Origin of the sequence: Streptomyces sp. NPDC046887 (assembly GCF_040644755.1) — a bacterium.
Taxonomy (GTDB): Bacteria; Actinomycetota; Actinomycetes; order Streptomycetales; family Streptomycetaceae; genus Streptomyces; species Streptomyces lichenis.
Genome location: NZ_JBEYXH010000008.1, coordinates 171012 through 227135, shown reverse-complemented (window position 1 = coordinate 227135; position 56124 = coordinate 171012). Strand labels below are relative to the sequence as shown.

Sequence of the window (56124 nt, the reverse complement as noted above, 5' to 3'; positions counted from 1 at the left end):
GCTGCGGCTGCTGGGCGGCGGACGGCCGGGGTGGCCGGTGGCGGTCGCCGGGGAGCGAATGCGGATGCTGGTCGCACCGGGCGGGGCGGAGGAGCTGCCGGCCCTGCTGGACTGGCTGGAGTGGCGCGGCATCACGCTGGACCTGGCCGCGCTGGGCGCCGGGGGTCTGATGGACGCCCCGTTGCCGCCGGGATGGGCCGCCGGGCCGCAGGGCGGCCGGAACCGGAGCGCGGTGCCCGGGGGGCGGTGGCTGCGGCCGCCGCTGCCGGGGGCGGCGCTGGAGCGGGTGCTGCCGGCCGTGCCCGGTACGCCGGGCGGCCCCGGGCGGCCGGGCGGCGCGGCGGCAGCTGGTGACGGCGCCCCCTGCCTCGTACGCCTGGTGGCCGCGGCCGCCGCGGAGTGCCACCGGGTCCGGTGCGGGCGGCACCGGCGGCCCGGGGCGGAACCGGCCGGGTGGCCGGCTCAGCCGTTCGCAGCCTCGTAGGCCTGCTTGACGGTCGCCGGGACGCGGCCGCGGTCGTTGACCTCGTAACCGTTCTCCTTCGCCCACGCGCGGATCTTCGCGGTGTCCGGGCTGCCGCCGGACGCCGTCGCCACGCGGGCCTTGCCGCGGCCGGTCGCCGAGCGTCCACCGGTGCGGCGGCCGCCCTTGGTGTACGGCTCCAGCAGACCGCGGAGCTTGTCCGCGTTCGCGGTGGTGAGATCGATCTCGTAGGACTTGCCATCCAGAGCGAACGTCACCGTCTCGTCCGCCTCGCCGCCGTCGAGGTCGTCGACAAGAAGGACCTGAACCTTCTGTGCCACCGGATTTCCTTTCATCGAAAAAGCAGTACGCGGAAAGGAAACCGCTTTTCCGGCGAAAACACAAACCCCTGGGAGAGGTTCAGTTCCCCGACAGTGCGGGAAAGGTGCGCGTTTCGGACATTCGGCCAGGGGATGCCGGGCCCGGGGGCTTCCGGGAGGGTTCCGGGAGGCTTCCCCGGGGTTCCCAGGAGGTTCCTGTCAGAGGTGCAGCAGCATACGGCTGTTCCCCAGGGTGTTCGGCTTCACCCGTTCGAGACCGAGGAACTCGGCGACGCCTTCGTCATAGGAGCGGAGGAGCTCGCTGTAGACATCTCCGTCCACCGGAGTCTCACCGATCTCCACGAAGCCGTGCTTCGCGAAGAAGTCCACTTCGAAGGTGAGGCAGAATACCCGCCGCACGCCCAGCCAGCGGGCTGTATGCAACAACTTGCCCAGCAGCCGGTGGCCTACTCCGGCTCCCAGGAAGGAGGGGTCCACGGCGAGAGTGCGCACTTCCGCGAGGTCTTCCCACATCACATGCAGTGCGCCGCAGCCGACGACCGCGGCGTCCTCGTCGCGTTCGGCGACCCAGAACTCCTGGATGTCCTCGTAAAGGGTCACGTTGGCTTTGTCGAGCAGGATGCCGTCGGTGACGTAGGAGTCGAGGAGTCTCCGGAGCGCCGGTACGTCGGTGGTGCGGGCACGGCGCACCGTGACGGCTTTCCCGCCTGCGGCGGCCGGACGGGCAGGGGGGCGCTGGCTGGTCGACATGGCTGGACGCTATCGCCCTTCGGCACTCCCCAGGCCGCCGGGCTCTCCGCCTTCTCCGGCGCCTTCCCCTTCCTCGGGGGCGGGGGCGCTTTCCGGGGCGTCCCGCTGCACGATACGGATCGCGTCCTGGAGGAACTGCCGCTGCTCGGCGGACATCATGCCGAAGAAGGCGACCAGCGCGGCCGCCGGGTTGTCGCTCTTGGACCAGGCCTCGTTCATCAGAGCCGCCGAGTAGGCGGCGCGGGTGGAAACCGCCGTATAGCGGTAGGCACGGCCGGAGACCTCCCGGCGCACCCAGCCCTTCTGATGGAGGTTGTCCATCACGGTCATCACCGTGGTGTAGGCGATGGGCCGTTCCCGCTGGAGGTCTTCCAGGACTTCCCGCACGGTGACCGGGCGGTTCCATTGCCAGACGCGTGTCATCACGGCGTCTTCGAGGTCTCCCAATGGGCGCGGCACAGCACCCACCATAGTTGGACAATTCGGGCCTATGGCTTATTGACCGGGAGAGGGGTCCGGGCGCGGCCGGGGAGAGCACCGGAAGGGGGCGCGGCACCGGATGCGCGAAAAGGGCGTACGACGGCGGGATGGTCGTACGCCCTCGGGGGGGGAGGGCCCAGGGGCCCGCCGGGTCAGCCGCGGCCGGTGGCGGCGGTGCCGTCGGCCTGCTGGGTCAGCTACGGCCGGGGGCGGCGGCGCCGTCGGCCTGCCGGGTCAGCTACGGCCGGGGGCGGCGGCGCCGTCGGCCTGGTGGGCGGCCTCGGCGCGGGCGAGCGCGGCGTCCACCGCGGCGTCCTCCTTGGCCTTGTTCGGTCCGCCCTGGCTCTTGACGATCGTCACGACGAGGCCGATGAAGAACGCGGCCATCACGACGGGGGGCAGGAGCGCGGATACGTAGTCCATGCGACCAGGGTAGCCCCGGCTATCCGGCCACCCGGCGGTCGGGGCGGCGCTCCGGCGGCGGGGCGTCCGGGCGGCGCCGGGGCGGGAAGACCTCGGTGGGCTTGGGCACCGGACGGCCCGGCGGGGTGGGCGAGGGGCGGTCCGGCTGCGGCGCGGGCGGCGCCGGGCGGGGCTTGGACTCCTCGTCGTCAGACCCGGCCGCGCCCGAAGGAGCCGCACCGGCCGCGACCGAGGCGGACCGGCCGCCGGGGAGGGCCCGCAGCGGAGAGCGCGGGCCGGGGGTGACATGCCGCCCGGCGAGGCGGGCGCGGAGCGAGTGCTCGGCCAGCACCCGGCAGCGCTCCAGCAGGGCCGCCGCGGCGGGCCGGTGGCGCAGTGCGCGCAGGGCGGCCAGATCGTCGGGGCACGGGTCGTACCCGGCGGCCAGGGCGTCGCGCAGCAGGTCCAGGTAGCCGGCCGCCGAGCCGGGCAGCGCGGCCCGGTAGCGCCCCAGGTCGGCGAGGACGAACTCCCGCATCCGGTCGGCCTCGCGGACCGCCTCCGCCACGGTGCCGGCGAGGCGGAGGCAGTCCTGCACGTCTTCGTCGGCGAGCGGCGCGGGATGGAGGGCGTGGCTGAGGGCGCGGCGGAGCACCCGCAGCTCCTCCGGCGCGAAGGCCAGTCCGCCGCGGGGTCCGTGGGGGGTGGGCATGGGCCGACGATACGCGCCCGCTGGGACAAACCGCCTGAACTGCGGCGTTGGCGGGCGCGTTGCCCACCCGGGCTCCGGGAGGGTCACATACGGGAGATGTTGCGCTCGTAGACCAGGCGGAGGCCGATCAGAGTGAGCCAGGGCTCGTGCTCGTCGATCTCCTCGGCGTCCCCGAGCACCATCGGGGCGAGGCCGCCGGTGGCGATGACGGTGATGTCGTCGGGGTCGCCGTGCGGGCCGGCCAGTTCGCGCTTCATCCGGCGCACGATGCCGTCCACCTGGCCGGCGAAGCCGAAGACGATGCCGGACTGCATGGCCTCCACGGTGCTCTTGCCGATCACGCTGCGCGGGCGGACCAGCTCGATCTTGCGGAGCTGGGCACCGCGGGCGCCCAGCGCCTCCACGGAGATCTCGATACCGGGGGCGATGACCCCGCCCACGTACTCCCCCCGGGTGCTGATGGTGTCGAAGGTGGTGGCCGTGCCGAAGTCGACCACGATCGCCGGGCCGCCGTACAGCTCGGCGGCGGCCACCGAGTTGACGATCCGGTCGGCGCCGACCTCCTTGGGGTTGTCCATCAGGATCGGCACCCCGGTCTTGACGCCGGGCTCCACCAGCACGGCCGGGACGTCGCCGTAGTAGCGGCGGGTCACCTCGCGCAGCTCGTGCCGGACCGAGGGCACCGTGGAGCAGATGGCGATGCCCTCGATGCCGTCGCCCAGCTCGTCGCCGAGCAGCGGGTGCATGCCCATCAGGCCCTGGAAGAGCACCGCCAGCTCGTCGGCGGTGCGGCGCGGGTCGGTGGAGACCCGCCAGTGCTCGACGATCTCCTCGCCGTCGAACAGGCCCAGCACGGTGTGGGTGTTGCCCGCGTCGATGGTGAGCAGCATCAGGCCCGGTCCGCCTCTGCGTCCGCTCCGGCGCCGGTGAGGTCGCCGGCCTCGCGCAGGTCGAGGCCGATGTCCAGGATCGGCGAGGAGTGGGTGAGGGCGCCCACGGCCAGGTAGTCCACGCCGGTCGCGGCGTAGGCGGCGGCGTTGGCCAGGGTGAGCCGGCCGGAGGACTCCAGGACCGCGCGGCCGGCCACCAGGGTGACGGCCTCCTCGGTCTCGGCGGGGGTGAAGTTGTCCAGCAGGATCAGGTCGGCGCCGGCCTCCAGCACCTCGCGGACCTGGTGCAGGGTGTCCACCTCGACCTCGATCGGCAGGTCCGGGAAGGCCGCCCGTACCGCCTTGAAGGCCGGGGCCACGCCGCCGGCCGCGACCACGTGGTTGTCCTTGACCAGCGCGGCGTCCGAGAGGGACATCCGGTGGTTGACGCCGCCGCCGCAGCGGACCGCGTACTTCTCCAGCGCGCGCAGCCCCGGGGTGGTCTTGCGGGTGTCGCGGACCTGCGCCTGGTGCCCTTCCAGGGCGTCGGCCCAGGCGCGGGTGGCGGTGGCGATACCGGAGAGCCGGCACAGCACGTTGAGCGCGCTGCGCTCGCCGGTGAGCAGGTCGCGGGTGCGGGTGGTGACCGAGAGCAGCTTCTGCCCGGCCTCGACCCGGTCGCCGTCGGCCACATGACGCTCGACGGCGAACTCCTCCTCGCACACCACGGAGAGGATCGCCTCGGCGACATGGATACCGGCCACCGTGCCGGCCTCGCGGGCGGTGAAGTCACCGGTGGCCACGGCGTCCTCGGGGACGGTGGCGGCGGAGGTGACGTCCACCCCGCCGTCCAGGTCCTCCTCGATGGCGCGGTAGGCGACGTCCTCGACCAGTACGGGGTCGAGTCCGGCGTTCACCAGCAGTGCGGCGAGCGCGGGGTCCAGCCCGCACTCGTACACCTCCTCGCCGGCCTCACCGCAGCCGCAGCCGTCGCCGCAGCCCTGGGCGGCGGGGGCGCCGATGCTGATCAGAGGGACGTCCACGGGCTGCGGACGTTCTTCGGGCGTGCTCACGGTTACGGCTCCCTGGGGCGTGCTGGGCGGGGATGGAACAGAGGGGTCGGGACGGGCGGCTACGGGGTCGTCGGAGGGAAATCCTGGGTGGCGGTGGCGGTGACGTCCAGGGTGCGGTCCGGACTCAGCCGTACGACGAGATGGCGGCGCCACCCGTCGTCGTCCCGCTCGGGGTGGTCCTCGCGCCAGTGGCAGCCGCGGGTCTCCTCGCGGCGGCGGGCGGCGGCCACCAGCACCCGGGCCACGCAGAGGAGGTTGGTGGTCTCCCAGGCGTCCACGCCCGGTTCGGCGGCCTTCACAGCGCCGTCGAGCGGGTCGGTGTCGGCCACCGCCTCGGTGCGCAGGACGTCCAGCAGTCCGGCGGCCTCGGCGAGGCTGGTCTCGGAACGCAGTACCCCGGCTCCGGCGGTCATCACCTGCTGGACGCGGGTGCGCAGGGCCGGATCGAGCAGCGGCAGCACCCGGGGCGCCGGGTGCGGGGCGGGGGCGGCCGCCGCCCGGCCGTGTACGTCCGCCGGGAGGCTCTCGGCGATGGTGTCGGCGATCCGCTCGGCGAAGACCAGGCCCTCCAGGAGGGAGTTGGAGGCCAGCCGGTTGGCGCCGTGCACCCCCGTGCAGGCCACCTCCCCGCAGGCGTACAGGCCCGGCACGGTGGTGCGGCCCCGCAGGTCGGTGCGGACGCCGCCGGAGGCGTAGTGCGCGGCGGGTGAGACCGGGATGGGCTCGGTGACCGGGTCGATGCCATGCGCCCGGCAGGCGGCCAGGATGGTGGGGAAGCGGGTGGCCCACATCTCGGCGCCGAAGTGCCGGGCGTCCAGGTACATGTGCGGCGCGCCGGTCTCGCGCATCCGGCGCATGATGCCCTTGGCGACGATGTCCCGCGGTGCCAGCTCGGCCAGCTCGTGCTGCCCGACCATGAACCGGACGCCATCCGCGTCGACCAGATGGGCGCCCTCACCCCGTACCGCCTCGGAGACCAGCGGCTGCTGGCCCTCGGCGTCCGGGCCCAGGAACAGCACCGTGGGGTGGAACTGGACGAACTCCAGGTCGCTGACCTCGGCACCGGCCCGCAGCGCCAGGGCGACGCCGTCGCCGGTGGAGACGGCCGGGTTGGTGGTGGCCGAGAAGACCTGGCCCATGCCGCCGGTGGCGAGGACGACCGCCGGGGCGTGCACCGCGCCGACGCCGTCGTGCTGGCCCTCGCCCATGACATGCAGGGTGACGCCCGCGGTACGGCCCTCGGCGTCGGTGAGCAGGTCGAGCACCAGGGCGTTCTCGATGGTGTCCACGGCCCGGGCGCGGACCGCGTCGACCAGGGCGCGGGAGATCTCGGCGCCGGTGGCGTCCCCGCCGGCGTGGGCGATCCGGCGGCGGTGGTGGCCGCCCTCGCGGGTCAGCTCGATGGCGCCGGTCTCGGGCGAGGTGTCGAAGCGGGCGCCGGTGTCGATCAGCCGCCGCACCGCGTCCGGGCCCTCGGTGACCAGGGCGCGCACCGCCTGCTCGTCGCAGAGCCCGGCCCCGGCGACCAGGGTGTCCGCCTCGTGCTGGGCGGGGGTGTCGCCCTCGCCGAGCGCGGCGGCTATCCCGCCCTGGGCCCAGCGGGTGGAGCCGTCGTCCAGCCGGGCCTTGGTCACCACGACGGTACGCAGTCCGGCGGCGGTGCAGCGCAGCGCGGCGGTGAGTCCGGCGACCCCGGAGCCGACCACGACCACATCGGCCTCGATGGCCCAGCCGGGGGCGGGGGCGTTCAGGCGTATGCCGGTGCCGGGGGCCTGGCGTGCGGGGGTGCGGGTGCCGGTCATACGGGTGCTCCGAGGTCGTCGGCGGCGGCAGCGGGGGCGGGGCCGAGGGTGAGGGGCAGGTTGTCGATCAGCCGGGTGGTGCCGACCCGGGCGGCCACCGCCAGGATCGCCGGGCCGCGGTGGCCGCCGGGCACCTCGCGGAAGTCGGCCGGGTCGACCAGGGCCAGATAGTCCAGGACCAGCGCCGGTTCGGCCTTCTCCGCGTCGGCGAGCACCGCGCGGGCGGCGGCCCGGACCGCGTCCGCCCCGCCCGGCCCGGCGGCGGCCACCGCATGGGCGTCCGCCGCGGCCCGGGACTCGCCGAGCTTGGACAGCGCCTCGGCGCGGCTCTCCGAGGCGGGCGCCGCCCCGGCCCGCTCCAGCAGCGCGTACTGGGCGGCCAGCCGGTCGCGGGCGGCGAACAGCGCGCCGGAGAGGGCGAGCGCGGTGCGCCGCTCGGGGGCGGAGAGGTAGCGGTTGCGGCTGGAGAGGGCCAGCCCGTCGGGCTCCCGTACGGTCTCCACGCCGACGATCTCCACCGGGAAGTTCAGGTCGCGGACCATCCGGCGGATCAGCGCCAGCTGCTGGGCGTCCTTCTCGCCGAAGAACGCGGAGTCGGGGCGGGCGAGGTGGAGCAGCTTGGCGACGACGGTGAGCATCCCGTCGAAGTGCCCGGGCCGCATGGCGCCCTCCAGCCGGTCCCCCATCGGGCCCGCGGTGATCCGCACCTGCGGCTCCCCGCCCGGGTAGACCTCGTCCACGCCGGGCGCGAACACCGCGTCCGCCCCGGCCCCGGCGGCGGTCGCCAGATCGGCGTCCAGGGTGCGCGGATAGCGGTCCAGGTCCTCGCCCGCGCCGAACTGGAGCGGGTTGACGAAGACGGTGACGGTGACGAACCCGTCCGGCCCCACATGCCGCCGAGCGGCCCGCACCAGGGTGGCGTGGCCCTCGTGCAACGCCCCCATGGTCATCACCACGGCGGTACGGCCCCGCGGGGCGGCGGCCAGCACCTGGTCGAGCTCGGCCCGGGTACGGAGGAGGGCGAGGGCGTCGGGGACGGCGGCGGGGGCAGGGGCGGGAGCGGCGGCCCGGGCGGCGTCGTGGCTCATCGGTCACCGTCTCCTTGGGCGTCGTCCTCGGGGCCGTCATGGCCGGGGCCGTCATGGCCGGGGGCGGGGTGGTGCGGGTCCTCGCGGCCGTATGGGTCCTCGGGGTCCTCGTCACGGGACCCGGAGCCGGTGCGCGAGGACCCCGGGTCCACGGGTCCCTGGCCCCGCTCCTCTGGGCCGGTTCCCGACGTTCCCGGGTCCTCGTCACGGGCCCCGAGGCCGGCTCCCGTTTCCGACGTTCCCGGGTCCTCGGGGCCACGGCCCAGGACGCCGAGGAGGTCCTCGGCCAGCTCCGGCTTGAGCAGCCCGGAGGCGAGGGCCCGGTCGGCCGTCGTACGGGCCATGGCGAGGTAGCCGGCCACCGCGGCCGGGGCGTGCCGGCGCAGCTCGGCGACGTGCGCGGCGACCGTGCCCGCGTCGCCGCGGGCGACCGGCCCGGTGAGCGCGGCGTCCCCGGAGCGCAGGGCGTTGTCCAGGGCGGCGCCCAGCAGCGGGCCGAGCATCCGGTCGGGGGCGGTGACCCCCGCGGTGCGCAGCAGCTCCATCGACTGGGCGACCAGGGTGACCAGGTGGTTGGCGCCGAGCGCGAGGGCGGCGTGGTAGAGCGGGCGGGCCTCCTCGGCGATCCACTCCGGTTCGCCGCCCATCTCGATGACCAGCGCCTCGGCGGCGAGCCGCAGCTCCTCGGGGGCGGTGGCGCCGAACGAGCAGCCGGCCAGCCGCTGGACGTCCACCGAGGTCCCGGTGAACGTCATCGCCGGGTGCAGCGCCAGCGGCAGCGCGCCCACCCGCCGCGCCGGGTCGAGCACCCCGGCGCCGAACCGCCCGGAGGTGTGCACCAGCAGCTGCCCGGGGCGTACCGCTCCGGTGTCGGCGAGCCCCTGCACCAGCCCGGGCAGCACATCGTCGGGGACGGTCAGCAGCACCAGCTCGGCGCGGGCCAGCACCTCGGCGGGCTCGACGATCGGCACCTCCGGCAGCAGCTCCCCGGCCCGGCGTACCGAGGCGTCCGAGACGGCGGAGACGGCCACCGGGTGGTGCCCGGCCAGTCGGAGCGCGGCGGCGAGCGCGGGACCCACCCGGCCGGCACCCACGACCCCGACGGTGAGCCGGGCGGGGCGGGGCTCACCGGGCGCGGCCCGGCCCGGGCGGGGGGCGGCACCGTCACGGGGAGCACGGGGCGGGGGTGCGCTGGGTGGGTTCACGCGTCGGGCGGCCTTCCGTTCCAGTCCGCGAGGGGTACCGGACGACTCCGGGTCCCCCGGCGTACCGGACCAACCCGGTCCGCCGGGATACCGGACGATTTCCCGCCATGCTACGCCAGCGTCACCGGCCGCCGGTTCCCTTCGGGGACCTCCCGCCGGGCGTGGAACGGTCGCTCTCCGAGCGCCGCGTACGGAGGGAGGCGCGGCCCGGCGGAGGCGGCGGCGGGGTGCCGTGCTGGAGTGCGCGGTAGGCGTCGATCATGTGCTGCTGGGTCGCGGTCATATCCGCCAGGCTGCGTCCGCCGGGCCGATGGACGCGCGCCGATTGACGAGGCGCGTCAATCGGCCACCGGCGCCGCGGCCGCGACCCGCACCATGGGGACGTGAGCGTGACCATCGACATCACCGGACTGCCGGCCGAGCGCATCGTCTTCGAGATCTCGCCCCTCGCCGAACTGGGCTGCGCCCTGCACGCGCTCGCCGAGCCGGGCCACCACCCGGGGCTGTCCGGCTGGGCCACCGCGACCGCCGCCGGGCTCAAGCCGGATCTGGCCGACCGGCTGCACGAGGCCGCCTTCCTCTGGACGACCACCTTCTCCGACGTCTTCCTGCCGTACGCCGGGATCCGCGGCGGCGACGGGCGGGCCGGGGCCACCCTGGCCGAGGACCTGGACATGCTGGACCGGCTGGACGAGGACCGGTTCCTGGGGGCGGCGCTGGAGTTCGTCTGCGCCTCCCCGTACGCGAACGGTGTCACCTCCTCCCGGCGGCGCGCGCTGGAGCTGGCCGCCAGCCGCGGGCCGAAGCAGCTGGACTTCACCCGGCGGCTGCTGGACGACCCGGCCGGGGTACGGGCCTGGCTGCGGCGGCTCTTCGAGGACTGCGAACGGGCCTTCTTCGCCGACACCTGGTGCCGGGTCGCGCCCGGGCTGGCCGCCGACGCACGGCACAAGACGGAGCTGCTGCGCCGCAAGGGGCTGGCGGAGGCGCTGGAGGACGTCTCACCGGCGGTGACCCTGGCGGAGGACGGCCCGTCCCGTACCCCCGAAGGGTCCTTCCGCCGGATCGAGGTGGACAAGCTGGTGGAGGGCACCACCACCGCCGTGGATCCGGTCGTCGGCGGCGGGGTGTCCTTCATCCCGAGCAGCTTCGGCTGGCCGCATCTGATGGTGCTGCACGCGCCCGGCTGGCGGCCGGTGGTGCACTACCCGGTCGGCTCGCCGCAGCTGGCCGGACCGGCCTCGGTGGAACTGCTGGAGCACCGGATGGAGGCGCTGGCCCACCCGATGCGGATGCGGCTCTGCCGGAAGCTGGCCCGGACCGCGTCCACCACCGGTGAGCTGGCCGAGACCTACGGCATCACCCCGCCGGAGGTGTCCCGGCACCTGGCCGTGCTCAAGCGGGCCCGGCTGGTCACCACCCGGCGGCGCGGCCGGTACGTACTGCACCAGCTGGACGTGGCGGCGGTGGCCCGGATCGGCAGCGACTTCCTGGAGACGGTGCTGCGCTGAAAGCCCCCGACCAGGGCCGCTCAGTCGAGGCGGATATGGGCCAGGCCCACGCGGATCCGGCGCAGCCGGTGCCGCAGCGGGCCGTCCCGGTTCGGCAACGGGGTCAGCCCGGCGGAGGCCGCGACCAGATCGGCGACCTGCGGCACGGTCAGCCGGTCGGTACGCACCTGCCGGGCGAACTCCGGCCCGCTCAGCCGCTCCAGGCAGTGGTCCAGCCGCCCCACGGCGAAGCTCTCCCGCTTCAGCCCGCGCCCGAGGCCGCGCTCGGTGAGCCTGCGCAGTACGGTCTCCCGCCGGGCGAGCAGGGCGAAGTGGTGCACCTCGTGGCCGGCCTCGCGCAGCCGCCCCACGGTCTCGGCGAGGTACGCCGGGTCGGTCACCGTCATCGGGACGACCACCGGCCCGTCCCGGTGGCCGCGCAGCACCGCGTCCAGCACCTCGTAGACGCCCTGCCGCCAGGCGGCCCAGTCCTGGAAGTCGCCGCGCAGCGCGGGCGGGGTCATCCGGTGCAGCCCGAAACCGAGGTGCTCCGGGTCGCAGACCACCGCGCCGGGCAGCCGCCGCCGCAACTCGTACGCGGTCTGGGTCTTTCCCCCGCCGAACGGGCCGTTCAGCCAGATCAGCACGGGGTCAGTACCCCGGACCGGTGCCGGGGGCCCGGCCGCCCTGCGCCCCGCCACCCTGCGCCCCGCCGCCGCCCGCGCGGACCAGCCCCGTCTCGTACGCCAGCACCACCACCTGCACCCGGTCGCGCAGCGACAGCTTGGTGAGGATGCGGCCGACGTGGGTCTTGACGGTGGCCTCGGAGAGCACCAGCCGGGCGGCGATCTCGCCGTTGGACAGGCCCTGGGCGACCAGCATCATCACCTCCCGCTCCCGCTCGGTCAGCCGGTCCAGCGCGGCGTTGCGCGGCTCGGAGCCGGTGGCGGGCAGCATCGGCGAGAAGCGGTCCAGCAGCCGGCGGGTCGTGGAGGGGGCGACCACCGCGTCCCCGCTGTGCACCGCGCGGATGGCGCTCAGCAGCTCGGCGGGCGGCACGTCCTTGAGCATGAACCCGCTCGCCCCGGCCTTCAGCCCGGAGAAGGCGTACTCGTCCAGGTCGAAGGTGGTCAGGATGAGCACCTTGGGAGCGGCCGGCTTGGCGCAGATCCGGCGGGTGGCCTCCACCCCGTCCAGCTTCGGCATGCGCACGTCCATCAGGACGACATCGACGGCGGTGGAGCGCAGGATCTCGATGGCCTCGGCGCCGTCGCCGGCCTGTGCGACGACCTCCATGTCCGGCTGGGCGGCGAGCACCATCCGGAAGCCGGCGCGCAGAAGCGCCTGATCGTCGACGAGCATCAATCGGATCGGCATGGCGGGAGCGGTCCTTACGGGGAGAGGGACGGGTCAGTTGGCGGGTTTCAGCGGGAGCAGGGCGCTGATCCGGAAGCCTCCGCCGGGGCGGGGTCCGGCGTCCAGGGTGCCGCCGACCATGCCGACCCGCTCGCGCATCCCGATGAGCCCGTGGCCGCGGCCGTCGGCGCCGCCGTCCTCGTACAGCTCGTGCGCGGCGCCCCGTCCGTCGTCCTCGACCAGCAGCCCCAGGCCGTCGTCGAAGTAGACCAGCCGGACGCTCGCCCCGACGTCCGGGCCGCCGTGCTTGCGGGTGTTGGTCAGCGCCTCCTGGACGATCCGGTACGCGGTCAGCTCCACCCCGCTGGGCAGCGGGCGGGGGGTGCCCTCGATCCTGAAGTCGACGCGCGTCCCGGCCTTGCGCACCTGCTCGACCAGGTCCTCGATCTGCTGGACGTCCGGCTGCGGCACGTAGTCCTCGGCGTCCTCGGGTTCGCCGGTGCGCAGGATGCCGAGCAGCCGCCGCATCTCGGCGAGCGCCTGGCGCCCGGTGCCCGAGATGGTCTCCAGCGCCTGCTTGGCGAGGTCGGGCGAGTTGTCCAGGACGTACGCGGCGCCGTCGGCCTGCACCACCATGACCGAGACGTTGTGGGCGACCACGTCGTGCAGCTCGCGGGCGATCCGGGCGCGCTCGGCGGCGACCGCGACCTTGGCCTGCGCCTCGCGCTCCTTCTCCAGCCGCCGGGCCCGCTCCTCCAGCTGCGCGAAGTACGCGCGCCGGGTGCGGATGGAGTCACCGAGCACCCAGGCGAGGACGAAGGGCACGGTCATCACCACGGTGAAGAACACCTGGCCGGCCGCGGAGGTGTTCTCCACCGGCCAGCGCACCTGCGCCAGCGGGGCCGCGCACACCCCGCCCACCAGGGCCAGCCGGGACGCCCAGCGCGGTCCGCCGTGCGCGGCGACCGTGTAGCTCACCACCAGCATGGCGAAGTCGGCCGGATTGACGGCCACGTCCGCGACCAGCTGGACCAGTCCCAGGGCCGTCACCAGGATCAGCACCTTCTCGGGTGCCCGGCGGCGCAGGGCCACGCTGAGGCTGAGCAGGACGACGACCGCCGCGGCGAGGGCCGTCGGCGCGGCCCCCTCCGGCACCTGGACCACCCACAGCAGCGAGAAACCCAGCAGCATCAGGGCCCAGAAGGTGTCGACACCCGTGGGGTGCCGGCGGAGGAAGTCGTAGAGGCGCTGCACGTGACCCAGCGTAGGCAAGCGCGGCCTCGGCCCGGGTCAACCGGAGGGTCGATCCGGTGCCGGGGACCCTACTCCGCAAGGTGGAGACTGGTGATCATGACGGATGACAGCGGTCGCCGAGGGCCGGGCCTGCCCTCCGGAGACAGTCCCGGGTCGGGGACGGGCACGGGTGGTCGGGAGCCGGGCCTGCCCTCTGGCGAGGACACGGGAGGACCTGGGCGGGCTCGGGACGGGTCCGGGTCGGGGACGGGTGAGCCGAGCCCGCGCGGCCGGGACGCAGGCGGGGTCGGGCACGATCTCGGGCGGGGGCAGGGCGGCCAGCACGGAGACCGGGCGGAGGCGGTTGCGGACGCGGACGGCCCCGGGGCGGGACGCAGTAGATCCGGGTGGCGGGGCTGGCGGGTGGCTGCCGAGGCGGCGCTGTACGGGCCGGGCGGCTTCTACCTCCGCCCGGAGGGGCCGGCCGGGCACTTCCGTACCTCGGTGCACGCCTCCCCGCTGTTCGCCGCGGCCGTGGCCCGGCTGCTGGTGCGGGTGGCGGACGGACTGGGCGGCGACCGGGTCGACCTGGTGGACGTGGGCGCCGGGCGCGGGGAGCTGGCCGCCGGGGTGCTGCGCGCCCTGGACGCGGGGGGCGGCCCTGGTCAGAGGCTCCACGTACGCGTGTACGCGGTGGAGCGGGCCGCCCGGCCGCCCGGGCTGGACCCCCGGGTGGAGTGGACCGGCGACCTCCCCCAGGGCGTACGCGGGCTGCTGTTCGCCAACGAGTGGCTGGACAACGTCCCGCTGGACGTGGCCGAGGCGGACGCCGACGGCGTCCCCCGCCATGTCGAGGTGGCCCCGGACGGGCGGGAGCGGCCGGGCGCCCCGGTGGCCGGCGTGGACGCCGAGTGGCTGGCCCGCTGGTGGCCGCTTGCCGGGCCGGGCACCCGGGCCGAGATCGGCAGGCCGCGGGACGAGGCCTGGGCGGCCGCGGTCGGCTCGCTGGCGGCGGGCCTGGCGGTGGCGGTGGACTACGGGCACCTGGCCGGGGCGCGACCCCCGTTCGGGACGCTCACCGGCTTCCGGGACGGCCGCGAGGTGGCGCCGGTCCCGGACGGGCGGTGCGACCTGACCGCGCATGTGGCGATGGACGCCTGCGCGGCGGCCGGCTCCCGAGGCTCGGCCGCCGCCCCCGAACTGCTCTCCCAGCGCGAGATGCTGCACCGCCTGGGGGTGGACGCCGCCCGCCCCCCGCTCGCCCTGGCGAGCAGCGACCCGGCCGGCTACGTCCGCGCCCTGGCCCGGGCCGGTGAGGCTGCCGAGCTCACCGCCCGGGGCGGCCTCGGCGACTTCCTCTGGCTCCTCCAGCGGGTCGGCCGGGCAGGGGATACTGGCGGGCATGACGCAGCGCACTGAGCCGGGAACGGCACCGGGAGCGGTCCGGGAGACCACCGTCGGCGTCGGCGGTGCGGCGGAGAGCACCGACATGGTGCTCAACATCGGCCCCCAGCACCCCTCCACCCACGGGGTGCTCCGGCTGCGCCTGGTGCTGGACGGCGAGCTGATCAAGCACGCCGAGCCGGTCGTCGGCTATATGCACCGCGGTGCGGAGAAGCTGTTCGAGGCCCGGGACTACCGGCAGATCATCATGCTGGCCAACCGGCACGACTGGCTCTCGGCGTTCTCCAACGAGCTGGGCGTGGTGATGGCCGTGGAGCGGATGCTCGGCATGGAGGTGCCCGAGCGCGCGGTGTGGACGCGCACCCTGCTCGCCGAGCTGAACCGGGTGCTCAACCATCTGATGTTCCTCGGCTCGTATCCGCTCGAACTGGGCGGTATCACCCCGATCTTCCACGCCTTCCGGGAGCGGGAGGACCTCCAGCAGGTGATGGAGGAGGTCTCCGGCGGGCGGATGCACTACATGTTCAACCGGGTCGGCGGGCTGAAGGAGGACCTGCCCGCCGGCTGGCTGGGGCGGGCCCGGGCGGCCATCGCCGAGGTGCGCTCCCGGATGGACGTCTACGACCGGCTGGTGCTCGGCAACGAGATCTTCCGCGGCCGCACCCGGGGCGTGGGCGTACTCCCGCCGGAGGCCGTGCACGCGTACGGGGTGAGCGGGCCGATCGCCCGCGCCTCCGGCGTCGACTTCGACCTGCGCCGCGACGAGCCGTATCTGGCGTACGGGGAACTGGCCGACACCCTGGAGGTGGTGGTCCGCGAGGAGGGTGACTGCCTGGCCCGCTTCGAGTGCCTGCTGAGCCAGACGCACAACGCGCTGGCGCTGGCCGACGCCTGCCTGGACCGGATCGCCGAGCTGCCGCCCGGACCGATCAACCAGCGGCTGCCCAAGGTGCTGAAGGCCCCCGAGGGCCACACCTACGCCTGGACCGAGAACCCGCTCGGCATCAACGGCTACTACCTGGTGTCCAAGGGCGAGAAGACCCCCTACCGGCTCAAGCTCCGCTCGGCCTCCTACAACAACATCCAGGCCCTGACCACACTGCTGCCCGGCACCCTGGTCGCCGACATGGTCGCCATCCTGGGCTCGTTCTTCTTCGTCGTCGGCGACATCGACAAGTAGCCCGCGGCCCGCGGGGCCTTCCCGCTCGTCCCGTCAGCCGACCGCGTTGCGGCGCAGCCCCACCACGTCGATCTGCTCGGTCTCGTCGTGGGCGGTGAGGTCGATGACCTTGCCCACCGCCCGCCGCTCCGGTCCGCGCCGCGCCTGGTGGTGGGCGAGCGCCTCCTCGCCGACCACGTCGGCCAGGTCCTCGTCCTCACCGACGGAGGCCGCGCCGGTGTCCTTGACGGCGCCCGGACCCGCACCCGTACCGGTGTCCGTGGCCGTGCCGCCGCTCGCGCCCCCTTCCGCCCCGCTCCCGGCCCCGGTACCGCCGTCGGGCTGCCCCGGCCCCGCGCCGAAGAAGTCGAACCCGCCCTGGAGCCGGGGCACCGGGCCACGCCGGCGGGCAGGCACGATGGCCGCCGCCGGCGGAACCGCCCTCATCCCGCCGCCCGGGCCGCCCTTCCCAGGACCGCCCGCGCCCGGACCGCCCGTCCCGGCACCGCCCTTCCCGGAGCCGTCCGCCACCGGGCCGTCTTTCCCACGGCCGACTGTCCCCGCACCGCCCTTCCCGGGGCCGTCCGTCACCGGGCTGTCCGACCAGGGCCCACCAGCGTCCGGGGCGTGCGTCCCGGCGACCGCCACCTCACCACCGCCGACCGCCCCGGCCGCCCCAACCGAAGCCGCCTTCCGCCCCGCCGCATCCACACCCGAGCCCTCGCGCTTCACCGCATCCGCACCGGCACCCGAGCCCGTGTCCGTGTCCGCGCCCTCGCGGGCCGCCGGGCCCGCATCCGCACCCTCCGCCTCCCGGGCCGCCTCCTGCGTGGCGGCGTTCCGGGTCAGTTCGGCGAGGGCGCGGGCCGCCTGGCGGTAGGCGTTCGCGGTCGGGGTGGAGCGGGCCGCCGGGAGCGCCGGAAGCCCGGCCGAGGCGCCGGAGCCCGCCGGGGCGTCCGGCGCGGCGGCCTCCAGGGCGAGTTGGCGCCGGCCCTCCAGGGCGCTGGCGCGCTCGGTCTCGGCGGTCGCGTACCGGCGCAGCAGCTCCGCGTGCTCGTTGCGCAGCCCGGCCAGCTCCACCCGCTTGGTGCGGAGTTTGGCGTCCAGCTTGGCGCGCAGCTCGCGGGACTCCTCCAGGTCGGTCTCCAGCTCGGCGATCCGCTCCTCGGTGCGCCACTGGTCGCCGGCCCGCGCCCGGGTGAGCTCGGCGACCCGGCGCCCGGCGGCCCGGTCCCAACCGCGCATCAGCACCGCCCCGGTGACCGCCGCGGCGGCCGCGGCCGCGGCCAGCAGCCGCAGGACCAGCGGATCCGTCGGCAGCCAGGCGGCCGCCGCGCTCAGGACGGCCGCTCCCGCCACCGCGGAGGGCGGCAGAAGCCTGTGCAGGGGTGGGGAATGGCGGTGGCGTCCACGTGGCATGGCCTGAAATTTACCGTGCGTAGACGGTGAATGACATGTCCGCAAGGGAAAGTTCAGGCCTCGTTACCCGCAGTCCACCGGATCCCGCCACACCCCGCCGCGGGCCCGACCGGACCTCATACCCGCGGCATTCCGGTGGCTAACCGCCTATCAGCTTCTTCTCCTCCAGGTAGGCCTTCGCCACATCGGCGGGCTTGGCCCGCTCGGCGTCCACCTTCCGGTTCAGTTCGACCAGGTCCTCGGTGGTCAGCGTCTTGGTGATCTTGCCCAGGGCCGCGGCTATCTCCGCCGAACCGGCATCCTTGGCATTGACCACCGGCAGCACGTTGTCGGCGTTCTGGAGCTTCTTGTCGTCCTCAAGGAGCACCAGCCCGAACTGCTCCAGGGTGGCGTCCGTGGTGGTGGTCAGCACCAGCTGGGCGGCGCCGTCCTTGACCGCCTGCTTGGACGGCACGGTGCCGACGCCCTTGGCGTCGATGCCCGCGACGTCGATGCCGTAGGTCTTCTCCAGGCCGGGCGCGCAGAAGGGGCGGATCGCGCACTCGTCACCGGCCGCGATCTTGACCTTGAGCTTCCGGGCACCGAGGTCGGAAAGCGTCTTGAGCTTGTTCTTCTCGGCGTAATCCTTGGTGACGGCGAAGGCGTTCTGGTCGACCGCGTCACCGGCCGGCAGCACCTTCAGCCCGCGCGGTTCGGCGAGCTTCTCCAGGGCGTCCACGGTGGCGTTCACCTCGCTGGAGGCGACCGGCTTCTCCTGGGCCTGCTTCGGCCCGTTGACCTTCGCGTTGAGGAATTCGGCGAGCGTGGCCGCGTATTCCGGAACGACGTCGATGTCCCCCTTCTCCAGGGACGGTTCGTACAGTTCGCGGTTCTCCACGGTCTTGATGGAGGTGCCGTATCCGGCGTCCTTGAGGACCTGCGCGTACAGCTCGGCGAGCACATTGGCCTCGGTGAAGCCGCCCGAGCCGACGACCAGCGAGCCCTTGCCCCCGTCCTTGCCGGAGGAGCCCGACGACCCGCCGGAGGAACCGCGGTCCTCCAGGCTGTCGCCCCCGCAGGCGGCGAGCCCGCCGGTCAGCGCCACCACGGCCAGCGCCGCTCCCGCCATACGTGCGGTTCTGCTCATGTCGTTCTCTCCGTCTGTCTCGTCCAGTGGTGTTACGTCATGGCGCGGGCGGCGGCGGCCGGATCCACCGGCCCCGGCGATCCCGCCAACCCCGCCGACCCCGGCGACCCGGTCGACCCCGGCGACCCCGCCGACCGGCTCCGGCGGGTGGCGCGCATCGGGTCGCACAACCGGCCCACCAGCACCAGCGCACCCTCGGCGGCCAGTGCCAACGCACCCACCACGAGCGCGCCCGCCACCACCTGCCCGGTGTCACTGGTGTTGAACCCGGCCGTGATGATCCGGCCCAGCCCGCCCCCTCCGGCCATCGCGGCCAGCGTCGCGGTGGCGATCACCTGCACCGTCGCCGAGCGCAGCCCGATGAGCACCAGCGGGTACGCCAGCGGGAGTTCGACCCGGCGGAAGACCTGGCCGCCCGACATCCCCATCCCGCGGGCCGCCTCCACCACCGAGCGGTCCACCTCGCGCATCCCCACATAGGCGTTGGTCAGCAGCGGCGGCACCGCGAACAGCACCAGCGCGATGATGGTGGGCAGGTCCCCGTGGCGGCCGAGCGGGGTGAGCGTCAGCAGCACCAGCACCGCCAGCGTGGGCACCGCCCGCCCCACGTTCGAGATGTTGACCGCCAGGGCGCCGCCGCGGCCGATATGCCCCAGCCACAGCGCCAGCGGGAGGGCGATCAGGCAGGAGGCCAGCAGGCACACCCCGCTGAACCACAGGTGCTCCACCAGCCGGGCGGTCACCCCGCTCTCACCCTGCCAGTTGGCCCCGGTCGTCAGCCACGTCCAGGCATCGGCCACCGCGCCCATCGCTCAGCCCGCCTCCTTGCGTATTCGGGCACCGCTTCCGGCGCCGCTCGCCGCCTGATCGCGGCCATCGCCCCCCGCGCCGCGACCGGCGCCCGCCCGACCTCGGCCACCGCCGGCCGGGCGGCTGCTGGTGCGGGTCCACGGGGTCAGCAGCCGCTGCAGCCCGAGCAGCAGCAGGTCGGCGGCGACCGCCAGCAGCACACAGAGCACCGAGGCGGTCAGTACCTGCGCCTTGAAGTAGCTCTTCAGCCCGGTGGTGATCAGGGTGCCGAGGCCGCCGTAGTCCACCAGGGCGCCGACCGTGGTCAGCGCCACCGTGGAGACCGTGGCCATCCGCACCCCGGCCAGCACCGCGGGCAGCGCCAGCGGCAGCTCGACCTCCCACAGCAGCCGCGCGGGCCCGTACCCCATCCCGCGGGCGGCCTCCCGGGCCTCCTCCGGCACCGCGGCCAGCCCGGCCAGGATGTTCCGTACCAGGATGGTCAGCGAGTACAGCACCAGTCCGGTGACCACCAGCGCGGCGGACAGCCCGAACAGCGGCAGCAGCAGCGAGAACATGGCCAGCGAGGGGATCGCGTACAGCACGGTCGTCAGCCCCAGCACCGGGGCGGCGAACCTCGGCCGGGCCCGCACCAGCAGGGCCAGCGGGAAGGCCACCACCAGTCCGAGCAGCACCGACACCACCGTGATCCAGACGTGCTGGAGCGTGGCGTCGGTCAACTCCGACGCGCGCGAGCGCAGATACGCGCCGCAGATCCACTCGTTGGCCACCAGGCATCCGGCGCCCATCCGCCCTCACCTCCCCCGTCCCCGCGAACCGTCCCTCACATGGTTCTCGTATGCCGCTTTCCGTACCGCGTTCGAGCCGCCCTCCGGGCCGCGTTTCGAGCCGCAGTTCGATCCGCCACCGACCCTAACCCCCACCACTGACAATCACCGATGCCCGTCCGCCGACCGGCCACACCACGAAACACGGCCTTCACAAACGACTGGTTCGAACCGGCGTACGTCGGGCCACAATGGCCGCATGATCCGATTCGAGCACGTCACGAAGCGCTACCCGGACGGCACGACCGCCGTGGACGACCTGTCCTTCGAGGTGGCCGAGGGCGAACTCGTCACGCTCGTCGGGCCGTCCGGCTGCGGCAAGACCACCACCATGAAGATGGTCAACCGGCTGATCGACCCGACCGAGGGCCGTATCGAGGTCGACGGGCGCGACATCGCCGCCGAGGACCCCGTGGAACTGCGCCGCCGGATCGGCTATGTCATCCAGCAGGTCGGCCTCTTCCCGCACCGGACCGTCCTGGACAACACCGCCACCGTCCCCCACCTCCTCGGGGTCAAGCGCGCCACCGCCCGCGCCCGCGCCGCCGAACTCCTCGAACTGGTCGGCCTGGACCCGTCCGTGCACGGCGAGCGCTACCCCCACCAGCTCTCCGGCGGCCAGCGCCAGCGGGTCGGGGTGGCCCGGGCGCTCGCCGCCGACCCGCCCGTCCTGCTCATGGACGAGCCCTTCGGCGCGGTCGACCCGGTGGTCCGCGAACACCTGCAGAACGAGTTCCTCCGCCTCCAGTCCGAGGTGCGCAAGACCGTGCTCTTCGTCACCCACGACATCGAGGAGGCGGTCCGGCTCGGCGACCGGATCGCGGTCTACGGGGAGGGGCGGATCGAGCAGTTCGACGCCCCCGCCACCGTGCTGGGCGCGCCCGCCTCCCCCTATGTCGCCGACTTCGTGGGCGCCGACCGGGGGCTGAAGCGGCTCTCCGTCACCCCCATCGAACCGGGCGACCTTGAGACCCCGCCGGTGGTCCACCTCGACGACACCCTGCCCCGCGACCTCGGCGCCCGCTGGGCCGTGGTGCTGGACGGCGACGACCAGCTACACGGCTGGATATCGGCCGAGCAGGCCGCCCTGGGCGGCGCGGTGCGCGAGCACGCCCGCCGGATGGAGGCCTGGCTTCCGGTCGGCGCCTCGCTGAAGCAGGCCTTCGCCACGATGCTCCAGCATGACGCCGGATGGATCGCCGTCCTCGACCCGGCCGCCCGCAACCGCTTCCTCGGCGTCCTCACCCCCGCCCGGCTGCACGAGGCGCTGCGCCGCTCCACCGCCGCCGACGCCAAGGCCATCGCCCGCGCCGAGGCCGATGTGCAGACGGTCGGCTGACCGCCCCGTACACCGTTCGTCACCCGGCCGAGAGCCGCCCACCCAGCCACTCCAGCGCGGGCGGGACCTCGCGCCGCCAGGTGGTGAAGTTGTGGCCGCCGCTGTCCAGGATGATCGAGGAGACCCGGGCGGGCGGCCGCACCCGGGCGATGAAGTCCAGGGTCGCCGCCCGCTGGGACTCGCCCTCACGGGAGGTCGTCACCAGGAACGAGGAGCGCGGCGCCCGCCCCGGTGCGTGGTGGTCCAGGCTCCACAGCAGATCGGCCCGGTTGCGCAACCGCTGGTCGCCGCCGAAGAGATCGCCGGTGGTCACGTCCTCCGGCGCCCGGTAGTGGGCGGACAGACCGGCCCCGGCCGCGTACCGCTCCGGATGGTGCATCGCGATCTTGAGCGCGCAGTAGCCGCCGGTGGAGTTCCCGATGATCCCCCAGCTCCGGGCCGCCGCGCCGACCCGGTACGCCGAGGAGACGGCCCTCGGCAGATCCCGGCCGAAGAAGGTCTCGGTACGCGGCCCGCCCGGCACATCCACACACTCGGTGTCCCTCGGCGGCGCCACCGTGGGCCGCGTCATCACTAGCACCATCGGCTCCATCCGCCCCTCCCGCACCAGGCGGTACGCGGTACGGGGATAGTCCAGCCCCGTGATCAGGCTCTCCGCGGTGCCCGGATACCCGGCCAGCACCACGGCCGCCGGGAAGTCCCGCCCCCGGTGCCCCGCACGGACGTACTCCGGCGGCAGATACACCAGCGCCGGGCTCGCGATCCCCGACTCCCCGCCGGACACCGCGATCTTCTCGATCCGCCCGCCCGGAGCGCCCGGCGCGTCCTGGCGGCCCAGCACCCGCACCGAGCCCGCGCCCGCGCCCCGGCCCGCCGAGTGGTCCACCACCACACCCGGCTGCTGCTCCCGGCCCAGCAGATCGGCCCAGGACCCGTAGAAGAGGAACGTCCGGTTCGCGGCCAGCGCCACCACCGCGAACAGCGCGAGCTGCACCGCCGCCAGCAGCCCGACCCGGCCCAGCACCGGGAGCGGCCCCCGCCCGGCCAGCCGTGGCCAACGCCACACCGTCACCGCGAACAGCGCCCCGGCGGCCGACACCGCCGCCCACAGCACCGTTGCGCTGGTCAACCCCAGGTCCATGGCGGTTCCGCTCCCGTCCGTCCACCCGACGCGACCTGCGCGTCTTCCGGCCGCCACCGAGGATTTCCCGGCGCCCGATGAACCCGCCCCCCGCCCCGCTCGTCCTCATGGATGCCGGCCCGGTCCGCGGCAGTAACCGGCCGGAACGGCGCCCGGGCCCCTGTCCACAAGGGCAGCATGGCCTCTGTCCGCAGAGGCAGCACGGCCCCTGTCCGCAGGGGCAGGGCCACAGCCTCTGTCCACAGAGGTGCCGCAGCCTCCGCACACCGAGGCTGCGAACCACTTGAACGCGAAAGTCACGGGAAGCGATGTCTGTCACGGTAGATGGGGACAAGTCCGGATCGGTTCCGGGCCGGATACGCCGGATGCTGCGCGGTCCGCGCCCGGAGAAGGTGCCCACCCTCGTCGGCACGGCCTGCACCTTCATCGGCCTGATCGACATCGCGGCCGGAGCCTTCCCGCGCTTCCGCGCCAGCCGGATGCACGCCCTCGCCGAGGTGCTGCCCGGCACCCTCGGCCCCCTGTCCGCGGCCCTCGCGGTCAGCGTCGGCGTCCTGCTGCTCCTGCTCGCCCACGGCCTCAAGCGCCGCAAGCGCCGGGCCTGGCGGGCGGCGGTCGTCCTGCTGCCCGCCGGGGCGCTCGCCCAGTTCGCCTACCGCCACTCGCTCATCGGGGTGCTGCTGCCGCTGCTGCTGCTCGCCCTGCTGCTGCGCCACCGCGGCGAGTTCGCCGCACTGCCCGACCCGCGCAGCCGATGGCGAGCTCTCGCCAACTTCGTCCTGATGGGCGCCGGTTCTCTTATGCTCGGACTGGCGATCGTCAGCGCCCACCCCCGCAAGACGATCGGCGACCCCAGCCTCAGCGACCGGCTGGAGCATGTGCTGTACGGCCTGTTCGGCTTCGAGGGCCCGGTCGGCTACCGCGGCAACGTGGACTGGACGGTCGGCTACTCCCTCGGCGCCCTCGGCCTGCTCACCGCCATCACCACCATCTACCTCGCCTTCCGTCCCGAGCACCCGGTGGCCCGGCTCACCACCGACGACGAGGAGCGGCTGCGCGCCCTGCTGGACAAGCACGGCGGCCGCGACTCGCTGGGCCACTTCGCGCTGCGCCGGGACAAGGCCGTGGTCTTCTCCCCCAGCGGCAAGGCCGCCGTCTGCTACCGGGTGGTCAACGGGGTGATGCTCGCCGGCGGAGACCCCATCGGCGATGTGGAGGCCTGGCCCGGCGCGATCGAGCGGTTCATGGACGAGGCCACCGCGCACTCCTGGACCCCCGCCGTGATGGGCTGCTCGGAGACCGGCGGCGAGGTGTGGACCCGGGAGACCGGACTGGACGCCCTGGAGCTCGGCGACGAGGCGGTGGTGGACGTCGCGGATTTCTCCCTCAGCGGGCGCGCCATGCGCAACGTCCGCCAGATGGTCAAGCGCATCGAACGCAACGGCTATGAGACCCGGGTACGCCGGGTCCGCGACCTCTCCGACGGCGAGCTGGCGCGGATCCGGCGCGCCGCCGCGGACTGGCGCGGCACCGACACCGAACGCGGCTTCTCCATGGCGCTCGGCCGGATCGGCGACGCGGCCGACGGCGACGCGGTCATCGCCACCGCCCACCGCGCCGAGGACACCACCGGCGGCGGCCAGACCGAGAAGGGCACCCACGGCGACCTGAAGGCGATCATCCACTTCGTCCCCTGGGGCCCCGACGGCATGTCCCTGGAACTGATGCGGCGCGACCGCTCGGCCGACCCCGGGATGAACGAACTGCTGATCACCGCCGCACTCCAGGCCGCACCCGCCCTCGGCGTGCAGCGGGTCTCGCTCAACTTCGCCATGTTCCGCTCCGCCCTGGCCCGCGGCGAGAAGCTCGGCGCCGGACCGGTACTGCGGATGTGGCGCGGGCTGCTGGTCTTCCTCTCCCGCTGGTTCCAGATCGAGTCGCTGTACAAGTTCAACGCCAAGTTCCAGCCCCGCTGGGAGCCCCGCTTCGTGGTCTACCGCACCACCCGCGAACTGCCCCGCATCGGACTGGCCGCGATGCGCGCCGAGGGATTCGTCAACGTCGGACTCCCCGGACTGCTGACCCGCCGCCGCCCGACCACCCCCTGCCCCCACCACACCCTCCGCGAGACCACCCACGAGGTACGCGCCGCCTGACCGCCACCGGCCCCCGGCGGCCGCCAGGCCCACGACCGACCGGGTCCGCCCCTCCCCACGGTTCTAGGCTGTGTCCATGACTATCTCGCGCGGACGGGGCACGGTCCGGGGACTGCCGGAGTGGGACCGCTGTGCGGTCATGGGAGTCGTCAACGTGACCCCCGACTCCTTCTCCGACGGCGGCCGCTGGTTCGACACCGGCGCCGCCGTCAAACACGGCCTCGAACTGGTCGCCCAAGGCGCCGACCTGGTCGACGTCGGCGGCGAGTCCACCCGCCCCGGCGCCCCCCGGGTCGACGAGGACGAGGAACTGCGCCGCGTCCTGCCCGTCGTCCGCGGCCTGGCCGCCGAAGGCGCGGTCGTCTCCGTGGACACCATGCGCGCCTCGGTCGCCCGCAAGGCCGTCGAGGCCGGCGCCGTCCTGGTCAACGACGTCAGCGGCGGCGCCGCCGACCCCCAGATGGTGCCCTCGGTCGCCGCCGCCGGAGTCCCCTTCGTCGTCATGCACTGGCGCGGCTTCAGCGACACCATGAACAGCCTCGCCGTCTACGAGGACGTGGTCGCCGAGGTCACCACCGAGCTCCGCCGGCGGATGGACGCCGTGGTCTCCGGCGGCATCGACCCCGAACTCGTCCTCATCGACCCCGGCCTCGGCTTCGCCAAGAACGCCGAACACGACCTCGCCCTCCTCGCCCACCTCCCCGAGCTGCGCGCCCTCGGCCGCCCCCTGCTGGTCGCCGCCTCCCGCAAGCGGTTCCTCGGCCGGGTGCTGGCCCGCGACGGCGGCGCCACCGTGCCGCCCGCCCGCGAGCGCGACGCCGCCACCGCCGCGGTCTCCGCCCTCGCCGCCCACGAGGGCGCCTGGGCGGTACGCGTCCACGAGGTCCGCGCCACCGCCGACGCGGTACGGGTCGCCCGGGCCGTCGAGGGCGCCCGGTGAGCGGCGCCGGCACCGAGACCGAGGCCGTCGAGCAGGCCAACACCGCCTTCTACGAGGCCATGGAGCGCGGCGACTTCGACACCCTCTCCGACCTCTGGCTGGACGCCGGACACGGCGAGATCTCCTGCGTCCACCCCGGCTGGCCCGTACTCACCGGCCGCGGCGAGGTACTCCGCTCGTACGCCCTGATCATGGCCAACACCGAGTACATCCAGTTCTTCCTGACCGACGTCCGGGTGTCCCTGGCCGGTGACACCGCACTGGTCACCTGCACCGAGAACATCCTCAGCGGCGGGCCCGCCGAGGAGGGCGACGACCTCGGCCCGCTCGTCGGCCAGCTGGTGGTCGCCACCAATGTGTTCCGCCGCACACCCGAGGGCTGGCGGGTCTGGTCCCACCACGGCTCCCCCGTTCTGGCCGAAAGCAGCGGTGACGAGGCCGAGGAGACCGGCTCCTAGCGGGTAGGGACCGGGTAGGAGCCGCTACGGGAGCGGCCCCCATACGGGCCCCCGGCCCTCCCGCCCGCCCCACCCGGGGCCCGTGCGCCGACCCTGTCAGTGCCCGCAGGTAGATTCGACGGGTGGCACCGGGGCCGACCGCACCCGGCGCGGTGCCCACCGGACCAACGACAGCAGGAGTGATTCGCGTGGATCGTGTCGCGCTGCGCGGCCTCAAGGCCCGCGGGCACCATGGCGTCTTCCCCCGGGAGCGCGAAGAGGGCCAGACGTTCATCGTCGACCTGGTGCTCGGTCTCGACACCCGCCCCGCCGCCGCCGACGACGACCTGGCGAAGACCGTGCACTACGGGATCGTGGCCGAAGAGGTCGTGGACGTCGTCCAGGGCGAACCGGTCGACCTGATCGAGACACTCGCCGAGCGCATCGCCCAGCAGTGCCTCAAGCACGAGGGAGTCCAGGAGGTGGAGGTCGTCGTACACAAGCCGGACGCCCCGATCACCGTGCCCTTCGACGACGTCACCATCACCATCACCCGGAGCCGCGCATGAACCCCACGCCCAGCGACCCCACCGTCCAGCCGGTGCCCGCCGCCGTGACGGCCCAGGTCGACGCCGCCGACTCCACCCTCAGCAACCCCCGTCGCGCGGTCATCGCCCTCGGCGCCAACCTCGGCAACCGCCTGGAGACCCTCCAGGGCGCCATCGACGCCCTCGAAGACACCCCCGGCGTACGGGTCAAAGCCGTCTCCCCGGTCTACGAGACCGAGCCCTGGGGCGTCGACCCGGCCTCCCAGCCCTCCTACTTCAACGCCGTCATCGTGGTGAAGACCACCCTCCCCCCGGCGTCCCTCCTGGAGCGCGCACACGCCGTCGAGGAGGCCTTCCACCGGGTCCGCGACGAACGCTGGGGCGCCCGCACCATCGACGTCGACATCGTCTCGTACGCCGACGTGGTCTCCGACGACCCGGTGCTCACCCTCCCCCACCCCCGCGCCCACCAGCGCGCCTTCGTCCTCGCCCCCTGGCACGACGTCGACCCCGAGGCACAGCTCCCCGGCGCCGGCCCCGTCGCCGACCTGCTCACCACCGTCGGCCGCGACGGCATCGCCCCGCGCGCCGACCTGGAACTGCGCCTGCCCGAGTAGCGTTGGAGTGATCGACCCGACCACGACGACGAGGAACCACCGGTGAAGCAACTGCGGCTGAAGGTACTGGTCGGCGTGTTCGCCGTGGCCGGAATCCTGTCCTGGGGCGGGGCCCGGCTCTGGGAGTCGTTCGGCACCCTGCCGAGCGTCCCCCTGGCCGCGCCCATCGTGCTGGCGGTGATCGCCGTCGTGCTGACCGCCACCGCCCTCTCCCTCCGCTCCCGGCTCCGCGCCCAACGCGAACGCCTCCCGGACGCCAAGGGCGTGGAGCCGATGATGGCCGCCCGCGCCGTCGTCTTCGGCCAGGCCAGCGCCCTGGTCGCGGCCCTGGTCGGCGGTATGTACGGCGGCACCGGCGTCTTCCTGCTCGGCTCCCTGGACATCCCCGCCCGCCGCGACCAGGCCATCTACGCCGGCTTCTCCGTCCTCGCCGCCGCCGCCGTCATCGCCGCCGCCTTCTTCCTGGAGCGCGTCTGCAAGCTCCCGGAAGACGAGGACGACCAGACCGCCCCGGCGGCCTGACCAGGGCCAGCCCGCCGGGCACGCCATCGGTCAGCCGTCCTGGCGGGCCAGATGCCCGTTCACCAGGAAGGTGGGGTGCGGGTCCAGCCGGTAGGCGTAGAACGTGAACGGCTTGGTGCCTAGCGCGGGGCGCGGGCGGACCTCGTGGACGCGGACCCAGCCGGACTCCGGCGGATCGATCCGGTGGTGCTCCGGGACGAAGGTGCCCCGGTTCGCCCAGCGGTCCGTGACCACCAGTGCCGAGGCGGCGCCGCGCCGGTTGGGTGTGAAGCGGGCTCCGATGATCCGGGCCAGCTCGGCCAGAAACGGCACGTTGGCACTGACGAGCGTCCGCCCGTGCCAGCGCTTGTGGCGGAAGCCGTCTCCATCCGCGTAACCGTCGAGGAAGGCCGCGAAGGTCTCCATGTCCCGGAGGACCACGCGAGGGAACCGCTGGCGCATGTGATGGGCGTCGCCGCCCACGTAGTGCCGCATCGCGTCGGCGAGATAGGACGAGACCACCCGCACCCGGTAGCCGGGCACGTCCCTACGGAGATACCCGGACGGCCTGCTGACGGCCTCCAGCCGGGCGTCCAGCCCGGTACAGGCCGTCAGAGCGGTCGCGTACCGAGCGGCGAACTCCTCGTCGTTCACGATCAGCGACACATAGTTCTTCCCCACGGTCCCGTCGGCGCAGGTGGCGCCGACGAGGTACCCGAACGCCTCGCCGGGCCGGATCGGGAACCGCACACGGCACAGCTTCCGGGCCGGCGTCCACGCCACCGTCGCTCCTGCCGTCTCCCGCGCGGGCGTCCAGCCGTCCGGGGTGGCGAGCAGCAGGTCCGGGGCGGCGAGGAAGGTCAGGTGGTCGGTCACCACCTCCACCGCGTCCCGCCCCTTGACCGCGTCCACGGCGGTCACCGTCGTCCGTACGGCACGGTCTCCGTCGAGCGTCCAGAGACGCTGTCCGGGGACGACCGCCTTCGCCCGGGCCGTCCCCTCCACCGTGCTGACCATCTGCTTGCTGGGCAAGCCGTATCCCATACCGATCCCCCTCGATCAGTGATCTTGCGATCTGCCTGATCGAGGACGGTACGGAGCACTTCGGGGGCTTCGCCCCTATCGTGCCAATATCAGGGACATGGCCTCGGAACGTGTAGTAGCGTCACGCAGTTGGCCACGTACCGCCGAGGTGGTGGTCTTGGCGCCGGGCTTGCGGATGCCGCGCACCGACATGCACATGTGCTCCGCCTCGATGACGACGATGGCTCCACGTGCTTCCAGTATTCGCATCAGCGAATCTGCGATTTGCGTTGTCAGCCGTTCCTGGACCTGCGGACGACGAGCGAAGACGTCCACCAAACGCGCCAACTTGCTCAGACCAGTGATTTTGCCGCTGTCGGCCGGGATGTACCCCACGTGCGCGACACCATGAAACGGCAGGAGATGATGTTCACAGAAGCTTACAACTTCGATGTCCTTGACCAGGACCATCTCGTCGTGCCCCAGGTCGAACGTCGTCGTCAGCACGTCCTCCGGGTCCATCCGCATCCCCGCGAGCATCTCGCGGTAGGCGCGGGCCACCCGGGCCGGGGTCTCCCGCAGGCCCTCGCGGTCCGGGTCCTCGCCGACCGCGATGAGGAGTTCGCGTACGGCGTTCTCGGCCCGCTTCTCGTCGAACTCGCCGATCGTGCCCTCGCCGTCCAGCGTCACCGGGTCGGTCATCTGTGCCTCGTTCCGTGTTGCCGTGAGCGCACGTGGTCGTGCGTGTGCTCCGCCTGAGCCGGGCGGACGCGCCCGCCCTCGGCGTCTACGCGAACGCCGCGCCCCCCAGGCTAGAACCTGGGGGGCGCGGCGTGCATTCCGGGTGTCCGGCCGACCGGGTGGGCCTCAGGCCTCCGGGCGCTCCTCGGGCACCGGGTCGGGCGAGGGGGTCGCCTTCGCGGTGTCGATGGCGGCGGCCGCGGAGCCGCCGGCGCCGTTGGTGAGGGCCAGCTCCTTGGGGGAGAGGACCGGGGGCCGGGTGGACGGAGTGCGGCGGGAGGAGCCGGTCCACGCGGGGCGGGCCGGGCGCTTGGTGATGGTGGCGAAGATCTCGGCGATCTCCTCCTTGCCCAGCGTCTCCTTCTCCAGCAGCGCGAGGACGAGGTTGTCCAGGACGTCGCGGTTCTCGACCAGGATCTCCCAGGCCTCGTTGTGCGCCGTCTCGATGAGCTTCTTGACCTCTTCGTCCACCAGCGCGGCGACCTCTTCCGAGTAGTCGCGCTGGTGCGCCATCTCGCGGCCGAGGAAGGGCTCGGTGTTGTCGCCGCCGAACTTGATGGCGCCGAGCCGCTCGGTCATGCCGTACTGGGTGACCATCGCGCGGGCCGTGGCGGTGGCCTTCTCGATGTCGTTGGCGGCGCCGGTGGTCGGGTCGTGGAAGACCAGTTCCTCGGCCGCCCGGCCGCCCAGCATGTAGGCGAGCTGGTCGAGCATCTCGTTGCGGGTGGTCGAGTACTTGTCCTCGTCGGGCAGGACCATGGTGTAGCCCAGGGCCCGGCCGCGGGAGAGGATGGTGATCTTGTGGACCGGGTCGGAGTTGGGTGAGGCCGCCGCGACCAGGGCGTGTCCGCCCTCGTGGTACGCGGTGATCTTCTTCTCCTTGTCCGACATGATCCGGGTCCGCTTCTGCGGGCCCGCGACCACGCGGTCGATCGCCTCGTCCAGCATGTGGTTGTCGATGAGCTTCTTGTCGCTGCGCGCGGTGAGCAGCGCGGCTTCGTTGAGCACGTTCGACAGGTCGGCGCCGGTGAAGCCGGGGGTGCGGCGGGCGACGGCCGAGAGGTCGACGTCCGGGGCGACCGGCTTGCCCTTCTGGTGGACCTTGAGGATCTCCAGCCGGCCCTGCATGTCCGGGCGGTCGACGGCGATCTGCCGGTCGAAGCGGCCGGGGCGCAGCAGCGCCGGGTCGAGGATGTCGGGCCGGTTGGTGGCGGCGATCAGGATGACGCCGCCCTTGACGTCAAAGCCGTCCATCTCGACCAGGAGCTGGTTGAGGGTCTGCTCGCGCTCGTCGTGGCCGCCGCCGAGGCCGGCGCCGCGGTGGCGTCCGACGGCGTCGATCTCATCGACGAAGACGATGGCGGGGGCGTTGGCCTTGGCCTGTTCGAAGAGGTCGCGCACCCGGGAGGCGCCGACGCCGACGAACATCTCGACGAAGTCGGAGCCGGAGATCGAGTAGAACGGCACCCCGGCCTCGCCGGCGACGGCGCGGGCCAGCAGGGTCTTGCCGGTGCCGGGCGGGCCGTAGAGGAGCACGCCCTTGGGGATCTTGGCGCCGACGGCCTGGAACTTGGCGGGCTCCTGGAGGAACTCCTTGATCTCGTGGAGCTCCTCGACGGCCTCGTCGGATCCGGCGACGTCGGAGAAGGTGGTCTTGGGGGTGTCCTTGGTGATCAGCTTGGCCTTGGACTTCCCGAAGTTCATCACTCGGGAGCCGCCGCCCTGCATCTGGTTCATCAGGAACAGGAAGACCACGACGATCAGGACGAAGGGCAGCAGCGAGAGCAGGACCGAGAGGAACGGGCTCTGCTTGGACGGCGACACCGTGTAGCCCTTCTCGATGTCACCGGCCTCGTACTTCTGCTGCAGGGTGGCGGCGAGGTCGGCGCCCTGGCTGCCGATGTAGCTCGCCTGGATCTTGTCGCTGTCGCCGACCTTCTGGCCGTCCTTGAGGTCGACCTTGATCATCTGTTCGTCGCCGGTGGTCAGTTTGACCTGGTCGACCTGGTTCTTGTCGATCGCCTGGACGACCTGGCCGGTGTCCACCGTCTTGTAGCCGCCCGACGAGCCGACGACCTGCATCAGTACGACCACGGCGAGGACGGCCAGCACGATCCACATGACCGGCCCACGGAAGTATCGCTTCACGTCCATCCATACGAGGCGGTGACGCCCCGTCCCTCCTGCCCGTAGGTAGATGCTGCTGGGTGGGAACTGCTGCCTGGCGGGCTCGCGGCCGCGGTCTTCACCGCTGTCGCCGCCGCCGTCAGGCGGTGCCGTTCCTGCTGCTTCTGCTGCTGTGTGGAAAAGCTCTGGAGAAAGCTATGGGAAAAGCTGTTCTTCGGACGGTACCCCAGCATTGTCACCGGTGACCGCCTTCCCATGCTCCAACGCCGGGAAGAAGGTCCAGGTTCCCGATCACGCCCGGGTACCGGCGGACGGACGGCCGCCGGGTGGACTCGGGCGCGGGCCGGGGGGTGCGCGGCCGTGTCAGCCGCCGTAGACGTGCGGGGCGAGGGTGCCGACGAACGGCAGGTTGCGGTACTTCTCCGCGTAGTCCAGCCCGTAGCCGACGACGAACTCGTTGGGGATGTCGAAGCCGATCCACTTCACGTCGATGGCGACCTTGGCCGCCTCCGGCTTGCGGAGCAGGGTGCACACCTCCAGGGAGGCGGGCTCCCGGGAGCCGAGGTTCGACAGCAGCCAGGACAGGGTCAGCCCGGAGTCGATGATGTCCTCGACGATCAGGACGTGCTTGCCCTTGATGTCGGTGTCCAGGTCCTTGAGGATGCGGACCACGCCGGAGGACTGGGTGCCGGCGCCGTAGGAGGAGACGGCCATCCAGTCCATGGTGACGGGGGTGGACAGCGACCGCGCCAGGTCCGCCATCACCATGACGGCGCCCTTGAGGACGCCCACGAGGAGCAGGTCCTTGCCGGCGTACTCCGCGTCGATCTTCGCGGCCAGCTCCGCCAGCTTGGCGTCGATCTCTTCCTTGGTGATGAGCACCGACTTGAGGTCGGTGCCCATGTCTTTCTCGTTCACCCGGGTCACTTTCGTTGCAGCGTCAGCCTTGCCGGATGACCAGTCTGCCACCCTGCCGCCGGACGGCGACGCGCCCGGGCAGGTTGAGCGCCCCCTGGCCCCGCCAGCCGGTGATCAGCCGGTCCATCTCCTCGACGTGCCGGGCGAACAGCGAGCCGGCCGGCGCCCCGGCCTGGACGGCGGCCCGGCGCAGCACCCGGCGGCGTACGGCGGGCGGCAGCGCGTACAGCTTGGCGCAGTCGAGCCGGCCGGACTCGTCGCGTACGGAGGCGTCAGCGTCGGCGGCCCAGGCGTCGAGCGCGTCGGCGTCGTCCCGGCAGAGCTGGGCGGTACGGGCGAGGGCTTCGACCACGCCCTTGCCGAGGGACTTCTCCAGCGCGGGCAGGCCCTCGTGGCGGAGCCGGGAGCGGGTGTAGGCGGGGTCGGCGTTCATCGGGTCGTCCCAGACCGGCAGCGACTGCACCAGGCAGGCCTTGCGGGCGGTCTGCCGGTCGAGCTGGAGGAAGGGGCGGCGGTAGCGGCCGGCGGCCCCCGAGACCGCGGCCATCCCGGAGAGCGAGCGGATGCCGGAGCCGCGGGCCAGACCGAGCAGGACCGTCTCGGCCTGGTCGTCGCGGGTGTGGCCGAGCAGCACCGCGGCGGCGCCGAGGCGCTCGGCGGCCTCGTCCAGGGCCGCGTACCGGGCGTCCCGGGCGGCCGCCTCGGGCCCACCGGCCCGCCCCACGGTGACGGTGACGGCCTCGACCGGGTCGAGCCCGAGGTCCCGCAGCCGCTGGGCGACCTCGGCGGCCCGCAGGTCGGAGCCGGGCTGGAGGCCGTGGTCCACGGTGACGGCCCCGGCCCGGACGGGAAGCTTGCGGGCCTCGAAGGCGAGGGCGGAGGCCAGCGCCATGGAGTCGGCGCCACCGGAACAGGCGACCAGCACCAGCGGCCGGTCGTCGCCGGGGGCGGGGGCAGGGCTGGTGCCAGGGGTGGGACTGGGGCCGGGGCCGGAGGCCGGACCGGCGTCGGTGCCGGGCTCGGCGGCCGGGGAGGAGGCGTCGATACCGGGCTCGGTGCCGGTACGGGCCGGGGGGGTGCCGGGCGCTCGCGTTCCCTCGGCGGCGGGCGGCTGGGCCGCGCTCGTACCGGCGACCGGTTCGGCCGGTCCGGTGGCCGTGGCGCGGTCGGCGGGGATCCGGAGGCCGCTGGACAGCCGTTCGACGGGTGGGTGGGCGGGGAGCCCGGGCGGCAGGGCGGCGGCCGGGGCGGGCAGACCGGCCAGGCCCGTCTGCCGGGTGGTGGGCGCGTCGGAGACAACGCTGCCGGGGCGGCCGGAGGCATCGCCGCCGACGAGGCCCGCGGGGCGGCCGGAGGCACCGCTGCCTTCGAGGCCCGCGGGGCGGCCGGGGCCGTCGTGGTGGAGGACGTCGCTGTCCAGGACGTCGTGGAGGACGCGGCGGACCGCCAGGCGTATCGCCGCGACCGCTGGATGGGGACCCATGTCCGGAGCCCTTCGTGTGGGGTGGGAAAGCCTCGGTGGAGTGCCTCGGCCGCAGTCCTAACGGCCGGGACGGGGGGTTCGGTCACTCACCCGCCGCGGAGGGTCGGCCTCCGGTGCGGTGACCAGGCCCGACGAGCCCGCCGGGTCCGGTCACGGAGAGTGCGTCGATGGTGACAGAACCGGACCCTTCCCCCGAGGATCGCACGCCTACCCGCTCCCCACGGTCCCTCGGATGGGTGATTGGGAGGGCGTGAACCTGCCGGCGTCGCGCCGGTCGGGATTCACTCCGCCCTGCGGTGCACCCGGGCCACCCAGTCCGAGGGGGCGGCGATCTCTGCCTTGGTGGGCAGGGTGTTCGGCGAGGTCCACACCCGGTTGAAGCCGTCCATGCCGACCTGGTCCACCACGGCCCGGACGAACCGCTCGCCGTCCCGGTACTGGCGCAGCTTGGCGTCCAGCCCGAGCAGTTTGCGCAGCGCCAGGTCGAGCCGGGAGGCGCCGCGCGCCCGGCGCTGCTGGAACTTCTCGCGGATCTCCGCGACCGACGGGACGACCTGGGGGCCGACGCCGTCCATCACGTAGTCGGCGTGCCCCTCCAGCAGCGACATCACGGCGGTCAGTCGGCCGAGGACCTCGCGCTGCTCGGGCGTCTGGACCAGTTCGACCAGCGAGCGGCCGTCCTCGTCGCGCTCGCCCTCGGGGCGGGCTCCGGCCAGTGCCTGGGCAGCCTCACGCAGCCGCTCCAGCACGGTGGCGGGGTCCATGTCGGTGGCGGCGAGGAAGGACTGGATCTCGTTCTTCAGGTGGTCGCGCAGCCAGGGCACCCCGGCGAACTGGGTGCGGTGGGTCTCCTCGTGCAGGCAGACCCAGAGCCGGAAGTCGTGCGGGTCGGCGTCCAGCTCGCGCTCGACGTGGACGATGTTGGGCGCCACGAGCAGCAGCCGGCCGCCGCCCTTGGCCCCGGCGGGCAGTTCGCGGGTGGCGGGGGCGAAGGTCTCGTACTGGCCGAGGACCCGGGAGGCCAGGAAGGACAGCAGCATGCCCAGCTCGACGCCGGTGACCTTGCCGCCGACCGCGCCGAGCACGGCGCCGCCGGGGGAGCCGGAGCGGCGTTCGCGCATCTTCTCCAGCATCGGGCTGAGCAGTTCGCGGAAGCCGGCGACATTGGCCTTGACCCAGCCGGCCCGGTCGACGACCAGGACGGGGGTGTCCTCCGGCTCATGCCCCTCGGGGATCATCCGGGTGAACGCCCGGACATGCTCCTCGGACGCCTTGGCGTGCCGCCGCAGCTCCGCGACGACCGCGCGCGCCTCGTCGCGGGTCACTTCCGGCCCTGGGCGTACCAGTCGGGTCGCGGTCGAGACCGCGAGGTTCCAGTCGACCATCTCGGCACCACCGATGCTCGTCATGCGTCAACCGTACGTGCTCGGGCGCGATCCGGGAGAGGGACGGGAGGGCGGCGACGGCGGGCGGGAGGAGGGAGCGGCGACGGCCGAAAGCGGCCCACCCGGACCGGAACGGCCGCCTCCGCCAGCCCTGGTGGGTACGCGGCGGTGACGGCGGGGCCGCACCGGCGGCGCACGCGGGCGGCCCGGCCGTACCCGTGGACCATCCGGCCCGATATCGCCCTCAGCGGGTCAGGGCCGTCGCCAGTTCGTCCAGGGCGGTCTGGGCGGCCTCAGGGGCGGGGGTGCCGTCGACCAGGAAGGCGAAGGCCAGCAGACGGCCGTCCGGGGTGGCCACCGTGCCGGCGAGGGCGTTGACGCCACTCAGGGTGCCGGTCTTGGCACGGACCAGCCCGGCGCCGGACGATGCGCCGGACGGGGAGGCGGCGAAGCGGCCGGCCAGGGTGCCGCTGAAGCCGCCGACCGGCAGTCCGGTGAGGGCGGGGCGCAGTCCGGGGCGGCCGGGGTCGGCGGCGAGGGCGAGCAGGGCGGTGAGGGTGGCCGGGGTGAGCCGGTCGGCCCGGTCCAGTCCGCTGGCGTCGGCGAACCGGGTGCCTCCCAGCGGTACGTCGAGCTTGCGCAGCTCGGCGGCGGTGGCGCGGCCGGCGCCGGCGAAGCTCGCGGGCTGGTCGTGGGCGAGGGCGGTCTGCCGGGCCAGTGCCTCGGCGAGGTCGTTGTCGCTGTCGGTGAGGGTCCGTTCGACCAGCGCGGAGAGCGGGGCGGAGTGGGTACGGGCGACCTGGTCGGCCTTCCGGGGGGCGCGGGCGGGCCGGGGGGCCGCCTCGGCAGTGACGCCCTCGGCCTTGAGCAGGGCGGCGAAGGCGCGCGCGGTGTCCCCGGACGGGTCGGCCGAGCGGGGGGCGGGCCCGGTGGCGGGGCCGTTGCCCCGGGCCTCGCGGGTCATCAGGGCGGTGACCGGGGCGAGGTTGTCGTTGACGCCGATCGGGTGCCGTACCGGGCCGGTGTAGAGGGAGTCGTCGTAGCCGAGCTTGACCTTCCCCGCGCCCCGGTCGTGCAGGGTGCGGGCGGTGTCCCGGGCGAGGGCCCGCAGCCGCCGCTCGTCCAGGGTGGGGTCGCCGCCGCCGACCAGGGTGAGGCGGCGGGCGTCGGCGGGGTCGGCGACCACGGTGGTGGGGATCCGGTGGTGGGGGCCGAGGGCGGAGAGCGCGGCGACCGAGGTGGCGATCTTGATGGTGGACGCGGGGGTCATCGGCGTGCCCGCGCCCTTGCCGTACAGCACCTTGCCGGTGCTCGCGTCGACCACGGAGGCGGTGCGCCGGGCGCCGAGCGCGTCGGCGGCGAGCAGCGGGTCCAGCCGCTTGGCGAGCGCGGCGGGCGCGGGGGCGGCGGCCTTGGCGGCGGAGCCGCTGCCGAGGGCGGTCAGCACCCCGGGGGCGCTGGGCGCCGGTACGGGTTGGGGGCGGCCGGGCAGGGCGTCCCCGGGCCGCCCGGAGTCCGGCCCGTCGGACGCGCCGTCCTCACCGGCGTCCGATTCACCCCCCGAGTCCGGTTCGCCGGGCCCGGGTTCGGTGGCGCCGGGGCGGTCGGGGCCGTGATCTGCGCCACCCGGCAGGAGGCGGGCGGTCGCCGCGGTCCGCTCGGCCGTACGCTGACCCGAGTCCCAGGGGCCGGCCAGGGCCGCAGCTCCGGCCGCCAGGACCAGACCGAGCGCCGCGGACCCCGCGGTGAGCCGCAGCACCTTCGGCTCCAGCACGGCTGACCAGCCCCTTTCGCGAGCACACGTTTGCGTGAGGGACACTTAACCACCGAGCTGTGCCGCGAGCACGGCACCCCCGGGCAGCACGGCGGTCCGAATCGGCCGGGGGCGCCGCCGAGGCGCGGCGTCACCGTCGCTTTGTCCTGTGCTGATCTTGGAGGAACCACCCGTGGAGTTCGACGTCACCATCGAGATCCCGAAGGGGTCGCGGAACAAGTACGAGGTGGACCACGAGACCGGCCGCATCCGGCTGGACCGCCGCCTGTTCACGTCCACCAGCTACCCGGCCGACTACGGCTTCATCGAGAACACCCTCGGTGAGGACGGCGACCCGCTGGACGCGCTGGTGATCCTGGACGAGCCGACCTTCCCGGGCTGCCTGATCAAGTGCCGCGCCATCGGCATGTTCCGGATGACCGACGAGGCGGGCGGCGACGACAAGCTGCTCTGCGTCCCGGCGTCCGACCCGCGTGTGGAGCACCTGCGGGACATCCACCACGTGTCGGAGTTCGACCGCCTGGAGATCCAGCACTTCTTCGAGGTCTACAAGGACCTGGAGCCCGGCAAGTCCGTCGAGGGCGCCAACTGGGTCGGCCGCGCCGAGGCCGAGGCCGAGATCGAGAACTCGTACAAGCGCCTGGCCCAGCAGGGCGACAAGCACTGACGCGGCGGGCCGCCGGGCACTGAGCCCGGCCCCTTGCGCCGAACGGGCGGCGCACCCCTCCCCTCACGGAGACGGGTGCGCCGCCCGTTCGCTTAGGCCGTCGGCACACCGCGTTCGTGCCGGGATGGGCAGGGGACCGGGACGCCGCGGCGGAGCGGATGGTGGCCGCTCGGACCTACGCACGGCGCGGGGGCGCCGGTCCGCTGTTCCTCGCCTGGCTGGACGCGGTGGAGGCCGAGTGCGAGACGCGGTGCGGAAACACCCGTACGGCGCTGCACCTCATCGGCCACGGCGAGGACCTGCTCGCGCGCCACCCGCAGGACACGGCTCCGGAATGGATGGACTGGTTCTCCCCCGCCCGGCTCGCCGCCTTCAAGGGCAACACCCAACTCCGCGCCGGGCACCTACCGCAGGCCCGGACCACTCTGGCGGGAGTGCTGGCCGAGCTCACCACCACCGAGGACAAGCAGCGCATCGTCGTACTCGGCGATCTCGCGGCGGTCGAGGCCGCCGACGCGCAGCCGGAGCGCGCCTGCGACTACGCCCGCGAGGCGCTCGACCTGCTGGAGATCACCTGGTACGCCACCGGCATGGAGCGGGTCCGCGACGTACGGCGCACCCTGACCCCCTGGCAGCACGAGCGCTGCGTTCGCGACCTCGACGACCAGCTGTACCGCTGGAGCACCACGGTCAGCGCGCTCGGCCGTTGAAGTCCGCGATCAGGGCGGGTAGTTCCGCCAGGGATTCGACCCGGAAGGTCGGCAGCTCCCTGGCTTCGGGGCTGTCCCACTGGATCGTGGCCCAGGGGCCGCGGTGGACGAGCGCGGTCGGCATTCCGGCGGCGACTGCCGGGCGGAGGTCGTTGTCGACCCGGTCGCCGACGTAGAGGATCTCGCCCGCTTCGTACGGGACGGCCTCGGCGACCCGTACGAAGAAGGCCGGGTCGGGCTTGGCGGCGCCCCAGTCGTCCGAGGTGCCGATCAGGTCCACGTCCGCGGCGAACAGTTCCCGCAGCCGGCCTCCGGCCCGTACGGTCTGGTTCCCGGCGATGCCCAGCCACAGCCCGGCCCGGCGCAGTGCGGCCAGCGCGGGGCGGACGTCGGGGTAGAGGTCCTCCTCGCCGAAGTGCTCCGGCTGCCCGGTCTCTACGCGCCGCTCGCGCTCGGCGTACAAGTCGAAGCCGGGGCGGAACACCTGGAAGGTCTCGCGGTAGTCGCGGCCCTGGGCGATGACGGCGCCGAACACGGCCGCGAAGGTGTGCCGGGGGACGCCGAGCCAGTCGGCCCAGGTGCCGTACTCCCGGGTCTCGTCCACCAGGCACTCACCGACGTCGAACACCACCGCGCGGATCATGTGCTGATCGTAGGGGTGACGTCCGGCCGCCCCCGTGGGGTGGTGGTTCGGGTGGGGCCTTGAAGGTGCCCATACTGGGCAGGCGGGCCTGGTGAGCCGGGTGCGTCTGGTGGGACGGGCAGGGATTCGGACGGGAGTGGGGACGAGTACGGTGGCGCCGGAGTCGGACGGTCCCGAGGACCGTAAGCCGCAGTCGGACGAGGCACACAGCGCGTTCACGCCGCCGCTGGGGGTGGAGCAGCCGCCGTTGCCGGAGCTGGACCAGCCGACGTCCGAGTTCGCGATGCCGAAGGGGTTCGCGGCCGAGCCGGCGGCGGTGGAGCCGGAGGGGTCGGCGTTCCTGATGCCGGCCACCTACTCGGCGCGGCAGTCGCCGCCGGCGTTCACGCCCGCGCAGGGGTTCCCCTCGCTGAAGCTGTCGCGGGACGCGCCCTGGCAGGACCGGATGCGCACCATGCTGCGGATGCCGGTGAGCGAGCGCCCGGTGCCGGAGCCGGCGCAGAAGCAGGACGACGACACCGGGCCGGCCGTGCCGAGGGTGCTGGACCTGACGCTGCGTATCGGGGAGCTGCTGCTCGCGGGCGGCGAGGGTGCGGAGGACGTCGAGGCGGCGATGTTCGCGATCTGCCGCTCGTACGGTCTGGATCGGTGCGAGCCGACGGTGACATTTACCTTGCTTTCGGTCACGCATCAGCCGTCGCTGGTGGACGATCCGGTGACGGCGAGCCGGACGGTGCGGCGGCGGGGCACGGACTACACACGGCTGTCGGCGGTGTATCTGCTGGTCGCGGACATCAACTCGGCGGACCAGGAGGTCTCGCTGGAGGAGGCGTACCGGCGGCTGGCGGAGATCCGGCGCAACCGGCACCCCTACCCCGGGTGGGTGCTGACGGCGGCGGCCGGGGGGCTGGCCGGGTCGGCGTCGCTGCTGCTCGGCGGTGGGCTCGCGGTGTTCCTGATCGCGGCGGCCGGGGCGATGCTCGGCGACCGGCTGGCCTGGCTGGCGGCCGGGCGCGGGCTGCCGGAGTTCTACCAGTTCGCGGTGGCGGCCGCGCCCCCGGCGGCGCTGGGCGTCGGCGCGAGTCTGCTGCACGCGGGGCTCCAGCCGTCGGCGGTGATCACCGGTGGGCTGTTCGCGCTGATCCCGGGACGGGCGCTGGTGGCGGCCGTGCAGGACGGGTTGACCGGGTTCTACATCACGGCGTCGGCCAGACTGCTGGAGGTCGGGTACTTCTTTGTCGCCATTGTGGTCGGGGTATTGACGGTGCTGTACGGGGGTGTGCAGCTGGGCGCCACGTTGAACCCGGAGGGGGTGCTCAACAGCGAGGAGCGGCCGGTCCTCCAGATCCTGGCCGCGGTGCTGCTGTCGGTGACCTTCGCCGTACTGCTCCAGCAGGAGCGGACGACGGTGTTGATCGTGGCCCTCAACGGCGGGATCGCCTGGGTGGTGTACGCCTCCATAGCGGTCACGGCGGGCGGGTCGTCGGTGATGGCGACGGCGACGGCGGCCGGGACGGTGGGCCTGTTCGGGCAGCTGATGGCCCGCTGGGAGCACACCTCCTCGCTGCCGTATGTGACGGCGGCGATCGGCCCGCTGCTGCCGGGTAGCGCCACCTACCTGGGGGTGCTGAACATCGCACAGAACAACATGGACGACGGTTTCACGTCGCTGGCGCGGGCGGCCGCGCTGGCGCTGGCCATCGCGATCGGGGTGAACCTCGGTGGCGAGCTGGCCCGGTTGTTCATGCGCTCCCCGGCCTCGGCGGCGCTGCGCCGGGCGGCGAAGCGGACCAGGGGGTTCTGACCCCTTCTCGTGGGCGGTATGCCCGGTTTCGGGTTAAGGATGGGAGGGACGGCCGTCGGAAGCGGACGGTCGCGTTCCCCCACTCGCGCGTTCCCCCGACCCGCGCGCTCCCCCACCCGGAGGCCGCCCATGCTGTCGCTGCCAGGTCTCTCGCTGTGGCCGCCCTCGCTGCTGGGGCCGATCGCCGGCGGGGTGGGGTACGGGGTGGCGGCGGGCGCGCGGGGCGCGGCGGAGGTGGCGGGGACGCTGCTCGGGGTCCCGCGGCGCGGAGTGTGGTGGCGCGAGGGGCGCTGCCATATCGCGGCGCACGGGCTGCACGGGGCGGGCGGCACCCTGGTGGCCGCGCGGATCGAGGAGGCGCTGGAGCGGCACCCGGGGGTGCACTGGGCGCGGGTCAACGGGCCGTCGGAGCGGGTGATCGTGGCGGTGGCCTCGCCGCCGCCGTCCGAGCGGGAGCTGATCGCCCTGGTGAAGCGGGCGGAGGGGGAGCTTCCGGAGGAGGACGAGGGGGAGCCCTATCACCCCAGTGAGGGGCCGCGGACCCGGCACTCGCTGCCCGCGCTGGCCGCCGACTCGGTGGCACTGGGCATGACCGCCGTACGCCGGCTGGCGCCATGGCTGCGGCTGGCGCCGGAGGTGGCCGGGCTCGCCGGGGTGCTGCACCACCATCCGGCGCTGCGGCGGCTGGCCGCCGGGGTCGGCGGCGCCGAGCAGGCCGAGTCGCTGCTGCCGGTGGTGCACGCCCTCGCCCAGGGCGCCGCCACCCGGGGCGGCGGGCTGGTGCTGGACGTCACCGAGCGGGTGGCCCAGTGGCGGGAGGCGAGCGCCGAGCGGGCGGCCTGGGAGGAGGCCGAACCGCGCCTGGTGGCGGGCCCGGAGCACGCGGCGGCCGACCCGGTGGTGGCCGAGCAGGCCGCCCCGGCGCCGGACGACCGGGCCGACCGGTACACCGAGCGGGCGATGGCGGCCGGACTGGCGGCGGGCGCGCTGGCGGCGCCGTTCGCCGGTCCGCGCAAGGGCTTCGCGGTGGCGCTCGCGGCGCTGCCGAAGGCGCCGGGGGCGGGGCGGGAGGGGTTCGCCACCAGTCTGGGGCGGGCCCTGTCGCTGCGCGGGACGGTGGTGATGGACCGGGGCGCGCTGCGGCGGCTGGGGCAGATCGACACGGTGGTGCTGGACGAGGCGGCGCTGCGCGGTGAGCGGTACGAGCCGGTGGATCTGGAGTTGGTCGGCGGCGGGGTGGATGCGGAGGAGGTGTCGGGGCGGCTGTTCGCCCTGTTCGACGCGGATGAGCCGCTGGGGGTGCGGGGGGAGGGCGGTACGGACCAGCCGGTGAAGCCGGGAGATGGCGGCGGCTGGGTACTCGGCCCGCTGGAGGAGCTGGAGCTGACGGGGCGGGGGGCCACCGGGCGGCAGGCGGCGGGGAAGCTGCGGCGGCGCGGGGCCGAGCGGGTGCTCGGGCTGGCCCGGGGCGGGAAACTGCTGGCGGTGGTGGGGCTGGCCACGCCGAGCGCCCCCGGGGCGGAGGCGGTCGCGGCGGCGGCCCGGCGGGCGGGCGCCCGGGTAGTGCTGGCGAGCGACCGGGAGCACCCCGGCTACCGGTTCGCCGACGCGGTGGTCCCCGCGGGTGGGCGGCTGGTCGCCTCGGTGCGCGGGCTCCAGGCGGACGGGGCCGTGGTGCTGCTGGTCTCCGGCAACCGCCGGGCGCTCGGCGCGGCCGACTGCGGGGTGGGCGTGCACCGGGAGGGCGAGCCGCCCGCCTGGGGCGCCCATCTGCTGGTGGGCGCCGATCTGGAGGCGGCCGGGCTGCTGGTGGACGCGGTGGGCGCGGCCGCCAAGGTGGACCACGACTGCCGGGTGCTGGCGGCCGGGGGCAGCGGGATCGGCGCGGTGGCCGCCCTCCAGGCCCGGGCCCCGGAGGCGGCCTCCCGGGCCATGGCGGCCAGCACCGGGGCGGCGACCCTGGCGTTCGGGGTGGGGGTGTGGCGGGCCCGGCAGCTGCTGGCCCGGCCGCTCACCCCGCCGGTGACCAGCGTGCCCTGGCATCTGATGCCGCCGGAACGGGTGCTGGAGCGGTTGGGCAGCCGGGGGGAAGGGCTGGACGGGGGCGAGGCGGCGTCCCGGGCCGGTGGCAGGGACGGGGCCGGGGGCGGGGAGCCGGCCCGGCTGACGCTGGCGGCGGCCTTTGCCGAGGAGCTGGCCAACCCGCTGACCCCGGTTCTGGCCGGTGGCGCCGCGCTCGCCACCGCCGTCGGTTCGCGGACCGACGCGGTGCTGGTGGCCGCCATCACCGGCGCCTCGGCGCTGATCGGCGGCTTCCAGCGGGTGCGGACGGAACGGGCGCTGGCCGAGCTGTTCGCCCGTTCGGCGGTGGGCGCCCGGGTGCGGCGGGCCGGGCGGGAGCGGCTGGTCACCGCGGAGGAGCTGGTGCCGGGCGATGTGGTGCTGCTGCGCCCCGAGGACGTGGTCCCGGCCGACTGCCGGCTGCTGGAGACCGAGGGGCTGGAGGTGGACGAGTCCTCGCTGACCGGTGAGTCGCTGGCGGTGCGCAAGGACCCGGCCCCGGTGGTGGCCGCCCAGCTCGGCGACCGGCGCTCGATGGTCTACGAGGGGACGACCGTCTCCGCCGGGCGGGCGGTGGCCGTGGTGGTGGCCACCGGCTCCGGGACGGAGGTGGGGCGCAGCCTCGCCACCGCCCGGCAGGCCGCGCCGGAGACCGGGGTGGAGGCCCGGCTCGCCGCGCTGACCCGGGCCAGCCTGCCCATCGCGCTCGCCTCCGCCGGGGCGGTGGCCGGCGCCGGGCTGCTGCACGGCCGCCCGCTCGCCGACAACCTGTCCTCCGCGGTGAACCTGGCCGTGGCCTCCGTACCCGAGGGGCTGCCGTTCCTGGTCAACGCCGCCCAGCTGGCCGCGGCCCGGCGGCTCGCGGAGGTCGGCGCGCTGGTCCGCAACCCGCGCACCATCGAGGCGCTGGGCCGCGCGGATGTGCTCTGCTTCGACAAGACCGGCACGCTGACCGAGGGCCGGCTGCGGCTGGCCGGGGTCAGCGACGGCGGGGACGGGGTGGCGGCGCCGGACCGGCTCGATCCGGTACGCCAGGAGGTGCTGGCCGCCGCGCTGCGGGCCACCCCGGCGGCCCGCCAGTCCGAGCCGATGGCCCACCAGACCGACCGGGCGGTCACCGACGGGGCGCGCACCGCCAAGGTCGGCGTACGGCAGGGGGCGGCGCGCTGGCAGCGGCGGGACACCCTGCCGTTCGAGCCCTCCCGGGCGTACCACGCCACCTCGGGCCGGGCCTCCGGCGGCGGGCTGCTCAGTGTGAAGGGCGCCCCGGAGAACGTCCTCGACCGATGTGTACGGCAGCGGGAGGGCGAGCGGCACACGCCCCTGGACAACGCCGGGCGGGCGGCGCTGGCGGCCCGCGCCGAGGAGCTGGCCGGGGCCGGGCGGCGGGTGCTGGCGGTCGCCGAGCGGCGGATGGACGAGGGCGAGGAGCTGACCGACGAGTCCGTACGCGAGCTGGTCTTTCTGGGCTTCCTCACCCTCGCCGACCCGGTCCGCAAGGGCGCCGCCCCGGCCACCGCCCGGCTGCGCGCGGCGGGCGTGCATACGGTGATGCTCACCGGCGACCACCCGGCCACCGCGGACGCCATCGCCACCGAGGTGACGGCCGAGGTGTCGGATGTCGCCGAGCCCAGGGTGATCACCGGCCCCGAGCTGGACGAGCTGGCGGACGAGGAGCTGGACGCGCTGCTGCCGGAGGTGGACGTGATCGCCCGGTGCAGCCCGCACCACAAGGTGCGGATCGTCCAGGCGTACCAGCGCACCGGCCGTACGGTCGCGATGACCGGCGACGGCGCCAACGACGCCCCGGCGATCCGGCTGGCCGACATCGGGATCGCGCTGGGCCACCGCGGCACCCCGGCCGCCACCGCCGCCGCCGACCTGGTGGTGGGCGACGACCGGCTGGAGACCATCGTCTCGGCGCTGATGGAGGGCCGGGCGATGTGGGCCTCGGTACGGGCCGCGCTCGGCATCCTGATCGGCGGCAACCTCGGCGAGGTCACCTTCAGCGTGCTGGTCTCCACCCTGACCGGCCGCACCCCGCTGGGCGCCCGGCAGATCATGCTGGTCAACCTGCTGACCGACCTGGCGCCCTCGCTGGCCATCGCGGTCCGGGAGCCGACCGGGCAGACCGCCCAGCGGCTGCTGACCGAGGGCCCGAGCCGCTCGCTGGGCTCGGCGCTGACCGGCGAGATGCTGCTGCGCGGCGCGGTCACCGCGACCGGGGCGGGCCTGGCCTGGGGCGCCGCCCGGCTGACCGGCCGCCACCGCCGCGCCGGGACGGTGGCCCTGGCCGCGGTGGTCGGCACCCAGCTGGCCCAGACCCTCGCCACCGGCGGCCTGGACCGCAATGTGCTGGCGGCGAGCCTGGGCTCGGCCGCGGTGCTGGCCGCTGTCATCCAGTCCCCGGGCGTCAGCCAGTTCTTCGGCTGCACCCCGCTCGGCCCGGTCGGCTGGTCCATCGCCCTGGGCGCCATCGCCACCGCCACCCTGGCCGGCACCGCGATCGCCCCGCTGGTGCGCCGGAGGGTGGAGCAGGCGGCCACAGAGGACAGCCCGGTGGATACGGGGGACGGTACGGGGACGGGCTCCGGGAGCGGTACGGGGGCGGGCTCCACATCCCGTACGGATACGGGCACGCGTACGGCGGAGGGGCCGGCGGACGGGGTGTCCACCGGCCCCTCGGGGGGTGCCTAGCCGGGCTCGGCGCCCTGGCGCCCGTACCTCTCCTGCCGCGTACCGCCTACCGCCTACCGCTTGGCGTGGCGGCCGCGCCCGCCGGACGGGGGCGGGACGGAGCCGGGGTCGACCGCGCCCGCGGTCCCGGCCGCCTCGGCCTTGCGGTTCTGCGAGCGGGCGCGCAGGAACTCGATGATGATCGGCACCACCGAGATCAGCACGATCAGGATCAGGATCGCCTCGATGTGCTGGTGCACGAACTCGACCTTGCCGAGCGAGGCGCCCAGCAGGGTGACGCCCGCGCCCCAGAGCAGCCCGCCGATGACGTTGAAGGTGATGAACGAGCGGTAGTTCATCCGGCTCACGCCCGCGATGATCGGGGTGAAGGTCCGCACGATCGGCACGAAGCGGGCCAGGATCAGCGACTTGGGGCCGTGCTTCTCGAAGAAGACATGCGCCTTCTCCACGTTCTCCTGCTTGAACAGCCTGGAGTCCGGCCGACGGAACAGCGAGGGGCCGACCTTCCGGCCGAACAGATAGCCCACCTGGTCGCCGATCACCGCGGCGAGCACCACCAGGGTGCACACCATCCACAGCGGGTGGTCGATGACCCCGGTGGTGACCAGCAGCCCGGTGGTGAACAGCAGCGAGTCCCCGGGCAGGAAGAAGCCGATCAGCAGGCCCGACTCGGCGAAGACGATGATCAGGACACCGATCAGCCCGAAGGTCTGGATGAGGTAGTCCGGGTCCAGCCAGCTCGGTCCGAGCGCAAGCGTGTTCACGAGTTCCGGGCTCCTGGTTCGGTGGGCAGCGGGCGCCCGCCGGGTAAGGGCGGGCGCCCCAAATTATCAACTGCCCGGCCGGGTGGACCCGCCCCGCAGGTCAGCCGCCGTGCCGGTCGGCCAAGCCCTCCGGCTGCCGTCAGCCGTGCCGGTCGGCGTTGGCGGCGATGGCCGCGGCCAGGTGCTCGGCGAAGCCGGGGTGCAGCGCGTCGTAGTGCGCCCTGAACCGCTGGTCGGCCACGTACATCTCGCCCAGGCAGCGGTGCATCGCGTGCGCGCAGTCGTAGAAGGTGTCGTGGAGGTGCTGGCGGTGCTCCTCGGCGAGGTCCATCGCCCGTTCCCCCGTCGGCGGCTCACCGGCCGCCAGCAGGGCCGCGTACCGGGCGTTCCAGTCGTCCATCTCGCCCTTGATGCGCTGCCAGTCCGCCTTGGTGTGGCCGGCGGTACGGCGCTGCGACTGGCGGTACGCCTCGGTGTCGCCCCAGCGCTGCTCCACCTCCTCCTGGTACTGCTCGGGGTCGTGCTCCCCGAAGACCTCGAACCGCTCCTCCGGTGTGAGGTTGATGCCCAATTTCCTCGCCTCCATGGCGTGCTCGACGGCCTCGGCCATCTTTCTCAGCTCGGCGATCCGGGCGGACAGCAGCGCGTGCTGGCGCCGCAGGTGCTCCTGCGGGTCCGTGTCCGGGTCGTCGAGCAGGGCCGCGACCTGGTCGAGCGGGAAGCCCAGCTCCCGGTAGAACATGATCTGCTGCAGCCGGTCGAGGTCGGCCTCGTCGTAGCGCCGGTGGCCCGCGTGGCTGCGGCCGCTCGGGGCGAGCAGCCCGATCTCGTCGTAGTGGTGCAGGGTGCGCACCGTCACCCCGGCGAAACCGGCGACCTGTCCCACGGAGTAGCCCATGGCTCCCCGCTCCCTTCTTCCTCGGTACGCCCCTCAGCCTGGGCCCTCACGCCACGTGAGGTGCAAGCTCGTCGGTGCCTGGTCAGCCGCCGAGGCGGCGGAAGCGGCCCACGGCGAGCGGGAGGAACACCGCGACCAGCAGCAGCGGCCAGGCCACCGCCAGCAGCGCGGCGTGCTCGGCGGCCCAGGAGCCGCCCGCCGCCGACCCCGGGGCGCCGACCAGGTCCCGTACCGCCGTCGCGGTGGCCGACACCGGGTTCCACTCCACGGCCGCGGCCAGCCAGCCCGGCATCGACGCGGGCGCGGCGAACGCGGTGGAGAGGAACCCCACCGGCCAGACCAGGATCTGCACCGCCTGCACCAGCTCCGGGCGGCCCGCCACCATCGCCAGGTGGATGCCCACCCACAGCATGGCGAAGCGCAGCAGGAGCAGCAGCCCCACGGTCGCCGCGAGCGCCCCGGCCCCACCTCCGGGCCGCCAGCCCACCGCGTAGCCGACCGCGAGCATCACGGCGAGACCGACCGCCGACTGGAGCATGTCGGCGGCCGAGCGGCCGACCAGCACCGCCCCGTCGGCCATCGGCATGGCCCGGAAGCGGTCGATGACGCCCTTGTCGAGGTCCTGGGTGACCGCGAGCATGGTCGACTCCAGGCCGAAGGCCATGGTGAGGGCGAGCATCCCGGGGACCAGGTAGTCGATATAGGCGCCGTCCACGCCCCGGCCGCCGCCGATGAGGTAGCCGAACATCAGCAGCAGCATCACCGGGAAGACCAGTCCGACCACGACCTGGGCCGGCTGCCTCGCCCAGTGCGCCAGCTCCCGCCGGGTCATGGTCCACGAGTCGGCCGCCGCCCAGGTCACCGCCGAGCCGAGCGCGCTCATACCGGCACCTCCGTCCGGTCGGTCAGCTGGGTGTCATCGGTCAGCCGGGTCTCATCGGTCAGGTGGAGGAAGACCTCGTCCAGGGTGGGGCGGCGGACCGCGATGTCCTCCGCCTCGACACCGGCCGCCGCGAGCTCCCGCACCACCAGCGTCAGCGCGGCCATCCGGTCCGCGACCGGGGCGCTGACCAGCCGCCGGTCCGGGTCCACCGCGGCTCCGGCGGGCAGCAGCGCGGCGGCCTCGGCGAGCCGGCCGGCGTCCCGTACCACCACGTCGATCCGGTCGCCGCCCAGCCGGCCCTTCAGCTCGTCCACGGTGCCGTCGGCGATGACCCGGCCGCGGGCGACCACCGAGACCCGGTCGGCGAGCTGGTCGGCCTCCTCCAGGTACTGGGTGGTCAGCAGTACGGTGGTGCCGCCGCCGACCAGTGAGCGCACCGCGTTCCACACCTCGGTGCGGCCGCGCGGGTCGAGCCCGGTGGTCGGCTCGTCCAGGAACAGCACCTCCGGTTCGGTGATCAGCGAGGCGGCCAGGTCGAGCCTGCGCCGCATCCCGCCGCTGTACCGCTTCACCGCCTTGCCCCCGGTGCCGACCAGCCCGAACCTCTCCAGCAGCTCGTCCGCGCGGGCCCCGGCCCGGCGGGCGCCCAGGTGGTACAGCCGCCCGAACATCTCCAGGTTCTGCCGGCCGCTCAGCTCCTCGTCCAGCGCCGCGTGCTGGCCGAGCAGCCCGATCCGGCGCCGCACCTCGCCCGCGTGGGTGCGGACGTCGTACCCGGCCACCCGGGCGGTGCCGCCGTCCTGGCGCAGCAGCGTCGCCATGATCCGTACGGCGGTGGTCTTGCCCGCCCCGTTGGGCCCCAGCACCCCGTGGACGGTGCCGCGCCGGACGCTCAGGTCCAGCCCGTCCAGGGCGTGCTTCTCCCCGTACCGCTTTCCGACACCCTCCAGGGTGATCGCCTCGCTGTCGGCCATCCCGCTCCCCTCTGATCTGACCGCCTGGCTAGTAAAACTTGACTACTACGCGAGCTTGACTACTACGCGAGGAGGCGAGGAAGCACCCCGATCGCGAGCCCCGAACGATATACCCCGACCCCGCACTAGTCAAACTTGATTAACGGAACCCTCAGCGGTTGTCGCCGGGGTGGGGCACGCCCGTGGCGTACGGGTTCTCCTGGCCCTCGGCGAGGACGCCGACGAAGTGCTCGCCCTCACCGGCGAAGGTGTACGCCCCGCCCTCCACCCGCCGGATCAGCCCCCGGGTCCACTCGGCGCCGGTGTCGGCGGAGTCGAGCCAGTAGTTCATGATCTCGCCGATGTGGCCGAACTGCCCGGGGCCCTGGGCGGGCGTGTAGTACTCGGTGACGGACTCCCGCCACTGCCGCAGCGCCACCACCCGCGCGTTCAGTAGCGCCAGCACCTCGGCCCGCTCCAGCTCCACCATCAGGCCGAGCGCGCCGGCCAGCGCGTCCGTCCCGGCCTCGGGGTCGGACAGCCCGGCGCGCAGCAGGGCCATGAACTCCTCGGTGCCCCGCTCGGTGACCTCGTACTCGGTGCGCGGCGGCCCGCCGGCGGTGCTGGGCGCCGTCTCGTAGGCGTGCAGCAGGCCCTGCTTGGCCATCTGCTTCAGCGCGTGGTAGATCGACCCCGGCTTGGCGTTGGACCACTCGTGGGCGCCCCAGAACTCCAGGTCGTTGCGGACCTGGTAGCCGTGCGCCCGCCCGTGCTGGCGCACCGCCCCGAGGACCAGCAACCGGATCGCCGACATGTGCACCCCTGTCCGTCCCACGCGACCGTCGTACGCGACCGCGGTGTGCGACCGCGGTATGCGATCCGATCAGGGTACGGCGGGGGGTGGGGGCACACACGGCGGCGGTAGTCAACCGGGCCGGATCGCGATACGCGGGTGTCCCCGGCCTGGGCGGGCCGGGGACACGGGATACGGCGCGCGGGTCAGAACGGGAAGCGGCTGCGGCCGTGCTGGATGGAGATCCACTTGTGGGTGGTGAACGCCTCCACGGTGGACTCGCCGTTCAGCCGGCCCACACCCGAGTGCTTCTCGCCGCCGAACGGCACGATCGGCTCGTCGTGCACGGTCGAGTCGTTGATGTGGATCATCCCGGTCCGCACCCGCTGGGCCAGCCGGACGCCGCGCTCGATGTCACCGGTGTGGACCGCGCCGCTCAGACCGTACGGGGTGTCGTTGGCGATCCGCACCGCCTCCTCGTCCCCGTCGAAGGGGATGAGGGTCACCACCGGGCCGAAGATCTCCTGGCGCAGCACCGGGGAGTCGTCCGGTACGCCGGTGAGCACCGTCGGGGAGAGCACGTTGCCCTCGGCGGTGCCGTGCACCAGGGCGGTGGCGCCGCCCGCCACGGCCTGCTCGACCAGCGCGGTCACCGCCTCCACCTGCGAGGAGTTGATCAGCGGGCCGAGGTGGGTGGCCGGGTCCGCCGGGTCGCCGGACACCAGGGTGCGCACCTTGGCGGTGAACTTCTCGGTGAACGCGGCCTCGACCGACCGGTCCACCAGCACCCGGTTGGCGGCCATGCAGACCTGGCCCTGGTGGACGAAGCGGCTGAAGACGGCCGCGTCCACCGCGTAGTCGAGGTCGGCGTCGTCCAGCACGATCAGCGCGCTGTTGCCGCCCAGCTCCAGCACCGACCGCTTGAAGTTGGCGGCGCAGACGGTGGCCACATGCTTGCCGACCTTGTCGGAGCCGGTGAAGGAGATCACCGAGGGCACCGGGTGCTCCAGCAGGGCGTCCCCGATCTCCGCGATGTCGGTGATCACCACATTGAGCAGCCCGGGCGGCAGCCCCGCGTCCTCGAAGAGCTTGGCGACCAGGCTGCCGCCGAGGATCGGGGTGTTCTGGTGCGGCTTGAGCACCACCGCGTTGCCCAGGGCCAGCGCGGGGGCGACGGACTTCAGCGACAGCAGGAAGGGGAAGTTGAACGGGCTGATGACGCCGACCACACCGACCGGGACGCGGTAGAGGCGGTTCTCCTTGCCGTCCTCCGGGGAGGGCAGGATCCGGCCCTCGGGGCGCAGCGCCAGGTTGACCGCCTCGCGCAGGAACTCCTTGGCGAGGTGCAGTTCGAAGCCCGCCTTGGTGCGGGTGCCGCCCAGCTCGGCGATGATCGCCGCGGCGATCTCCTCCTCCCGCTCCTCCACCAGCCGCAGGGCCCGCTCGAAGACGGCGCGGCGGGCGTACGGGTTGGTGTCGGCCCAGGCCTGCTGCGCCCGCTCGGCGGCCCGGTACGCCTGATCGACCTCGTCCACGGTGGCCACCGTTATGGAGGCCAGCTTCTCGTCGTTGTACGGGTTGAAGTCGATGATGTCCCACGAGCCGCCGCCGGTCCGCCACTCACCGTCGATGTACTGCTGGGCAAGGTCTGTGAAGTAGGACATGCCATCCCTTCCGGAACCGGGGCGGACACGGGTCGGCCGGGAACGCCGGTGCGGCGGCCCCGGGCCTCGGGCCGCGGGCGCGGCCGGCCCCACATGACGAGACGTCATGACGAGACGTCATCCTACTGAGGAGTCAAACAAGTTGAACGGTTCCTTGCGATTCGCCTTCGCCGGGTTTCCGAGGTTGGCGGAATCGCGCCGGAGCGCCCGCCCCGCCGATCGATCAGCCGAGGTCAGATCAGTCCCAGTCCGTTCAGCCGCAGTCCGTTCAGCCGCAATCCGTTGAGCCGAGGTCAGATCAGCTGGAGCAGGCCGCGCAGCAGGTCGCGGGTCTCCTCCGGGCCGGGGCTGTCGGCGTGCAGCCGGGCGAGTGCCCGCTCGTACTGGGCCACGTCCTCCGGCTTGTCCAGATAGAGGGAGCTGGTCATCTGCTCCAGGTAGACCAGGTCGGAGAGGTCCGACTCGGGGAACCTGAGCATGGTGAAGGCGCCGCTCTCGCCCGCGTGGCCGCCGAAGCTGAACGGCATCACCTGGAGGGTGACGTTGGGGCGCTCGGACACGTCGATGAGGTGCTTGAGCTGATCCCGCATGACGTTGCGGTCGCCGTACGGGCGGCGCAGCGCGGCCTCGTCGAGGACGGCGTGGAAGTGCGGGGCCCGCTCGGAGACCAGCACCTTCTGGCGTTCGGTGCGCAGCGCGACCCGGCGGTCGACCTCGGCCTCGGAGGCGCCCGGCATACCGCGGGCGACCACGGCGTGCGCGTACGCCTCGGTCTGGAGCAGCCCGTGCACGAACTGCACCTCGTAGATGCGGATGAGCGAGGCGGCGCCCTCCAGGCCGATGTAGGTCTGGAACCAGTTCGGCAGCACATCGCCGTAACTGTGCCACCAGCCCGCGACATTGGCCTCCCGCACCAGGGCGAGCAGCGCGGTGCGCTCGGTCTCCTCGGTGACGCCGTAGAGGGTGAGCAGGTCCTCGATGTCTCTGGCCTTGAAGCTCACCCGTCCCAACTCCATGCGACTGATCTTGGATTCGGATGCCCGGATCGAGTAGCCGGCCGCCTCGCGCGTGATCCCACGCGACTCGCGCAGCCGCCGCAGCTGCGAACCCAGCAGGATGCGCCGTACCACGGAGCCGCCCGACTCTGTTGCGGTCACGTCTCCACCCTCCCCACTCGCTGATGTGTACGACGGAGCACCCCCAGAGCCCCGAGAAGCCGGATTCTGCCACCAAACGCTCCGAGGCGTACGCGATCGGTTACAGAAAGAGCCGCAGTGGCCGGAGGGCGACCCTCCGGATCACCGGCATATGACGCCGGATCACTGGCATATGACCGGGACATCACGCCGGAGCGAAGAATCGGTGGGGGAAGATTTGCCGCTAACCGGTACGTACGATGATAGTACGGTCGCGTGCACGTGCATCTGCCCTTGCATCGGCTGGTCGCTTTCGGAACCATGGGCCCCGCGCACCTGCGTACTCGTTCGTGTTGTCGCACCACAGCCGCGAATCCCGGGAGTGCCTCGCATGGGGACGAATGGATCGACCATGCTCGCGCCTTTAAGGCAGGGGCTTATGCCGATCGACGCCGCGTCCGTCTCCTCCTCTGCCTCCTGCGCCCTGCCCGGCCGCTACGAAGCGGTGCGCGGGGCTCGTGAGTTCACCAGCACCACGCTGGCCCGGTGGGAGCTGTCCGAACGGTTCGACGATGTCGCGCTGGTGGTCTCCGAACTGGTCACCAACGCCCTGCGGCACGCCCTGCCCCCAGAGGGCTCGGTGGCGCCCACCCGTTACGAGGCCCCGGTGCGGCTGCATCTGATGCGCTGGACCGGGCGGTTGGTGTGCGCGGTGCGCGACCCGAGCCCGCAGTGCCCCACCGCCCGTGAGGCGGAGGAGGACTTCGCGGCCGAGTCGGGGCGCGGGCTGCTGCTGGTGGAGTCCTTCAGCGACAGCTGGGGCTGGCACCCGCTGGCCGGCACCCTGCGCGGCAAGGTGGTCTGGGCGCTGTTCCGCCTGGTCGAGCCGGCCTGCCCGGCCGGGCTCTCCGACCCCCTGCCCACCGCCGGACCGCCGTCTCCCGCGGGCCCCGCGGACCCGATCGCCCCGACCGCTCCGATCACTCCGGCCGGTCCGATCGCGTCACCCTGAGGCCATCGGCCGCCGGGGGGAGGCGGCCGTTCCCCCGCGAGGGCTCCGCGCCACCGGCACCGACCGGGCGGCGCGGAGCCTTCGCCGTAAGACCGATCAGCATCCGCCATCGGCTGCGGCCGACGTTCAGTTCCCCACCAGGTGGTCGAACTCCCCGTCCTTCACGCCCAGCAGCATCGCCTCGATCTCGGCGGGCGTGTAGACCAGCGCGGGCCCGTCCGGGTGCCGTGAGTTGCGCACCGCCACCGCCCCGCCGGGTAGTTTGGCGAACTCCACGCAGGAGCCCTGCGAGTTGCTGTGCCGGCTCTTCTGCCAGACCACGCCGCGCAGTTCCGTGGCCGCCATGCCGTTGTACGCGTGGTGCACAGAACTCTCCCGGGGATACATGATGCTTAGGTCAACCAAGCGGGATCATAGCTCCGTTCATATGCACCTGCATGAGCAGATGCACGTGCACGCGGGGTCATCCCCTGGTTACCCACCTGGTCACCGCCGCGGGCCGGCCGACGGGGCGGCCCACTACAAGAAGACGCCCGGAAGCCGCCCAACGCTCCCGTTCTCCGCGACGGGTTCCGGCGGCACCCGTTCCGGTGACCCTCCGACCCGGTGCCGCGTTCACCCGTCCCAAGCCGCCATCCTCCGGCTTGTTCCCGCCCCCTCCTCCCCACGGCATACGAAACCGGCCCCCCGCGGCACTCAATCGGTGCCATGGAGGGCCGGAATCCATCGCCCGGCAGCCGCTTCCGGTCCCGGGCGGCCGGTGCGGCGCCCTCCGAGCCGGCGGAGGGCGGCCGGAAGGCGACCGGAACGGGACTACCGTGCCGAGGAGCCGTACGGCAGCAGCGCCATCTCGCGGGCGTTCTTGATGGCGCGGGCCAACTGCCGCTGCTGCTGGGCCGAGACCCGGGTCACCCGCCGGCTGCGGATCTTGCCGCGGTCGGAGATGAACTTCCGCAGCAGATCGGTGTCCTTGTAGTCGATATAGGTGATCCCGTCCTTCTCCAGCGGGTTGGGGCGGGGCCGGGCGGACCTGCGGTCGGCGGCGCTGCGGCGCGGGGACATGGGTCAGACCTCCAGGAAGGTGTCGAAGTCGGAGGGGAGCAGCTGCCAGGCGGTGGGCCCGGCGGCGTACTCCGCGTCGGTGAGCAGGCAGGAGTCCAGCAGCCGCCCCAGCCCGTCGCGGTCCAGGTCGGGCGAGGTGAAGACCAGGTGCTGGCAGCGGTCGCCGTGCTCGGGGTGCCAGTCCAGCGCGGCCGCCGCCCGGCGTACCGGGGGCACCAGCTCCCAGGCGGCGTCCGGTAGCGAGGCGAGCCAGGGGCCGGCCGGCTCCACACAGAGCGCGCCGCCCGCCGCGTCCCAGGCGACCAGGGTGTCCGGGCGGTCCGCCAGCCAGAACCGCCCCCGGCTGCGGGCGGCGGCGCAGGTCAGCTCCTCCAGGGCCGCGTACAGCCGCCCCGGGTGGAACGGCCGGTGCCGGCTCCACACATAGGTACCGACCCCGGCCTCCTCCGCCTCCTGCGGCAGCAGCGCGCAGGCCGGGTGCTGGGCGGCCGCGGCCGCCTCCACGTCGAACCCGGCGAAGGCGGCCGCCGCCAGGGCGCCCGTCTCCTCCTCCACCCGCACCTGCCGTGCGGTCGGGTGGAGCTGGGCCAGCAGCGCCCGGTCCTCGTCGTCGGCGGCCGGGCTGTCCAGGACGGCGAGCACCGGCGCGTACTCGACCTGCCGGGCCCAGGTGTCGGCGACCGTCCGCCGGTCGCTCGGGGCGGCGGCCAGCCCGGCGTCGGCGAGGTCGTCGCCGTTGCCGAGGCAGGGCAGCACCAGGGCGGGGTCCACCGCGGTGATGACCGCGCCGATGGTGAGCCCGGCGCCCGCGACCACCTCCGCCATGGCCTTCGGCTCGACCGAATCCCAGAGTTCGACCACCGCGAGCCGGGTGTCCCCGGCCTCGGCCAGCCGCTCCAGCTCGGGCACCAGGTCCTCGCGCAGCGCACAGCAGGCGCAGTCGTTGACCAGCGGGGTCTCACCGGTGTCCCGGAGCCCGCCGGCGTCCCGGACGGTCCGCCGCACGGTGCCCTGGTCGGCGGCGGTGGACAGGTCGTGGTGGAGCGCCACACTGCCGGGTACGGCGGTGAGCAGCCGGTCCACGGTGGCGGTGCGGGCCTCGGCGTTCAGCCCGGCGACCAGCGCGACGACCAGCCCCGCCCGCTCTCCGTCCGGCGGCATCAGCGGGCCTCGTACCGGCCGTAGCGGCGCTCGAAGCGCTCCACGCGTCCGGCGGTGTCCAGCACCCGGGCCTGCCC

The 56124-nt window shown here is 73.8% G+C and carries 52 protein-coding genes and 2 pseudogenes (2 of these 54 running past the window's edge); 16 read left to right on the top strand and 38 right to left on the bottom strand.

Translation table 11 applies throughout. The features are described 5' to 3' along the window. Positions 1-484: the 3' portion of an SCO3374 family protein gene (locus tag ABZ945_RS11545; RefSeq protein WP_361267107.1), read on the top strand. The gene continues 128 nt to the left of window position 1, outside the view; the window shows 484 of its 612 coding nt (coding positions 129-612); the start codon falls outside the window, past its left edge; the stop codon is at positions 482-484. Here ABZ945_RS11545 and ABZ945_RS11540 read toward each other — a convergent pair. The 11 genes from ABZ945_RS11540 to ABZ945_RS11490 all read right to left on the bottom strand — a co-directional run bounded on the left by ABZ945_RS11540 (position 463) and on the right by ABZ945_RS11490 (position 9468). After that, complete coding sequence (locus tag ABZ945_RS11540; protein WP_361267105.1) at positions 463-804, bottom strand: Lsr2 family protein; 342 nt, start codon at positions 802-804, stop codon at positions 463-465. The two genes, ABZ945_RS11545 and ABZ945_RS11540, sit on opposite strands and share 22 nt — an antisense overlap. A gap of 198 nt (positions 805-1002) precedes the next feature. Continuing rightward, positions 1003-1554 (bottom strand): amino-acid N-acetyltransferase, encoded by a 552-nt coding sequence (locus tag ABZ945_RS11535; RefSeq protein ID WP_361267103.1) that lies wholly within the window; start codon positions 1552-1554, stop codon positions 1003-1005. Between the two features lie 9 nt (positions 1555-1563). After that, positions 1564-2013, bottom strand: coding sequence for a BlaI/MecI/CopY family transcriptional regulator (locus ABZ945_RS11530; RefSeq protein WP_361267101.1), 450 nt, complete (start codon positions 2011-2013; stop codon positions 1564-1566). A 255-nt stretch (positions 2014-2268) separates the two neighbouring features. Beyond that, on the bottom strand, positions 2269-2457 hold the full coding sequence (locus ABZ945_RS11525; RefSeq protein WP_361267099.1) for a hypothetical protein: 189 nt from the start codon (positions 2455-2457) through the stop codon (positions 2269-2271). A gap of 19 nt (positions 2458-2476) precedes the next feature. Next, a complete protein-coding gene (locus tag ABZ945_RS11520; RefSeq protein ID WP_361267151.1) occupies positions 2477-3118 on the bottom strand; it encodes a hypothetical protein in 642 nt (213 codons plus the stop codon). Between the two features lie 113 nt (positions 3119-3231). Next, the gene (locus ABZ945_RS11515) at positions 3232-4038 is read right to left on the bottom strand and encodes a type III pantothenate kinase (RefSeq protein WP_361267097.1); all 807 of its coding nucleotides are present in this window, start codon (positions 4036-4038) and stop codon (positions 3232-3234) included. Then, positions 4038-5090: a carboxylating nicotinate-nucleotide diphosphorylase gene (nadC, locus tag ABZ945_RS11510; protein ID WP_361267095.1), complete on the bottom strand. Its 1053-nt coding sequence runs from the start codon at positions 5088-5090 to the stop codon at positions 4038-4040. The genes ABZ945_RS11515 and nadC overlap by 1 nt, the downstream gene beginning before the upstream one ends. A gap of 59 nt (positions 5091-5149) precedes the next feature. Then, positions 5150-6892, bottom strand: a complete 1743-nt coding sequence (locus tag ABZ945_RS11505; protein WP_361267093.1) for an L-aspartate oxidase — start codon at positions 6890-6892, stop codon at positions 5150-5152. Beyond that, complete coding sequence (gene panC, locus ABZ945_RS11500; RefSeq protein ID WP_361267091.1) at positions 6889-7980, bottom strand: pantoate--beta-alanine ligase; 1092 nt, start codon at positions 7978-7980, stop codon at positions 6889-6891. Before panC ends, ABZ945_RS11505 begins: the two co-directional genes overlap by 4 nt. Further along, complete coding sequence (locus tag ABZ945_RS11495; protein WP_361267089.1) at positions 7977-9074, bottom strand: DUF2520 domain-containing protein; 1098 nt, start codon at positions 9072-9074, stop codon at positions 7977-7979. The genes panC and ABZ945_RS11495 overlap by 4 nt, the downstream gene beginning before the upstream one ends. Positions 9075-9306: 232 nt before the next feature. Beyond that, complete coding sequence (locus ABZ945_RS11490) at positions 9307-9468, bottom strand: hypothetical protein (protein WP_361267087.1); 162 nt, start codon at positions 9466-9468, stop codon at positions 9307-9309. A 106-nt stretch (positions 9469-9574) separates the two neighbouring features. Here ABZ945_RS11490 and ABZ945_RS11485 point away from each other — a divergent pair, with 106 nt between their 5' ends. Continuing rightward, positions 9575-10696 (top strand): DUF5937 family protein, encoded by a 1122-nt coding sequence (locus ABZ945_RS11485; RefSeq protein WP_361267149.1) that lies wholly within the window; start codon positions 9575-9577, stop codon positions 10694-10696. 20 nt (positions 10697-10716) lie between these two features. Here the strand turns inward: ABZ945_RS11485 and ABZ945_RS11480 are convergent, their stop codons facing one another. The 3 genes from ABZ945_RS11480 to ABZ945_RS11470 are packed head-to-tail and all read right to left on the bottom strand — an operon-like array spanning position 10717 to position 13285. After that, entirely contained in the window at positions 10717-11322 is a 606-nt protein-coding gene (locus ABZ945_RS11480; RefSeq protein ID WP_361267085.1) for an AAA family ATPase, read from the bottom strand. A 4-nt stretch (positions 11323-11326) separates the two neighbouring features. Next, positions 11327-12052 carry a response regulator transcription factor gene (locus ABZ945_RS11475; protein WP_361267083.1) on the bottom strand — a complete coding sequence of 242 codons (726 nt, stop codon included), beginning with the start codon at positions 12050-12052 and terminating at the stop codon, positions 11327-11329. 33 nt (positions 12053-12085) lie between these two features. Beyond that, positions 12086-13285: a sensor histidine kinase gene (locus tag ABZ945_RS11470; RefSeq protein ID WP_361267081.1), complete on the bottom strand. Its 1200-nt coding sequence runs from the start codon at positions 13283-13285 to the stop codon at positions 12086-12088. Between the two features lie 402 nt (positions 13286-13687). Between ABZ945_RS11470 and ABZ945_RS11465 the strand changes: the two genes are divergently transcribed. Next, entirely contained in the window at positions 13688-14683 is a 996-nt protein-coding gene (locus ABZ945_RS11465; RefSeq protein WP_361267079.1) for an SAM-dependent methyltransferase, read from the top strand. Then, positions 14667-15848: an NADH-quinone oxidoreductase subunit D gene (locus tag ABZ945_RS11460; protein WP_361267077.1), complete on the top strand. Its 1182-nt coding sequence runs from the start codon at positions 14667-14669 to the stop codon at positions 15846-15848. Before ABZ945_RS11465 ends, ABZ945_RS11460 begins: the two co-directional genes overlap by 17 nt. A 33-nt stretch (positions 15849-15881) precedes the next feature. Here ABZ945_RS11460 and ABZ945_RS11455 read toward each other — a convergent pair whose 3' ends face one another. The 4 genes from ABZ945_RS11455 to ABZ945_RS11440 all read right to left on the bottom strand — a co-directional run bounded on the left by ABZ945_RS11455 (position 15882) and on the right by ABZ945_RS11440 (position 19970). Then, positions 15882-17246, bottom strand: a complete 1365-nt coding sequence (locus ABZ945_RS11455; protein WP_361267075.1) for a hypothetical protein — start codon at positions 17244-17246, stop codon at positions 15882-15884. Between the two features lie 139 nt (positions 17247-17385). Next, positions 17386-18372: an ABC transporter substrate-binding protein gene (locus ABZ945_RS11450; protein ID WP_361267073.1), complete on the bottom strand. Its 987-nt coding sequence runs from the start codon at positions 18370-18372 to the stop codon at positions 17386-17388. Between the two features lie 32 nt (positions 18373-18404). Then, positions 18405-19181 carry an ABC transporter permease subunit gene (locus ABZ945_RS11445; RefSeq protein WP_361267071.1) on the bottom strand — a complete coding sequence of 259 codons (777 nt, stop codon included), beginning with the start codon at positions 19179-19181 and terminating at the stop codon, positions 18405-18407. Positions 19182-19184: 3 nt separating this feature from the next. Beyond that, complete coding sequence (locus ABZ945_RS11440; protein WP_361267069.1) at positions 19185-19970, bottom strand: ABC transporter permease; 786 nt, start codon at positions 19968-19970, stop codon at positions 19185-19187. 238 nt (positions 19971-20208) lie between these two features. Between ABZ945_RS11440 and ABZ945_RS11435 the strand changes: the two genes are divergently transcribed. Continuing rightward, complete coding sequence (locus ABZ945_RS11435) at positions 20209-21348, top strand: ATP-binding cassette domain-containing protein (RefSeq protein ID WP_361267067.1); 1140 nt, start codon at positions 20209-20211, stop codon at positions 21346-21348. 19 nt (positions 21349-21367) lie between these two features. Here the strand turns inward: ABZ945_RS11435 and ABZ945_RS11430 are convergent, their stop codons facing one another. Then, on the bottom strand, positions 21368-22483 hold the full coding sequence (locus ABZ945_RS11430) for an alpha/beta hydrolase-fold protein (RefSeq protein ID WP_361267147.1): 1116 nt from the start codon (positions 22481-22483) through the stop codon (positions 21368-21370). A 314-nt stretch (positions 22484-22797) separates the two neighbouring features. Here ABZ945_RS11430 and ABZ945_RS11425 point away from each other — a divergent pair, with 314 nt between their 5' ends. The 6 genes from ABZ945_RS11425 to ABZ945_RS11400 all read left to right on the top strand — a co-directional run bounded on the left by ABZ945_RS11425 (position 22798) and on the right by ABZ945_RS11400 (position 27709). After that, the gene (locus ABZ945_RS11425; RefSeq protein ID WP_361267065.1) at positions 22798-24645 is read left to right on the top strand and encodes a phosphatidylglycerol lysyltransferase domain-containing protein; all 1848 of its coding nucleotides are present in this window, start codon (positions 22798-22800) and stop codon (positions 24643-24645) included. A gap of 76 nt (positions 24646-24721) precedes the next feature. Next, entirely contained in the window at positions 24722-25585 is an 864-nt protein-coding gene (folP, locus tag ABZ945_RS11420) for a dihydropteroate synthase (RefSeq protein ID WP_361267063.1), read from the top strand. Continuing rightward, complete coding sequence (locus ABZ945_RS11415; RefSeq protein ID WP_361267061.1) at positions 25582-26043, top strand: nuclear transport factor 2 family protein; 462 nt, start codon at positions 25582-25584, stop codon at positions 26041-26043. The genes folP and ABZ945_RS11415 overlap by 4 nt, the downstream gene beginning before the upstream one ends. 188 nt (positions 26044-26231) lie before the next feature. Beyond that, complete coding sequence (folB, locus tag ABZ945_RS11410; RefSeq protein WP_256107457.1) at positions 26232-26591, top strand: dihydroneopterin aldolase; 360 nt, start codon at positions 26232-26234, stop codon at positions 26589-26591. Then, positions 26588-27187 carry a 2-amino-4-hydroxy-6-hydroxymethyldihydropteridine diphosphokinase gene (gene folK, locus ABZ945_RS11405; RefSeq protein WP_361267059.1) on the top strand — a complete coding sequence of 200 codons (600 nt, stop codon included), beginning with the start codon at positions 26588-26590 and terminating at the stop codon, positions 27185-27187. Before folB ends, folK begins: the two co-directional genes overlap by 4 nt. Positions 27188-27229: 42 nt before the next feature. Beyond that, a complete protein-coding gene (locus ABZ945_RS11400; protein WP_361267057.1) occupies positions 27230-27709 on the top strand; it encodes a DUF3180 domain-containing protein in 480 nt (159 codons plus the stop codon). Between the two features lie 30 nt (positions 27710-27739). On the opposite strand, the gene ABZ945_RS11395 is transcribed toward ABZ945_RS11400, so the two are convergent. From ABZ945_RS11395 to dacB, 7 genes are all read right to left on the bottom strand, one after another. Continuing rightward, positions 27740-28732, bottom strand: coding sequence for a hypothetical protein (locus tag ABZ945_RS11395; RefSeq protein ID WP_361267055.1), 993 nt, complete (start codon positions 28730-28732; stop codon positions 27740-27742). Positions 28733-28807: 75 nt separating this feature from the next. Further along, positions 28808-29413: a GTP cyclohydrolase I FolE gene (gene folE, locus ABZ945_RS11390; RefSeq protein ID WP_361267053.1), complete on the bottom strand. Its 606-nt coding sequence runs from the start codon at positions 29411-29413 to the stop codon at positions 28808-28810. Between the two features lie 165 nt (positions 29414-29578). Further along, on the bottom strand, positions 29579-31606 hold the full coding sequence (ftsH, locus tag ABZ945_RS11385; protein WP_361267051.1) for an ATP-dependent zinc metalloprotease FtsH: 2028 nt from the start codon (positions 31604-31606) through the stop codon (positions 29579-29581). Between the two features lie 336 nt (positions 31607-31942). Then, positions 31943-32482 (bottom strand): hypoxanthine phosphoribosyltransferase, encoded by a 540-nt coding sequence (gene hpt, locus ABZ945_RS11380; RefSeq protein WP_361267145.1) that lies wholly within the window; start codon positions 32480-32482, stop codon positions 31943-31945. Between the two features lie 37 nt (positions 32483-32519). Continuing rightward, the gene (gene tilS, locus ABZ945_RS11375) at positions 32520-33542 is read right to left on the bottom strand and encodes a tRNA lysidine(34) synthetase TilS (protein ID WP_361267143.1); all 1023 of its coding nucleotides are present in this window, start codon (positions 33540-33542) and stop codon (positions 32520-32522) included. Positions 33543-34261: 719 nt separating this feature from the next. After that, positions 34262-35389 carry a zinc-dependent metalloprotease gene (locus ABZ945_RS11370; RefSeq protein WP_361267049.1) on the bottom strand — a complete coding sequence of 376 codons (1128 nt, stop codon included), beginning with the start codon at positions 35387-35389 and terminating at the stop codon, positions 34262-34264. Positions 35390-35609: 220 nt separating this feature from the next. Then, positions 35610-37139 carry a D-alanyl-D-alanine carboxypeptidase/D-alanyl-D-alanine-endopeptidase gene (gene dacB / locus ABZ945_RS11365; RefSeq protein WP_361267047.1) on the bottom strand — a complete coding sequence of 510 codons (1530 nt, stop codon included), beginning with the start codon at positions 37137-37139 and terminating at the stop codon, positions 35610-35612. A gap of 172 nt (positions 37140-37311) precedes the next feature. Between dacB and ABZ945_RS11360 the strand changes: the two genes are divergently transcribed. Together ABZ945_RS11360 and ABZ945_RS11355 are read left to right on the top strand one after the other, a co-directional pair. Beyond that, positions 37312-37806: an inorganic diphosphatase gene (locus tag ABZ945_RS11360; protein ID WP_361267045.1), complete on the top strand. Its 495-nt coding sequence runs from the start codon at positions 37312-37314 to the stop codon at positions 37804-37806. Between the two features lie 104 nt (positions 37807-37910). Further along, positions 37911-38516 (top strand): annotated as a pseudogene (locus ABZ945_RS11355) (transcriptional regulator); the annotation flags it as partial. Here ABZ945_RS11355 and ABZ945_RS11350 read toward each other — a convergent pair. Then, complete coding sequence (locus ABZ945_RS11350) at positions 38497-39159, bottom strand: HAD family hydrolase (protein WP_361267043.1); 663 nt, start codon at positions 39157-39159, stop codon at positions 38497-38499. The pseudogene ABZ945_RS11355 and the gene ABZ945_RS11350 overlap by 20 nt on opposite strands. 151 nt (positions 39160-39310) lie before the next feature. Here ABZ945_RS11350 and ABZ945_RS11345 point away from each other — a divergent pair, with 151 nt between their 5' ends. Further along, positions 39311-40963: a threonine/serine exporter family protein gene (locus ABZ945_RS11345; protein WP_361267141.1), complete on the top strand. Its 1653-nt coding sequence runs from the start codon at positions 39311-39313 to the stop codon at positions 40961-40963. Positions 40964-41092: 129 nt separating this feature from the next. Then, the gene (locus ABZ945_RS11340; RefSeq protein WP_361267041.1) at positions 41093-45721 is read left to right on the top strand and encodes an HAD-IC family P-type ATPase; all 4629 of its coding nucleotides are present in this window, start codon (positions 41093-41095) and stop codon (positions 45719-45721) included. Positions 45722-45774: 53 nt separating this feature from the next. On the opposite strand, the gene ABZ945_RS11335 is transcribed toward ABZ945_RS11340, so the two are convergent. The 7 genes from ABZ945_RS11335 to ABZ945_RS11305 form a co-directional block, all read right to left on the bottom strand. Continuing rightward, complete coding sequence (locus ABZ945_RS11335; protein WP_361267039.1) at positions 45775-46485, bottom strand: VTT domain-containing protein; 711 nt, start codon at positions 46483-46485, stop codon at positions 45775-45777. 139 nt (positions 46486-46624) lie between these two features. Further along, positions 46625-47383, bottom strand: coding sequence for a MerR family transcriptional regulator (locus ABZ945_RS11330; protein WP_361267037.1), 759 nt, complete (start codon positions 47381-47383; stop codon positions 46625-46627). A gap of 82 nt (positions 47384-47465) precedes the next feature. After that, positions 47466-48266: an ABC transporter permease gene (locus ABZ945_RS11325; protein WP_361267035.1), complete on the bottom strand. Its 801-nt coding sequence runs from the start codon at positions 48264-48266 to the stop codon at positions 47466-47468. After that, positions 48263-49240 (bottom strand): ATP-binding cassette domain-containing protein, encoded by a 978-nt coding sequence (locus ABZ945_RS11320; protein WP_361267033.1) that lies wholly within the window; start codon positions 49238-49240, stop codon positions 48263-48265. Before ABZ945_RS11320 ends, ABZ945_RS11325 begins: the two co-directional genes overlap by 4 nt. A 151-nt stretch (positions 49241-49391) precedes the next feature. Then, positions 49392-50033, bottom strand: a complete 642-nt coding sequence (locus ABZ945_RS11315) for a PadR family transcriptional regulator (RefSeq protein WP_361267139.1) — start codon at positions 50031-50033, stop codon at positions 49392-49394. A 185-nt stretch (positions 50034-50218) separates the two neighbouring features. Next, positions 50219-51676, bottom strand: coding sequence for an aldehyde dehydrogenase family protein (locus ABZ945_RS11310; RefSeq protein WP_361267031.1), 1458 nt, complete (start codon positions 51674-51676; stop codon positions 50219-50221). A gap of 293 nt (positions 51677-51969) precedes the next feature. Next, entirely contained in the window at positions 51970-52833 is an 864-nt protein-coding gene (locus tag ABZ945_RS11305; protein ID WP_361267029.1) for a helix-turn-helix transcriptional regulator, read from the bottom strand. A 370-nt stretch (positions 52834-53203) separates the two neighbouring features. On the opposite strand from ABZ945_RS11305, the pseudogene ABZ945_RS11300 reads away from it, so the two are divergent. Continuing rightward, a pseudogene (locus ABZ945_RS11300) lies at positions 53204-53692 on the top strand (ATP-binding protein); the annotation flags it as partial. A gap of 258 nt (positions 53693-53950) precedes the next feature. Here the strand turns inward: ABZ945_RS11300 and ABZ945_RS11295 are convergent. The 4 genes from ABZ945_RS11295 to ABZ945_RS11280 form a co-directional block, all read right to left on the bottom strand. Next, on the bottom strand, positions 53951-54190 hold the full coding sequence (locus ABZ945_RS11295) for a DUF397 domain-containing protein (protein WP_361267027.1): 240 nt from the start codon (positions 54188-54190) through the stop codon (positions 53951-53953). A gap of 447 nt (positions 54191-54637) precedes the next feature. Beyond that, positions 54638-54886 carry a 30S ribosomal protein S18 gene (gene rpsR, locus ABZ945_RS11290; RefSeq protein WP_361267025.1) on the bottom strand — a complete coding sequence of 83 codons (249 nt, stop codon included), beginning with the start codon at positions 54884-54886 and terminating at the stop codon, positions 54638-54640. 3 nt (positions 54887-54889) lie between these two features. Then, on the bottom strand, positions 54890-56047 hold the full coding sequence (locus tag ABZ945_RS11285) for a GTP-binding protein (RefSeq protein ID WP_361267023.1): 1158 nt from the start codon (positions 56045-56047) through the stop codon (positions 54890-54892). Further along, positions 56047-56124, bottom strand: the 3' portion of a protein-coding gene (locus tag ABZ945_RS11280; RefSeq protein WP_361267021.1) for a type B 50S ribosomal protein L31. The gene runs 177 nt beyond the window's last position; only the last 78 of its 255 coding nucleotides appear in the window; its start codon lies beyond the right edge, outside the window; the stop codon is at positions 56047-56049. Before ABZ945_RS11280 ends, ABZ945_RS11285 begins: the two co-directional genes overlap by 1 nt.

What these genes read in the sequence shown, in the direction of transcription:
- ABZ945_RS11285 (WP_361267023.1), bottom strand. Translation starts at nt 56,047, where the DNA reads ATGCCGCCGGACGGAGAGCGGGCGGGGCTGGTCGTCGCGCTGGTCGCC.
- folK (WP_361267059.1), top strand. Translation starts at nt 26,588, where the DNA reads ATGAACCCCACGCCCAGCGACCCCACCGTCCAGCCGGTGCCCGCCGCC.
- ABZ945_RS11525 (WP_361267099.1), bottom strand. Translation starts at nt 2,457, where the DNA reads ATGGACTACGTATCCGCGCTCCTGCCCCCCGTCGTGATGGCCGCGTTC.
- ABZ945_RS11475 (WP_361267083.1), bottom strand. Translation starts at nt 12,052, where the DNA reads ATGCCGATCCGATTGATGCTCGTCGACGATCAGGCGCTTCTGCGCGCC.
- ftsH (WP_361267051.1), bottom strand. Translation starts at nt 31,606, where the DNA reads ATGGACGTGAAGCGATACTTCCGTGGGCCGGTCATGTGGATCGTGCTG.
- ABZ945_RS11325 (WP_361267035.1), bottom strand. Translation starts at nt 48,266, where the DNA reads ATGAGCGCGCTCGGCTCGGCGGTGACCTGGGCGGCGGCCGACTCGTGG.
- ABZ945_RS11490 (WP_361267087.1), bottom strand. Translation starts at nt 9,468, where the DNA reads ATGACCGCGACCCAGCAGCACATGATCGACGCCTACCGCGCACTCCAG.
- rpsR (WP_361267025.1), bottom strand. Translation starts at nt 54,886, where the DNA reads ATGTCCCCGCGCCGCAGCGCCGCCGACCGCAGGTCCGCCCGGCCCCGC.
- folE (WP_361267053.1), bottom strand. Translation starts at nt 29,413, where the DNA reads ATGACCGACCCGGTGACGCTGGACGGCGAGGGCACGATCGGCGAGTTC.
- panC (WP_361267091.1), bottom strand. Translation starts at nt 7,980, where the DNA reads ATGAGCCACGACGCCGCCCGGGCCGCCGCTCCCGCCCCTGCCCCCGCC.
- folP (WP_361267063.1), top strand. Translation starts at nt 24,722, where the DNA reads ATGACTATCTCGCGCGGACGGGGCACGGTCCGGGGACTGCCGGAGTGG.
- ABZ945_RS11330 (WP_361267037.1), bottom strand. Translation starts at nt 47,383, where the DNA reads ATGGGCTACTCCGTGGGACAGGTCGCCGGTTTCGCCGGGGTGACGGTG.
- ABZ945_RS11350 (WP_361267043.1), bottom strand. Translation starts at nt 39,159, where the DNA reads ATGATCCGCGCGGTGGTGTTCGACGTCGGTGAGTGCCTGGTGGACGAG.
- ABZ945_RS11425 (WP_361267065.1), top strand. Translation starts at nt 22,798, where the DNA reads ATGTCTGTCACGGTAGATGGGGACAAGTCCGGATCGGTTCCGGGCCGG.
- ABZ945_RS11450 (WP_361267073.1), bottom strand. Translation starts at nt 18,372, where the DNA reads ATGAGCAGAACCGCACGTATGGCGGGAGCGGCGCTGGCCGTGGTGGCG.
- ABZ945_RS11315 (WP_361267139.1), bottom strand. Translation starts at nt 50,033, where the DNA reads ATGTCGGCGATCCGGTTGCTGGTCCTCGGGGCGGTGCGCCAGCACGGG.
- ABZ945_RS11455 (WP_361267075.1), bottom strand. Translation starts at nt 17,246, where the DNA reads ATGCCACGTGGACGCCACCGCCATTCCCCACCCCTGCACAGGCTTCTG.
- ABZ945_RS11515 (WP_361267097.1), bottom strand. Translation starts at nt 4,038, where the DNA reads ATGCTGCTCACCATCGACGCGGGCAACACCCACACCGTGCTGGGCCTG.
- ABZ945_RS11445 (WP_361267071.1), bottom strand. Translation starts at nt 19,181, where the DNA reads ATGGGCGCGGTGGCCGATGCCTGGACGTGGCTGACGACCGGGGCCAAC.
- ABZ945_RS11340 (WP_361267041.1), top strand. Translation starts at nt 41,093, where the DNA reads ATGCTGTCGCTGCCAGGTCTCTCGCTGTGGCCGCCCTCGCTGCTGGGG.
- hpt (WP_361267145.1), bottom strand. Translation starts at nt 32,482, where the DNA reads ATGGGCACCGACCTCAAGTCGGTGCTCATCACCAAGGAAGAGATCGAC.
- ABZ945_RS11310 (WP_361267031.1), bottom strand. Translation starts at nt 51,676, where the DNA reads ATGTCCTACTTCACAGACCTTGCCCAGCAGTACATCGACGGTGAGTGG.
- ABZ945_RS11435 (WP_361267067.1), top strand. Translation starts at nt 20,209, where the DNA reads ATGATCCGATTCGAGCACGTCACGAAGCGCTACCCGGACGGCACGACC.
- ABZ945_RS11505 (WP_361267093.1), bottom strand. Translation starts at nt 6,892, where the DNA reads ATGACCGGCACCCGCACCCCCGCACGCCAGGCCCCCGGCACCGGCATA.
- ABZ945_RS11535 (WP_361267103.1), bottom strand. Translation starts at nt 1,554, where the DNA reads ATGTCGACCAGCCAGCGCCCCCCTGCCCGTCCGGCCGCCGCAGGCGGG.
- ABZ945_RS11395 (WP_361267055.1), bottom strand. Translation starts at nt 28,732, where the DNA reads ATGGGATACGGCTTGCCCAGCAAGCAGATGGTCAGCACGGTGGAGGGG.
- ABZ945_RS11320 (WP_361267033.1), bottom strand. Translation starts at nt 49,240, where the DNA reads ATGGCCGACAGCGAGGCGATCACCCTGGAGGGTGTCGGAAAGCGGTAC.
- ABZ945_RS11440 (WP_361267069.1), bottom strand. Translation starts at nt 19,970, where the DNA reads ATGGGCGCCGGATGCCTGGTGGCCAACGAGTGGATCTGCGGCGCGTAT.
- ABZ945_RS11460 (WP_361267077.1), top strand. Translation starts at nt 14,667, where the DNA reads ATGACGCAGCGCACTGAGCCGGGAACGGCACCGGGAGCGGTCCGGGAG.
- ABZ945_RS11370 (WP_361267049.1), bottom strand. Translation starts at nt 35,389, where the DNA reads ATGACGAGCATCGGTGGTGCCGAGATGGTCGACTGGAACCTCGCGGTC.